At 62.2% G+C, this 57,671-nt stretch carries 42 protein-coding genes, 1 tRNA gene and 1 pseudogene (1 of these 44 running past the window's edge); 29 read left to right on the top strand and 15 right to left on the bottom strand.

Annotated elements, in window-relative coordinates:
• From HGI47_RS12850 to HGI47_RS12825, 6 genes are all read left to right on the top strand, one after another.
• Window positions 1–154: the end of a class I SAM-dependent methyltransferase gene (locus HGI47_RS12850; RefSeq protein ID WP_168853162.1), read on the top strand. Its footprint begins 698 nt before the window's first position; only the last 154 of its 852 coding nucleotides appear in the window; its start codon lies beyond the left edge, outside the window; it ends in the stop codon at window positions 152–154.
• A gap of 63 nt (window positions 155–217) precedes the next feature.
• Entirely contained in the window at window positions 218–1,066 is an 849-nt protein-coding gene (aguB, locus tag HGI47_RS12845; protein ID WP_168853161.1) for an N-carbamoylputrescine amidase, read from the top strand.
• Window positions 1,063–1,572 (top strand): 2-amino-4-hydroxy-6-hydroxymethyldihydropteridine diphosphokinase, encoded by a 510-nt coding sequence (gene folK / locus HGI47_RS12840; protein WP_168853197.1) that lies wholly within the window; start codon window positions 1,063–1,065, stop codon window positions 1,570–1,572. The genes aguB and folK overlap by 4 nt, the downstream gene beginning before the upstream one ends.
• Window positions 1,573–1,609: 37 nt before the next feature.
• A tRNA-Lys gene (locus HGI47_RS12835) sits at window positions 1,610–1,685 on the top strand.
• Window positions 1,686–2,142: 457 nt separating this feature from the next.
• Window positions 2,143–2,742: a response regulator transcription factor gene (locus HGI47_RS12830; protein WP_168853160.1), complete on the top strand. Its 600-nt coding sequence runs from the start codon at window positions 2,143–2,145 to the stop codon at window positions 2,740–2,742.
• Window positions 2,742–4,523, top strand: a complete 1,782-nt coding sequence (locus HGI47_RS12825) for a hybrid sensor histidine kinase/response regulator (protein WP_168853159.1) — start codon at window positions 2,742–2,744, stop codon at window positions 4,521–4,523. Before HGI47_RS12830 ends, HGI47_RS12825 begins: the two co-directional genes overlap by 1 nt.
• Window positions 4,524–4,889: 366 nt before the next feature.
• On the opposite strand, the gene HGI47_RS12820 is transcribed toward HGI47_RS12825, so the two are convergent.
• The 3 genes from HGI47_RS12820 to HGI47_RS12810 all read right to left on the bottom strand — a co-directional run bounded on the left by HGI47_RS12820 (window position 4,890) and on the right by HGI47_RS12810 (window position 19,731).
• A complete protein-coding gene (locus tag HGI47_RS12820) occupies window positions 4,890–17,027 on the bottom strand; it encodes a hemagglutinin repeat-containing protein (protein ID WP_168853158.1) in 12,138 nt (4,045 codons plus the stop codon).
• A gap of 11 nt (window positions 17,028–17,038) precedes the next feature.
• The gene (locus tag HGI47_RS12815) at window positions 17,039–18,814 is read right to left on the bottom strand and encodes a ShlB/FhaC/HecB family hemolysin secretion/activation protein (RefSeq protein ID WP_168853157.1); all 1,776 of its coding nucleotides are present in this window, start codon (window positions 18,812–18,814) and stop codon (window positions 17,039–17,041) included.
• A 338-nt stretch (window positions 18,815–19,152) separates the two neighbouring features.
• Window positions 19,153–19,731, bottom strand: coding sequence for a response regulator transcription factor (locus tag HGI47_RS12810; protein WP_168853156.1), 579 nt, complete (start codon window positions 19,729–19,731; stop codon window positions 19,153–19,155).
• Window positions 19,732–20,116: 385 nt separating this feature from the next.
• Here HGI47_RS12810 and HGI47_RS12805 point away from each other — a divergent pair, with 385 nt between their 5' ends.
• The gene (locus tag HGI47_RS12805; RefSeq protein WP_168853155.1) at window positions 20,117–21,787 is read left to right on the top strand and encodes an MASE1 domain-containing protein; all 1,671 of its coding nucleotides are present in this window, start codon (window positions 20,117–20,119) and stop codon (window positions 21,785–21,787) included.
• A 92-nt stretch (window positions 21,788–21,879) separates the two neighbouring features.
• Window positions 21,880–22,145: pseudogene (locus HGI47_RS12800) on the top strand (transposase); the annotation flags it as partial.
• A 257-nt stretch (window positions 22,146–22,402) separates the two neighbouring features.
• Here the strand turns inward: HGI47_RS12800 and HGI47_RS12795 are convergent.
• From HGI47_RS12795 to HGI47_RS12780, 4 genes are all read right to left on the bottom strand, one after another.
• The gene (locus HGI47_RS12795; RefSeq protein ID WP_168853154.1) at window positions 22,403–23,077 is read right to left on the bottom strand and encodes a response regulator transcription factor; all 675 of its coding nucleotides are present in this window, start codon (window positions 23,075–23,077) and stop codon (window positions 22,403–22,405) included.
• Complete coding sequence (locus HGI47_RS12790) at window positions 23,074–24,507, bottom strand: DUF4118 domain-containing protein (RefSeq protein WP_370521710.1); 1,434 nt, start codon at window positions 24,505–24,507, stop codon at window positions 23,074–23,076. Before HGI47_RS12790 ends, HGI47_RS12795 begins: the two co-directional genes overlap by 4 nt.
• Window positions 24,508–24,516: 9 nt before the next feature.
• Window positions 24,517–26,451, bottom strand: a complete 1,935-nt coding sequence (locus tag HGI47_RS12785; protein WP_168853153.1) for a potassium transporter Kup — start codon at window positions 26,449–26,451, stop codon at window positions 24,517–24,519.
• 606 nt (window positions 26,452–27,057) lie between these two features.
• A complete protein-coding gene (locus HGI47_RS12780; RefSeq protein WP_168853152.1) occupies window positions 27,058–28,149 on the bottom strand; it encodes an IS110 family transposase in 1,092 nt (363 codons plus the stop codon).
• Between the two features lie 130 nt (window positions 28,150–28,279).
• Here HGI47_RS12780 and HGI47_RS12775 point away from each other — a divergent pair, with 130 nt between their 5' ends.
• Window positions 28,280–28,903: a S24 family peptidase gene (locus HGI47_RS12775; protein ID WP_168853151.1), complete on the top strand. Its 624-nt coding sequence runs from the start codon at window positions 28,280–28,282 to the stop codon at window positions 28,901–28,903.
• Window positions 28,904–28,954: 51 nt separating this feature from the next.
• Here the strand turns inward: HGI47_RS12775 and HGI47_RS12770 are convergent, their stop codons facing one another.
• From HGI47_RS12770 to HGI47_RS12760, 3 genes are all read right to left on the bottom strand, one after another.
• Window positions 28,955–30,052, bottom strand: a complete 1,098-nt coding sequence (locus tag HGI47_RS12770) for a HigA family addiction module antitoxin (protein ID WP_168853150.1) — start codon at window positions 30,050–30,052, stop codon at window positions 28,955–28,957.
• A gap of 14 nt (window positions 30,053–30,066) precedes the next feature.
• On the bottom strand, window positions 30,067–30,402 hold the full coding sequence (locus HGI47_RS12765; protein ID WP_070157779.1) for a type II toxin-antitoxin system RelE/ParE family toxin: 336 nt from the start codon (window positions 30,400–30,402) through the stop codon (window positions 30,067–30,069).
• 152 nt (window positions 30,403–30,554) lie between these two features.
• The gene (locus tag HGI47_RS12760) at window positions 30,555–31,859 is read right to left on the bottom strand and encodes a hypothetical protein (RefSeq protein WP_168853149.1); all 1,305 of its coding nucleotides are present in this window, start codon (window positions 31,857–31,859) and stop codon (window positions 30,555–30,557) included.
• Between the two features lie 152 nt (window positions 31,860–32,011).
• On the opposite strand from HGI47_RS12760, the gene HGI47_RS12755 reads away from it, so the two are divergent.
• Together HGI47_RS12755 and HGI47_RS12750 are read left to right on the top strand one after the other, a co-directional pair.
• Window positions 32,012–33,157, top strand: coding sequence for a hypothetical protein (locus HGI47_RS12755; protein WP_070157781.1), 1,146 nt, complete (start codon window positions 32,012–32,014; stop codon window positions 33,155–33,157).
• Window positions 33,138–33,758, top strand: a complete 621-nt coding sequence (locus tag HGI47_RS12750) for a thermonuclease family protein (protein WP_168853148.1) — start codon at window positions 33,138–33,140, stop codon at window positions 33,756–33,758. Before HGI47_RS12755 ends, HGI47_RS12750 begins: the two co-directional genes overlap by 20 nt.
• Before the next feature lie 25 nt (window positions 33,759–33,783).
• Here HGI47_RS12750 and HGI47_RS12745 read toward each other — a convergent pair whose 3' ends face one another.
• Window positions 33,784–33,999 carry an AlpA family transcriptional regulator gene (locus tag HGI47_RS12745; RefSeq protein ID WP_070157783.1) on the bottom strand — a complete coding sequence of 72 codons (216 nt, stop codon included), beginning with the start codon at window positions 33,997–33,999 and terminating at the stop codon, window positions 33,784–33,786.
• Complete coding sequence (locus HGI47_RS12740; RefSeq protein WP_240950166.1) at window positions 33,992–34,675, bottom strand: hypothetical protein; 684 nt, start codon at window positions 34,673–34,675, stop codon at window positions 33,992–33,994. Before HGI47_RS12740 ends, HGI47_RS12745 begins: the two co-directional genes overlap by 8 nt.
• A 177-nt stretch (window positions 34,676–34,852) precedes the next feature.
• Here HGI47_RS12740 and HGI47_RS12735 point away from each other — a divergent pair, with 177 nt between their 5' ends.
• From HGI47_RS12735 to HGI47_RS12650, 18 genes are read left to right on the top strand one after another with little or no spacing between them, the layout of a single operon-like run.
• Window positions 34,853–35,167: a hypothetical protein gene (locus HGI47_RS12735; protein ID WP_070157785.1), complete on the top strand. Its 315-nt coding sequence runs from the start codon at window positions 34,853–34,855 to the stop codon at window positions 35,165–35,167.
• A gap of 34 nt (window positions 35,168–35,201) precedes the next feature.
• The gene (gene traL, locus HGI47_RS12730; protein ID WP_099185468.1) at window positions 35,202–35,489 is read left to right on the top strand and encodes a type IV conjugative transfer system protein TraL; all 288 of its coding nucleotides are present in this window, start codon (window positions 35,202–35,204) and stop codon (window positions 35,487–35,489) included.
• A 12-nt stretch (window positions 35,490–35,501) separates the two neighbouring features.
• A complete protein-coding gene (locus HGI47_RS12725; RefSeq protein WP_168853147.1) occupies window positions 35,502–36,065 on the top strand; it encodes a type IV conjugative transfer system protein TraE in 564 nt (187 codons plus the stop codon).
• An 8-nt stretch (window positions 36,066–36,073) separates the two neighbouring features.
• Window positions 36,074–36,880, top strand: coding sequence for a type-F conjugative transfer system secretin TraK (locus tag HGI47_RS12720; protein WP_168853146.1), 807 nt, complete (start codon window positions 36,074–36,076; stop codon window positions 36,878–36,880).
• Window positions 36,880–38,223, top strand: coding sequence for a TraB/VirB10 family protein (locus HGI47_RS12715; RefSeq protein WP_168853145.1), 1,344 nt, complete (start codon window positions 36,880–36,882; stop codon window positions 38,221–38,223). The genes HGI47_RS12720 and HGI47_RS12715 overlap by 1 nt, the downstream gene beginning before the upstream one ends.
• Entirely contained in the window at window positions 38,220–39,089 is an 870-nt protein-coding gene (locus tag HGI47_RS12710; protein WP_168853144.1) for a DsbC family protein, read from the top strand. The genes HGI47_RS12715 and HGI47_RS12710 overlap by 4 nt, the downstream gene beginning before the upstream one ends.
• The gene (locus HGI47_RS12705) at window positions 39,089–39,712 is read left to right on the top strand and encodes a hypothetical protein (RefSeq protein ID WP_240950165.1); all 624 of its coding nucleotides are present in this window, start codon (window positions 39,089–39,091) and stop codon (window positions 39,710–39,712) included. The genes HGI47_RS12710 and HGI47_RS12705 overlap by 1 nt, the downstream gene beginning before the upstream one ends.
• Window positions 39,709–42,261, top strand: coding sequence for a type IV secretion system protein TraC (traC, locus tag HGI47_RS12700; RefSeq protein WP_168853143.1), 2,553 nt, complete (start codon window positions 39,709–39,711; stop codon window positions 42,259–42,261). The genes HGI47_RS12705 and traC overlap by 4 nt, the downstream gene beginning before the upstream one ends.
• Entirely contained in the window at window positions 42,261–42,662 is a 402-nt protein-coding gene (locus HGI47_RS12695; protein WP_168853142.1) for a hypothetical protein, read from the top strand. Before traC ends, HGI47_RS12695 begins: the two co-directional genes overlap by 1 nt.
• On the top strand, window positions 42,655–43,041 hold the full coding sequence (locus tag HGI47_RS12690; RefSeq protein WP_168853141.1) for a TrbI F-type domain-containing protein: 387 nt from the start codon (window positions 42,655–42,657) through the stop codon (window positions 43,039–43,041). Before HGI47_RS12695 ends, HGI47_RS12690 begins: the two co-directional genes overlap by 8 nt.
• On the top strand, window positions 43,038–43,559 hold the full coding sequence (locus HGI47_RS12685) for a S26 family signal peptidase (protein ID WP_168853140.1): 522 nt from the start codon (window positions 43,038–43,040) through the stop codon (window positions 43,557–43,559). Before HGI47_RS12690 ends, HGI47_RS12685 begins: the two co-directional genes overlap by 4 nt.
• Complete coding sequence (traW, locus tag HGI47_RS12680) at window positions 43,556–44,185, top strand: type-F conjugative transfer system protein TraW (RefSeq protein WP_168853139.1); 630 nt, start codon at window positions 43,556–43,558, stop codon at window positions 44,183–44,185. Before HGI47_RS12685 ends, traW begins: the two co-directional genes overlap by 4 nt.
• Window positions 44,182–45,195: a conjugal transfer pilus assembly protein TraU gene (gene traU / locus HGI47_RS12675; protein ID WP_168853138.1), complete on the top strand. Its 1,014-nt coding sequence runs from the start codon at window positions 44,182–44,184 to the stop codon at window positions 45,193–45,195. Before traW ends, traU begins: the two co-directional genes overlap by 4 nt.
• Window positions 45,192–45,947: a type-F conjugative transfer system pilin assembly protein TrbC gene (locus HGI47_RS12670; protein WP_168853137.1), complete on the top strand. Its 756-nt coding sequence runs from the start codon at window positions 45,192–45,194 to the stop codon at window positions 45,945–45,947. The genes traU and HGI47_RS12670 overlap by 4 nt, the downstream gene beginning before the upstream one ends.
• Window positions 45,944–47,689, top strand: a complete 1,746-nt coding sequence (locus HGI47_RS12665) for a conjugal transfer protein TraN (RefSeq protein ID WP_168853136.1) — start codon at window positions 45,944–45,946, stop codon at window positions 47,687–47,689. Before HGI47_RS12670 ends, HGI47_RS12665 begins: the two co-directional genes overlap by 4 nt.
• A 56-nt stretch (window positions 47,690–47,745) precedes the next feature.
• Window positions 47,746–48,510 (top strand): conjugal transfer protein TraF, encoded by a 765-nt coding sequence (locus tag HGI47_RS12660; protein ID WP_168853193.1) that lies wholly within the window; start codon window positions 47,746–47,748, stop codon window positions 48,508–48,510.
• The gene (locus HGI47_RS12655; RefSeq protein WP_168853135.1) at window positions 48,500–49,936 is read left to right on the top strand and encodes a conjugal transfer protein TraH; all 1,437 of its coding nucleotides are present in this window, start codon (window positions 48,500–48,502) and stop codon (window positions 49,934–49,936) included. Before HGI47_RS12660 ends, HGI47_RS12655 begins: the two co-directional genes overlap by 11 nt.
• Before the next feature lie 13 nt (window positions 49,937–49,949).
• A complete protein-coding gene (locus tag HGI47_RS12650) occupies window positions 49,950–52,652 on the top strand; it encodes a conjugal transfer protein TraG N-terminal domain-containing protein (protein ID WP_168853134.1) in 2,703 nt (900 codons plus the stop codon).
• A 3-nt stretch (window positions 52,653–52,655) separates the two neighbouring features.
• Here the strand turns inward: HGI47_RS12650 and HGI47_RS12645 are convergent, their stop codons facing one another.
• The 3 genes from HGI47_RS12645 to HGI47_RS12635 form a co-directional block, all read right to left on the bottom strand.
• Window positions 52,656–52,862 carry a hypothetical protein gene (locus HGI47_RS12645; protein ID WP_168853133.1) on the bottom strand — a complete coding sequence of 69 codons (207 nt, stop codon included), beginning with the start codon at window positions 52,860–52,862 and terminating at the stop codon, window positions 52,656–52,658.
• 120 nt (window positions 52,863–52,982) lie between these two features.
• Entirely contained in the window at window positions 52,983–56,381 is a 3,399-nt protein-coding gene (locus HGI47_RS12640) for a TM0106 family RecB-like putative nuclease (protein ID WP_168853132.1), read from the bottom strand.
• An 18-nt stretch (window positions 56,382–56,399) separates the two neighbouring features.
• A complete protein-coding gene (locus HGI47_RS12635) occupies window positions 56,400–57,524 on the bottom strand; it encodes an McrC family protein (protein ID WP_370521713.1) in 1,125 nt (374 codons plus the stop codon).
• Window positions 57,525–57,671 lie beyond the last annotated feature (147 nt).

Raw genomic sequence — 57,671 nt, 5'->3', positions numbered from 1 at the left:
GAATGCCAACCCCAAAGATCCGGCCAACTGGCCCGAAGGCGTCTGGACTCTGCCGCCGACCTTTCAGGTGAAAGTCAGCGACGAAGAAAAGGCCCGACTTACCGCTATCGGTGAGAGCGACCGCATGACGCTCCTTTTCCGCAAACGCCCCTGACGCTGGCGTGATCGGGCACGGCGACGGTTGAATAACGGGGGCAGGGGGCTTAGGTCACCTGCCATGACCGAGATCACCGTCGCCGCCCTGCAACTCGCCCTGAACGGGGGTGAGGCCGAGAACATCGCTGCAACCGCCGCGCTGGTCGAACAGGCTGCGCTTGGTGGCGCCCAGATTGTTTTGCCGCCCGAACTCTTTGCCGGTCCCTATTTCTGCAAGGTTGAGGACGAGGCGCTTTTTTCGCTGGCTTGTCCGCTGGGGCAAGACCCTTCGGTGCGCGAGATGCAAAAGTTGGCCAAGGCGCACGGCATAGCCATCCCCACCAGCTTTTTCGAGCGCGACGGGCACCATTACTACAACACGCTCGCCATGATCGGACCCGATGGCGAAGTGATGGGCATCTACCGCAAGAGCCACATCCCCGATGGCCCCGGCTATGAAGAGAAGTATTATTTCCGTCCCGGTAACACCGGGTTCAAGGTGTGGGATGTGTGCGGCACGCGCATTGGCGTGGGCGTGTGCTGGGACCAGTGGTATCCCGAATGTGCGCGCGCGATGGCGCTGATGGGTGCGGAATTGTTGTTCTACCCTACCGCCATCGGCAGCGAACCCTATGACGCGGACCTCGATACCAGCCGCATGTGGCGGCGCGCGATGCTGGGCCATGCGGTTTCGAACTGTATGCCGGTGATCGCGGCGAACCGGATCGGGACCGAAGACGGGCAGAAGTTCTATGGCCACAGCTTCATCAGCGACGAATGGGGCGATTTCATTACCGAGTTCGGCGCGGGCGAAACCGGCGTGCTTCACGCCACCATCGATCTGACGCGCGCGGCGACGCATCGTGCAGGGATGGGCTTCTTCCGTGATCGCCGCCCGCAGCTTTACGGGCGTCTGGCCGAGGATATCTGACGCTGCATCGCTATCTCGTCGCGCTCGGCTCCAACCAGCGTCATCCCAGGTATGGAGCGCCGACAGCGCTGCTGCGCGCGGCGGCGCAGGCGCTGACCGGGGAAGGGGTGATTGTCCTTGCAACAAGCCCGCTGATTCGCAGCCGCCCTATCGGCCCGTCGCAGCGCGAATACGCCAATGGCGCCGTGTTGGTCGAAACCCGGCTTGATCCCCCGGCGCTGCTAGATGCCTTGCAAGCCATCGAAATACGCTTCGGTCGCAAGCGTCAGGGCCAGCGCTGGCGCTCGCGCACGCTCGATCTGGATGTGGTTCTGTGGTCCGGCGGTTGCTGGAGCGATGACCGGCTGACCGTGCCCCACAGCGAATTGCGCAATCGCGCCTTCGTTCTCGGCCCGGTGGCGGCGATAGCCCCCTGCTGGCGCGATCCGGTCACCGGCTTCACAATCAAGCAACTTGCCTATCGCCTGAAGACAGGCTTGACCGCCCGGCCCACGCCCCCTAGGTGACGCGCCACGCAGTGCGCCGAACGCGGCGCAACAGTGCGGGCCCTTAGCTCAGTCGGTAGAGCAACTGACTTTTAATCAGTAGGTCGCTGGTTCGAACCCAGCAGGGCTCACCACCATTTTCCGAATCGATTGGGCCAACCTAACATTGGCATGAGGTCTTGAAGGGCGGCTTGATCCCAAGGCAGGCGTGCGCCCTTCCTTTGCTCCGAAGGGCGGCAGGATTGGGCCGGCAATGCGCTCTCGGACAACATGGGTATCACAACCGCAAAGCGGCGGGCCGAATTTGCTCCAGCGCAGCGTTGCTCGTCAGTCACAATGCCTCAGCATTGCTCCTTCCTCGCGCCTTGCCCTGAAACAAATTCGGCTCCGTCACTCTGAACCAGATTGGTCGGAAAGTGCTCCAAATGGCAATGTAGGGCTGAAGTTCAGAGCCTCGTATGAAGTGTTCAGGAACTCTGGAAATCAAGGCCGGATGCCGTTACCGTTCGGTCGAACTGGGGCTAACGGGGATCAATGCGGCCTTCAGGGCGTAATATTTCCGATATAATTCAGATTTTTAGTGGGGTGGGAGTGGAAAAATTTCGGATATTGGCAATAGACGACCACCACTTGTTTCTTTCTGGTCTAGAGCTGATTGTCAGGCAAAGCTTTCCTTTCGTGGAATTTATTTCAAAGCCGGGGCTTGGCGCTGCAATTGATGCCCTTCACCAGACGCCAGACCTCGTTATGCTTGATTTCAACCTTGTGGGCGTAAGCGGAGAAGCAGCGTTGGCTCTTGTGCGCATGCACTGGCCGAAAGCCAAAATCTTCATCATCACATCCGAAGACACGAGATGGGTAACTGATTGCCTTGGTGACGCTGAAGGTGTTTCGATTCTTTCGAAGGCCGAGCCGCCGACAGTGTTGATAGATCGGATCGCCAAAGCACTACCTGTCGCATCATCGGTCGCAACCGCAGAGGATCAAGGCAAGACGCTGCGTCGGCTCACCGCACGGCAGATCGAGATTTTAGGCTTTGTGCGCGAAGGCCATTCGAACAAGGCGATCGCAAGGTTGATCGGCCTGTCCGAATTCACGGTCAGAGGCCACGTTCAGCAGATCTTCAAACTGCTGAACGCCACCAATCGAACCAACGCCGTCTATCTGGCCGAACAGGCAAGGCTGATCTGATGGTGCCTGCGCCTGACACGCAGGATAGCGATACGCAGCAGCGAATTCTGATCGAACAGATCCGGATCGTTTACAGCATGCTGGCCCGCTCTGGCAGCATGACGCTGGTGCTGTCGGCCTTCGTGGCTTTTGTGATGCGCGAGCATGGAATAGCCATCTGGGCTTGGTTTGGGCTGCAGGCGACGTTGAAAATCTCAGAGTTGACCGAACTGCGGTGGTTCTATGATCCCGAGATGGTGGCAAACGCGCCGGACCGGATGCTGCGTCGGCTCTATGTAACCCAATCGCTCCACGCCGCCGGTTGGGCCAGCCTGTTGGCCATCGCCGGGCAAAACATCAGCGCACCGGAATTCGTGTTCGTGGTGATGGCGCTTGGCGGGGTGTTGAGCGGAGGGGTGACCACATATGGTGCCTTGCCAAAGGTACACGCCGTCTACATCGCGTCCTTCATCGCGGTCAGCTTTATGACGATGATCTATCTGATTGCGGTCGTCCCCGATAATCCAGCTTTCTACATGATGCCGGTGCTGGCCATACTCTATTGCATTGGCACATACATGAACACACAAGTGAGCGGCGAGGCCTATTATCGCCACATCGCCCTGGGCTTTGCCAACGCAGAGCTTGCTGAAGGGCTGGCCCGGCAGGCCGAACGGGCCGAGGCCGCCCGCCAGACAGCGGAGGCAGCCGATCGCGCGAAGTCCACGTTCCTGGCCTCAGCCAGTCACGACCTTCGGCAACCGATCCATGCCACTGGCCTGTTTCTGGCCTTGCTCAAGGGCAGCAAGCTTGAGCCGGCGCAACGCGACATGGTCATGAATGCTTCCAGCGCGCTGCGCGCTTCGTCAGAGATGTTGGATGCCTTGCTCGACTTTTCGCGGGCGGATGCAGGCGTGATCGAGCCGCAGGCGCGGACGTTCTTTTTCGACGACCTTGTCCGGCAACTCGAAACTGAGTTGGGCGTTCAGGCCGACGAAAAGCGGATCGCCTTCCGGGTGCACGAATGCGGAAAGCACGTTCATGCCGATCCCGGCCTCGTGCGTCTGATTTTGCTGAACCTGATATCCAATGCGATCCGCTATACCGATGAAGGGGGCCTTCTGATCGGGGCGCGGCGGCGAGGCCATCTTCTGATCGCCGAAGTCTGGGATACCGGCATCGGCATTCCGGCCGATCAACAAGAAGCGATCTTTGGCGATTTCACACAACTGGGGAACCCTGAACGTGATCGCCGCAAAGGTCTTGGACTGGGCCTGGCCATCGCCCGGCGCATGGCGCGGCTGATCGGCACCGACATTACGGTTTCCTCCGAGCCCGGGCGCGGCAGCGTGTTCCGCTTCCCGCTGATGCTGGCTGCGCCAGTGCAGATCGAAGCGCCTCCTGCGCAACCCGTCCAGACGGAACGGCCAGGCATTGTCAGACGGGCGAGGGTGATCCTGCTGGACGATGACGTTGCGATTTTGCGAGGCCTTGGCGCTCTGTTGACCGCGCAAGGATACGATGTGGCAACTGCAGAAACGGTCGAAGAAGCGTTGGATCATGCCGCTAGGCACGTGCCAGACCTTCTGATTTCGGATTTCCGGCTGAGGCAGGGGCGCGACGGGACCGAAGCGGTGCGCCTGATGCGTCAGAAACATGGCGCAGGGCTGCCGGTCCTGATGATCACTGGCGACACCCATCCAGACCGGATCGCTGCGGCTGACCGGGAAGACATGAAGATCCTCTACAAGCCTGTTGACCCGGACCGGATCGTCGAGGCCGTTGCTTCACTGGTGCAGTGATCTTGGTGGTCTTGGCGAGTGCACCCGCAGGACTCGCCATTTTCCGTGAAGTGCTGAGGTTCCGCTGATTGCAGCGTAACCCGCAGCCGCCTCGTCTTTAGAGCACTTTCCGACCAATCTGGCTCACCGTGACGGAGCCGATTTTGGCCGAGTGCAAGGATCGAGGAGGGAGCCATGCTGTCGCATAGTGACCGACGAGAGACGCAGCAATCGGCCAAAAGGGGCCCGCCCCGAAGGGGTTGACGCAGGAAGCCCCTCGGACAGCGTCGCCTTGCTTGGACGGGCAACCAGCCCGGTCTGTGCAACGCTCCTTGCCGAGAAGCTTGCTGCGCCAATCACGATGAGCCAGATTGGTCGGAAAGTGCTCTAGCGTTGACCTGGCTTCTTGTCTGCCGTTGGGTTCGTGCGGACAATGCTGCATTCCGACCCTCCCGCACCAAACTGGTTGGGCTGGACCACGATCGTCATGCGCCGGGTCGTGCCATCCGCTTGCGGGACCATCTCGATCACGATCACCGGCACATTCGCATCGGCAACGCTTTGCGAGGGACGACCGTTGATGGCGCCTGTCCTCGGATCGATCGTCAGCCAGCATGGCAGTTCGCCGCCAGCAGCAGTCTGCGCAGTGATCGGCTTGCCGGCAGGGGGCGGCGCGATTTCAGGCCGGATCACGTTCTGCTCACGGTCAACCACGGTGCGGACAGTGTTTTCGGGCATCGGAACAACAGGTGTCGTCGTTGACGGAACACTTTGCTGCTTTTGCTCCTGCGGCATAGTTGCGGGCGCTTCAGGCTGCCTCTGGACGGTCGAGGTCATGACCGGCACATCGGGTTGCTTCTGAACGGTTGGCTGAATGGCCGGCGCGTCGGGCTGCTTCTGGACGGTCGGGGTCATAACCGGCGCATCGGGTTGCTTCTGCACCGTCGGCTGGATCACCGGCGCATCGGGCTGCTTCTGAACTGTCGGCTTGATGACCGGCGCGTCGGGCTGCTTCTGGACCGTCGGCGTGATGACCGGCGCATCGGGTTGCTTCTGGACCGTCGGCGTAATGACCGGTGCGTCGGGCTGCTTCTGAACGGTTGGCTGGATGACCGGCGCATCGGGTTGCTTCTGAACCGTCGGCGTAATGACCGGTGCGTCGGGTTGTTTCTGAACCGTCGGCAGGATGAGCGGTCGATCCGTGGGCGTCTGCGCACGGTCCGGTCCTGCAGGCGGCGTTGGTGCAGGCTGAGGCACCGGCGTGATCGTGGCAGGCCTGCCTGCGTCAATCTTTGCGACCGGGACTGGCGCCACGGCCTGCGGACCAGTCGACAGAGGCGCTGCTTTCGGCACGGCCAAGGCCAGCGGGGCCTGGAGTGGCGTTGCGCCTTGGACCGTCGCTGTGACGCCTTCCACGCGCATCGCTTGTGGCGCTGCGGCAGTCGCACCTTGGGCGATGCTCTGGCTGACGGCTGCGCCTGCAATCGGAGCTGCCCCAATTGCTACGACGGGGGCTGCGGCGGGCGCTGCAATGCCGCTGATCCGCCCGGCGGCCTGTCCCGGCACTGCGAGCGCGGATGTCTGCCTCGATCCGACCGCACCAGCAGCGTTTGAGGAACCGTTCGTCTGCCCGACGGGCGCGGAGAAGGAATTGCTGTCAGCCGCGTTCGAGGTTGACACATTGCTGTCGGGCACGCCGTCCACTTGCCGGATGGTTGGAGCATCGACGCCCCCAGCCAATTGCGGTGCGATGACGGGCGTTGCTGACCGACCGACGAATGTGCCGCCGGACTGGGATGTCACGCTGCTGGTCGTCGTGGTCCGGTCGGTCACGTTATAGGCATTGAAGCCGCCCGTGCCGCCAGCAACGACTGTGCCGGACTGCTCAGCAGCGGCTGAGATATTGAACCCGCCACCCGATGAGCGCACCGTATCGACGACGCTCTGGTTCGTGACCTGTCCTTGCGTGGCCACCACGTTCGCGCCGGTCGCCGCAGCAATCTGCGTGCCCTGCAGCAGCACCGAGTTGCCCTGAACGTTGACCTGACCAGAACCGGAATTGAGCTGCACGGTTTGATTGGTGACGGAATCCGTCTTGTCGATCTGCAATCCTGCTTCGACCTCGATCCCTGCGCTGTTGGCACCACCGGTGCCTTTGCTCGCGGTCAGGTTGACGCCGAAAGAAGCATTCAGATCGTTCGTCGTTTCGGTCGATCGCGCAGCTTCCAGCACGACCTTGCCGTTGGTGGCGGCCACGTTGACTCCGGATTCACCGCTGACCTGCGTGGCTTGCAAGCGCAGATCGCCATTGGTGGTAACGATGTTCACTGCACCTGCACCGGATTCGATGGTGCCGGTCACGGCCTGATTCTTCGATCCCGAGCTCTTCGAGATTTCGCCCTCGACGCCCACGCCAACGCTCTTGGCGATGACATCGACGGTCACCGACTGGTCGAGCGAGAAGCCAGAGCTGGAAGTCTGTTCGGTGTTTCGGGCAGCGGTATAGTCCAGCGATCCAGCCTGAATGGTAACGCCCTGCTGGCCCTTGATCTGCGTGCCTTCCAGCGATGTCTTGCCACTGGTGATCGAAACGACCTTGCCACCGGCATCATAGCTGCTGGTAACCGCCTCGCTGCTCCGCTGGGATTCGCCCGACTGCTCATAGGTGAAGGTCTGCTTGATGCCCGCGCCGGTAGAGCTGCCCGAGGTCATGCCGCCCGAAACGCCGCCCTGCACGTTGGCGCCGATGGTGAATTCCGTGCTCCGGCTGTTCTCCGTGCTGAACTCGGTGTTCTCCGCTGCCCGGTCGGTGATGGTCGTGGCCTGCTGGAGGATGTCCCCGCCCGACTGAAGCTGCGTGCCCTGATCGTTGATCGCGTTGCTCGCGATGCGCACCACGTTGCCGCCAGACTTGATCGTGGTGGACACTGCGCTGGTCGAACCGGAACTGGAACTGCTGGCTTCGTTGGCTGCGCGGAACCCCGCGCTGACTTCGGCGGAAGCTTCTGCGCCGACCTTCAGACCGTTGGCCGCAGGGGTGGAAATACCGGTCTGGCCGATCTTTGCCGATGCGCCCGCCGATGCTTCGGCAGAGGCGCTGCCGTTCGCTCTAAGATAAAGCCCCGCAGTGGTCTCGCTTTCGCTCTGTGAGGAGAACTCATAGTCCTGCGCGGCCAGATTGTTGATGTTGTTGCCCGCAACCTGCGCCACGTCGCCACCGGCTGAGAGGTTGGCACCGACCGTGGTGATGTCGTTCTCGGCAATGATGTTGAGGTTGCCGCCCGCGCTGATGTTGCTGCCAACATTGCCGACCTTTACGCTGTTTTCGCGCGAAGTGCTGTTACGCACGCCGATCGTCGCAGTCACCTGACCATTGGCTTCAGCCGTGGCCGAAGCACTGGCGCCGCCGCCGATGGCCGCGCGGTTCTTGCTGTCGGCAAGGCTTCCGCTGATCTCGGCATTGGCCGCTGCGCTGGCATCGCCCTTGGAATCGACGAAGATGCCGATCGAAGTGGTACGGCTGTCGCTGCTGCTCGTTTCGCTGTCTATGCCCGTTAGGATGTTGACGTCCTTGGCCCGCAGCGTGAGATCGCCTTCCGTGGTGCCGACGTTCGACCCTTGGATCGTCAGCGTCTTGCCTGCCGAAATCTGCGAATCCCCGCCGAATTCGATGTTGGAGCCGACGTTGGTCGTGCTCTGTTCGCGGCTGTTGGTCACGGTCTTGCTATAGAAGTTCAGCGAAGACTTGTTTTCGCCCTCAGCCGATGCCGAAGCCCCGGCTGAAGCCGTTCCACCGATCCCGTTGCGTTCTGCTAGTGCGCCTGCATTGGCACTGGCCTTGCCCGAACTGGAGCTAGAGACACCGAGAATCGTTTCCGTCTCGCGCCGTGTGGTAACATCGCGCGTGTCCTTGCCAGCAAGCACGTTCACGTTGCCGGTCGCGTCGATCACGCCGCCTTCGGCTGCGCTCAGGTTCGAACCCTGGATCGTGACGTTGTCGTTGTTGATCAGCGCAACCTTGCCCCCGGCGGTGATACCGGAAGCCACGTTGGTGGCCGAAGCGTCGCGCGTGTTGACCTTTTCCTTGCCATAGAGGCCACCGGCAACGCCAAGGCCCGACTTCTTCATCTCGGTCGTAGTCGTAGACGTATCGTTGCCTGCAAGGATGTTCAGATCGTTGCCCGATGTATCGATCACTACGTTCTTGCCCGCGTTGATCTGGCTGCCACCGGTGATGTTGGTATCGCCGCCGGACTTCACGTAGAGCGATCCGCCTGTCGTCACGTTGGAACCAACGTTGGTGGTGGTTTCGACTTCGGTGGTGGTGGTCTTCTTCTGGAAGACGCCGCTGTACTTCTCTACCGTTTTCGTGCGGCTCGTATCGGTGGCGGCGGTAATGTTCACCTCGCCCTCAGAGATGATGGCTGCGTTGCCGCCCGCCGTCACGTTGCTGCCGGTGATATTGGTCGAACCGCCGCTCTTGAGCACGAGATTGCCACCGGCTGACACGTCGGACCCGATGTTGGTCGTAGTAACATACTCGCTGGTGGTGGTGGTGCGGCCCTTCTTGATTTGGTTTACATCGCCTTCGGTTGATGTGACCGTACCGATATCGATGTTGTTGCCAGCGTTGAGAACAAGATCTTTGCCAGCGCTGATCGTGCCACCTTTGACGGAGATGTCCTTGGCCGCGTTAAGCGACAGGCTTTCTGTGGCAGTGATCGCGGCTGTTGGACCGACTTCGGTCCTTATGGTCTTCGTGCCAATTCCGCGGGTGTCAGTTTGGGTGACGACTTCGATGCTGCCACCGCGGGTGGTCAGCGCCAGGTTTTTCGCAGAAATATTGTTGGTGCCATCGACCTTGAAGCCTTCCATCTGATCGACGGAAAGCGCCGTCCCGGCTGTGATGGTGCCACCCTTGATATCGACGCGGGTATCGTCTGACCGCAAGGCGATACGGTCTGCGGCGATGGTGCCATTTGTGTTGACCAGATCCTCGTTGGCGATCACCACGGCCGTCTTGGCTGCCTGAATCGTGCTGTTCAGGTTCTGGACGCTGCCGCTGGCCGACTTGAGATAGACCTGACCGCCCGCAATCACGCCGCCATTGGTGTTGCGGATGTCACCGGTCGTTCGGATGACGTTGGTCTTGGTGCCGATGATCTGCCCGCCATCGTTGTTCAGCGAGGTCAGCTGGAGATTGACGCTGTCTGCGATGATGCCACTGCCGCTGACCAGTGCGGTCTTTGTTGCTTCGGAAAGGTAGACGACCGGCGCGAGCACGCTTTGACCAGCCACTTCGGTGCGGACAAGCCAAATGATGTCGCCCGGAAGATTGGCGGCCTGCTCTTCGGTAAGGGGCTGGCCGATGACCAGTCCTGTCTGCTGGGCATAGTCGGCAGCGTTCGCATAAAGCGCCGAGAGCTGGTCATCCAGCGTGGCGTAGCTGGAAAGCAGGCTGCGGCCAGTGGCGCCAAGCAGTTGCTGGGTGATCAGATAGGCTTCGTAGTCCGTATCGCCCAAACGCTTGCCGAACGCATCCGGCGCAATGCCCAGCCTTTGTGCAAGCAGGTCGGAGCTGAAGCTTGCGATCGGCGTGGTGAACAGCGGATTGCTCTCTACCAGAAACTGACTGGTCGGGTTCGGCACCGTCACAAAGCGGCCATTGGGGTTGCTTGGCAGGGCGACTGTGGTGCCATCAAACGAAACCGCAGGCTGTCCCCCAACCGTCGTCACGCTGATGGGATTGGTGAAGTTGGTAGAAGCAGTGCTGGCAAGAGGTGTGGCGCTGCCTGCCCCGCTGCTCAAGCCGCTTGTGGAGGTTGCTGTGTCTACCGTGAGGCCCGCTGTTGGCGTCAGACCGGTGCCGCTCGTTCCGGTGGTGCCAGTTGCCCCTGTTGCCGCAACGGATGCGGTAGGCGCAGCGATCCCGGTGGTCGAGCCGCTGGTGCCCGTAGGCGCCGTGGTCGAGCCGGTTCTGCTGCCGATGGCGGTGTTGAGCGCGTTCCCCGCCGCTGTAACGGCCGGTGGCGTTGTATTTCCGGCAGCGCCGATTACCGTCAACGCATAGCCGCCGCCGGTTACGCTGTTGGCGAAGACTCCCGTGGGTACGAGCGACCCGCCGCCGGTCCCGAAGACCTTGGCCGTTGAAGCAGACCGTCCGATCCCGTCACCGCCACACGTGTACGTTGGCCCACCTGCGCAGGTGAACTGCGGGAAATAGTCGAGAAATTCGCCGGATCGCACGCCGGTAGGCGGGTTCTGGCTGGTGTCGAGCCGATATCTCTGGAAACCGGATCGGGTCCAGAGCATGTCGGTGACCGTCTGGCGCAATTCAAGCGTGTTCAGGCCGAAGGTGGCACCTGATTCCAGCGCGGACAGCGATACGACTGGGGCAGAAAGTCTCGCGCCGACGTTGTTCGCGTTCCTGAAATTGACCCTCAGCGTACCGCCCGTTGAAACGATCTGCGGCGTATAGGAAGGCGCGATCAGGCCATTGGCAAATCGTTCGGTATCGACCGTCCGCTGATTCCAGGTTTGCGTGAAGAAGTTTTCGCAATCGAACAGCGTGGTTGACGTGCCAACGCCACTGCAACTTCCGTTCGGAGCCACGTTGGTGCTAACCGGTTGGGCCGAAATGACCGTGTTCTGCGAGCTGACCCTGGACCAATCACCGACGACGGCATTGGTAAAGTTGCGCGAATTAATCGTGATGTCGCCCGCCGCATTGATCTGGCTGTAGTTTATGACGCTACCGGCATAGCCGAAGGCACCTTCATTTGTGGACAGCGATATAGAGCCACCGGAATCGATCGACCCCGCAAAACCTGATGCACTTGACGCGCTGTCGGTGTTCGCCTTGTTTACGATGCTCGCCCCAGCTTCGAGATTTACCGCAGCGGCGCCATAGATTTGGCCTGAATTGACGATGCTTCCGCTTTGCCCGCCAAACGTCGCGGGTTTGGCAATGATCGATGTCGAACCGCCAGAAGCGACCCCGCTGTTGCTGGCGAGCGTGATGTCGCCAAACCCGCGGACGTTCAGCCCGGCCTCGCCGAAAATCAGGCCGCGCACCGTGAAGGAATTGGTGACCGAAAGCGACGATGCCTGCTGATTGCCTCCGAGCAGTTGCGATGACGAATCCGCCATCTCGAACGTATCGATCGCAATATTGAACGCATTACGCGCGCTGATGCTTGCTCCACTGCCGATGGACAGCCGGGTTCCGCTGACGCCCGGCAGGGCGACATAGCCGAAGCTGTTGGACACGGCCTTGGCGTTGGCGCCAAACACGAAATCGCGCACCAGAATGGTCGCGATACTATCACCTTCCAGAAGGCCATTGTTGATGACCTGCGTGCTATTGGCCGAAGCGCCAAGCTTGATCTCGCGGTTGACGCGGATCGTGCCGCCAAGGTCGTTCAGCAGATTGCCATTGATCGTGGACAGGCTGAGGCTGGTGCCCGATTCCAGAAGGCCCGCGTTGCGGAAGCTGCCGGATGAGATCGAGGCCGTGTCGGCGATATTGGTCCCGACGAAATAGGCGTTGCCCTGATTCAAGAACTCTTCGGACGTAATGATGTTCGAATTGACGGCGGCCTGCATCGTGCCGAAGTTGCGGAACGATCTGACGTTTGCGCGGATTGCGCTGTCGACCAGCAGCGTCGCTCCGCCACCTACCGCAAAATCCGCGCCGACGGCCAGAACGTCGAGCGTGCCGCCGATCTGGAACAGGCCGTCCGATCCGGTCGAGCCACCAGGGCCGGTGAAGAACGGTACGCGGATGGTGAGGGCGCGATTGTCGCCGTTGATGCTGCGGATGTTGAGGTTGCCGGGCACGAAGAACGTGCCCGCACTGCTGAGGCTGGACCCAAGGGTGATCGTCGCGTCCTGCGGCGCAAAGACCGCGCGCAACTGGTTGTCTATCTCGTTCGCTGTGAGGTTCAACGTGCCGTTGGTGAGGAACGTGCCACTGTTGGTCAGCGTGCCACTGATCGTGATGGCACTCGCGCCGGTGCCGGTTACGAACTGCCCGGCGTTGGTCATGCCTGCCAGCGTCAGCGCAGTGGCGTCTGCCGTGATCGCCGCGCCTGCTGCGTTGGTCAGCGTCGTGGCAGTGCCATCAATCGTGAGCGTGGCCGGTGCCGCAGTCGTGCCCTGCGCAGCAATGATGCCGCTGCCCGAATTGGTGATCGCCAAGGCCGCGCCCGTCCCGTGGATCGCCATGTCAGCCGAGGTGATTACATAGCCGGTGTTGTCGAAAGCAGGTCCATTGAGGTTGAAGCTGGCCCCCTTGCTCGACTGGATCGTCGCTGCCGAGGCGCTAGCCCCCGGCGCAAGGTTGGCAAGGCTTGCGGCATTGACAACGAGATTGCCTATGCCATCGGTAGAGCCGATCAGCGTGCCCGCATTGGCAAGGTTGCCGGTCAGATTGAATGTCGTGCCCTTGTCCGCTTGCAGGATTGCACCTGCATTGTTCGAGAACGACGCGCCGCTGAATGTGGCGATGCCGTCCTGCGCATAGAGCGTGCCCGAATTCTCACTAGCGCCGGTGAAGGCCAGCGTCAGGTTGCCGCGGCTCTGCAGCGTGCCGAAATTGCTGATCGCGCCGAACGCCCAGTTCAGCGAATTGCCGATGATCACGCCACGATTGGTCAGTGAAATGCCGCCGCCGTTGATGGTAATCAGGCCGGTCGTGCTGGCACCCGCAGGGCTGGTCTGGATGGTCGCGCCGGTCTGATTGTTGATGGCAAGATTGCTGCCGGTGATTGCGATATCGTCGCCCGCTGCGATCAATCCGGCGTTGTCGAGGCTCTGGCTGCTGCCGGTGAACGCAAGCCCCAGCTTGCCGCCGGAAACGATGCGCGCACCGGCAGCAACGCTTGCCGAACCGAGCGACAGGGTGCTGGTGCCGCTGGTATTGGCAAGATAAATCTGCCCGTTGTTGGAAAGCCTGCCGCTGACAGTCACCGCCCCTGCCACTTCGGACTGGAGCCTGCCCGCCGCTGCAACGTCGAGGGTTCCCGCCGAAAGTGTCAGCGTGCCGTTGCTGCCGATCAGGCCGCTCGTCGCCAGTGCGCCCGACACCGCGATGTCAGCCGCATTGGTTGAAACAATGCTGCCCGAATTGGTCAGGCTGGCAATCGTGAACGCCAGAGCATTGCCGCCGATCTGCCCCGCCTGATCGGTAAACGCCGCACCGTTGCCGGTGATGGCCAGCGTTCCGCCAGACAGCAACCTGCCTGCCGTGCTGTTGGTCAGGGTCACGCTGTTGCTGCCCGACGCGATGGTAAAATCGCCGAGCGACTGGATCGTGCTGCTGTTGGCTAGTCCTGCGGAAAGGTTGAGCGCTAGCGTCCCATTCGAACCAATGCTGCCGGTGTTGGTCAGCAGCCCAGCGCCCAGCGTCGCGCTTCCCGCGTTGTCGCTGGTCAGCACCAGCGTGCCGCTGTTGGTCACAGCGCCTGTGGCGATAATGCTGTTCGCGCCCGCGCCGCCGCCGATGGCTCCGGCATTGTCGAGTGCGGCAAGCGACAGTGCCAGTCTGTCACCGAGCAGACGCCCGCCCGCGATGTTGACCAGCGAGAGCTGCCCGCTCGACGAAAGCGTCGCCGGACTTGCGCTGGAACCTTGCGCGGCAATAATGCCGCTCGCGCGGTTGGTCAGCGTTGCCCCGCCGGTCCCGGCGGAAAGCGCCAGCGTGCCCGCGCTGAGCAGGGTGCCCGCGTTGCTGCCGCCGGTGCCGGTCAGGGCAAGCGACAGCCCGCCCGCCGATTGCACGATCGCGCCCGCCTGGTTGTCGAACGTCCCGGCGGTCAACGCCACGGCACCCGTGCCGCCATTGGCAGAAGGCGTCAGGATCGTGCCCGCATTGGTCAGCGTGCCAGTGGACGTCAGCGCCACGCCGCTGCCGCCCTGAATGCCGCCGCTGGCAAGGTTGCTCACCGTGCCGCCCCGTCCTGTCAGTTGGGTTCCGGCCAGCAGCACGCCTGCGTTGGACACCGCGCCCGATGCTGCAAAGTTCAGCCCGGCCACCGCGCTGATCGCCCCGGCATTGGTCATCCGCGCCAGTGTGAGGTCCAGCGAATTGCCAGTGATCACTGAATTGGGCGCTGTTTCGAGCGCTATGCCCGCGCCGGTGATGGTCAGCTTGTCGCCGCTGGCGCTGCCGGACTGGATATAGGCACCGCCCGCGTTCGTCAGCATCAGCGCGGTGCCGGTTGCCCTGATCGAAAGGCTTCTCGATGCCAGCAGATTGCCCGCGTTCGTCAGCGAAGTGCCGGACAGCGTCAGGTCCAGATCCCCTTGCGAAACCAGCACGGCGCCACTCTGATTGTCCAGCGAGCCAGCAGCAACGGTGCCGTTGCCGCTGGTGTTGGCAAGGTAGATCGCTCCTTGGTTCAGCAAAGCTCCGCCAGTGGCAATGTTGCCCCCGATGCCGGACTGCACAGTGCCCCCGGTCAGGTTTGAGAGGCTCCCCGCTGCAAGGGCGAGCGTCCCGTTGGTGCCAATCGTCGCCCGGTTGCTCACCGCGCCAGTGGCATCCAGCGTCAGACGGTCAGCGCCGATCACCTTACCGCTGTTGTCGAGGCTGGCTATCGCAAGGTTGACGGACTTGGCGCTGATAACGCCAGCCCCGGCGTTGGTGGTTGCCGCTTGGCCTGTCAGAGCCAGCGCACTTGCGGCGTTCATCGTGCCGCTGTTGTCAAGCGTGCCGGAGACTCCAAGGGTAAGATCACGCGCCGACTGCAGCGTTCCGGCATTGGTCACGCTGGCCGCCGTGATCGTGCCATCTGCCGTTGTGGCGGTCGATGCGATGAACAGCCCGGTGTTTTCAAGGCGGTTGGCGCGCAAGGTGGTGCCGCTTGCCGCCTGCACCGTCCCGGCGTTGACGAGCGTGGCCAACCGCGCGTCAATCGCACCGTTGCTCAGGATTTGCCCGCCGCTGGCATTCGTCAGGCTGCCGGATGCACCTCCAGCAGCATCAGCCAGCGTGAGGTTGCCCTGCGCTACAATCGAGCCGCTGTTCGTGGAATTGCCACCCAAAGACAGCGTCACTGCGCCTGCGTTGGCAGCGATCGTGCCTGCATTGTCGAGCCCGGCGCCTGCCGTGATCTCGACAGGTCCACCGGAACTGACGATGCCTCCCCGACCGGCGCGCACCGAAACCGCGCCGCCTGCATTAAGCGCAAGCCTGCTTGCTGCCGTGAGCGCATAACTGCCCAGCGTCAGATCGCCCGTCGTGGCCTTGACCGAAAGCGCGTTGTTGGAGCTGTAAAGGAACCCGTCGCCATTGGCCGCAAGGCTTGAGCCCGAAATATCGGCCACGCCCGCCGCGCCATAGCTTGTTCCGGTCAGCGCTATCGCACCGCCAATGCCAAGCGTCAGGCTGCCCCCGGCATAACGCTGGTTGTTGTTGGGCAATGTCGCCGCACTGCCCGTATCGGTCAACGAAGCTGAGGTCAGCGACAGATCTCGCGTCGCCACGATGGCGCCGCCCGTTAGCGCCGCACTCCCAGCGATCGCAAGACCAAGATCACGCCCGGCGGAAAGGGACGCATCCTGCGCCACAAGCCCGCCAGTGCCGCTAGTGGAAATCTTCAGATCCTGCGCCGCCGAAATGGTCGAGCGCAGTTCGAGATTGCCTGCCGCACTCAGCGTCAGATCATCCGCAACTGCAGCAGCATCGGCAAGCAGGCGTACGCCCACACCAGCCTCGGTTGCGATCAAACGGATGCGGTTGGCATAGATGCCGCCGACAGCCGTGGAATCGATCGCGTAATCGGGCGTTGTGCCGGTTCCGGCGATGGCCGTGGCCCTGCGGTTCTGGTAGTCCCAGCGGTTGCTGCCCGCCACAACATCCAGCACCTTGCCGAAGGTTGCACCGCCGATGGCAATCTTGCGCCCGAGCAGGGCAGCATAGTCGGTGGTTTGAGCGTCCAGACCTGCGCCGTTGATGGTTAACGTACCACTGCTGACATCGAAGCCAAGCAACCCGCCACTTGAGTCGATGCGCGAACGTCCGGTGGCCAGCGTGAAGACCGAAGTGTTGATCACGCCGCAACCGCCGCAGGTGATGCCGTTGGGGTTGGCGACAACGACCTCGGCCTTGGTTCCGGCCACTTCCATGTACCCGGCCAGCACCGAGGGATTGGTCGAGACAACCTCGTTGAGAATAACCTTTGCAGCCGTGGTCAGGTTCGGGTTGACCGCAACGAGACCCGCCAGTTGCGTCGTCACGCGGCCTTCGGCATTCCCCTCGGCGGACGTGGCATTGTTGAGGATGATGCCCCGTGTCGAGACATTGAAGGCGTCGTACTGATTGACCGACAATCCGTTCGCATTGGGATTGGCGATCTGGACCATCGGCACGCCGTTGTCTGCTGTGCCGACTTGGGTATTGCCGTTTGCTGCCACGACTTGCGCGCGCAGAGCGCCATTCCCACCCGGCATCAGCGAGGCATAGAGCGCAATCGCCGAGATGGAGCTGGCGGAAAGCAGGCGGGAAAGGGTCTGGTGGCGCATGGATAAGGCCTTCAGAAGGAAATTGTCGCGCGGGCGAAGGCGAGGAAACCCTCGTCGGGGAGCGGACCGCGTGCGATCGAGCGGCTGCCCGTGATGTCAAGGTTGACCGGGCCGAACGTCAGGCCAAGGCCCGCGGCAACGCCCGCAAGCGTGCCGCGCGCACCGATGGCGGTGGCCGGGGCAACACGGCCAAGGTCGAACGAGACATGGGGGCGCAAGAACGCCTGCCCGCGTCCAATCTGCACCGGCAGCAGGCTGGAGAACTCCTGTTGCAGGTAAAAGCCGCGATCCCCAATCAGGCTGTTGTCGAAGAACCCGCGAACTGTGAATGGCGAGCCGATAACGATCTGCTCGTTGGCATAGAGCGGATCGAAACCATAGAGCGCTTCGAACTCGGTTGACGAGGTGATGCGCACATTGCCGGCCTGCAGCGGCACGACAAATGCTGCGCGCGCGGTGAGCTTGTCAAATTGCGCGTGCGGCGTGTCTGCCGTCCTAGCAATCGTGGAATCGTCAAGCGCGCCAAGGCCATCGATCCCCTTGGTCCAGCCAACCCCGGCCCTGAAGCTGCCGCGCCCGATCAGAACAGACCAGTTCGCTTCCAGCGCGACGGTCGTGAGCACGCGCGAACTGACCGGAAGGAAGATGCCGTTGATGAAGTTGCGATTGCGCTTGTTGGTGAGCTGCGCCGAAAGCTCGACCTTGTTGCGCGCATTGCGCCAGACCGCAGCATCGACCCGGCCGAATGCATTGGAACTCGCGCCCGTCAGCACAAAAACTGTGCCGCCATCTGTCACCGTCTGCGATCTGTACTCGCTGTCGTTGTACCCGCCGGTAAAGGTCAGCGCATTGAACGGCAACGAAAACAGCAGATTGTTCGAATGCGAGTCCGTGTTCGGCCTGTTTTCAAAGATGGTCTGGCGCCGCGTGTAGCTCCACATCTCGTTCAGGCCCAAGGGATCGTCGAGGATGATCGTACCGGTGCCTTGCCTTCGCCCGGTATTGGTCTGGCCCGTATTGTCTATCGACGCGCTGAGGTGCAGGCGCGAATCCGGGCGATTGGTGATCTTGACGATGCTGTATCCCGGCTTGGAACCCGGAGTTATGTCCAGCGAAGCGTGGTTCGATGCGAGCCGGTTGATCTGGTCGAGACCTTGCTCGAACACACGAAGATTGAAGCCATTGTTCCTGACAAGACCAAATGCCGTAAACAAATTGACGGTACCTTTGGCGTTGTCATCGAGGATGACTTTTTCGACCCGTCCTTCCACGACATCGAGCACCAGCACGCCCTGAGCCAGATTCTGCGGTTTTATGTAGACGCGCGTGGTCGGTCGACTCTTCTCGATGTAGTAGCGGGTGATGTCTGAGAGGAGGTTCTCCACATCTCCAAGACCAAGGCAGCGTCCGAGATAAGGAGCGGTCAGTCGCTCCTGACCTTTCTCGCTCAGCAGCGGGCTGTGCTCGAATTCAATACGGTTGATCGTCTGGCATGACCCGGGCGCAGCTTCGGCTTGCTCGTGCGTCGGCACTTCAATCACGGTTTGGCTTTGCGGACGCGTCAGGATCCTTGTCGTGTCTTCGTCGACCCGTTCCTGCTGCTGACGCTGGATCGTGTCGGCCTGCCGGCCGGCTTCTGCAGCACCCGGCGGCAGTACCGCCTGCGCGAAGGCTGCTGTTGATGGTATCGTGACAGCCATGAAGGCCAGAAGGCTGGTTGATGCGACGCATGGCTTGCCCGGCAGACGCAGCGCACGCGCGATAACTGTGTGAATAGTACCCCTCATGCCGCGCTAGGAAGAACAGTTCGCAAACGGAGACAATCGCGACAGATTGACCCAAACTGGAGGCGTTCAGTCAAAATGTACTGCTCGGCGGCAATCCGAACAAATTAAGGTGGCGCTACGGTATATATAGGGATCTATACCTATAGTTAATTTCGGGCGTTAGCGTGACCGCGGCCAGAAAGCGGCGGGCTGCGTACGTCTCGTGTTAGTCGTTGGAGCCGCGCTTGCATGTGTGTTGTCGGCGCCGAGTTGGGATTGCCGAAATCAAGGCCTCTCCTCGCCCGTCACCGCCAGCATCGTGTCGCGCAAAAACTTCAAACCATCACCACTGGATCGTTTCACAGTAATCCGGCTTGCTCTGCCAAAAAGACCGCGCTGGTACGGTTGACCGCCCCGGTGACTTTCAGAATTCGTTGCACATGCCCCCGGACGGTAAACTCGGAAAGGCCCACAAGCCTTGCGATCGATTTGTTGGAATGTCCCTCACGTATGTGGCGCAGAATCTCCAATTGGCGGTTGCTCAGGCTGGCCGCCGCCTGCATCGGATATTCGTCAGGCACACATTCCCGAAGCAGATCGACAAGCACTCGTGGGGGGGCCGTTTTCGACAGCAGCGTTACTGCCGGAATGGAGCGAATTTGTTCCAGAGTGCGCGGATCAGTCTCTGCCGTGACGATTGCCAAGGCGGTTGACGGCCAACAGGTACGCGCGAGCGAAATGGCAGTGTCTCCGCAAATACCTTTCAGATTGTAGTCCAGCAGAAGAACATCGGGTGCGCTGTCGCTATCGTCGAACGCTTCGCCGAGCGTGGCAAACGTTGTGACCACGGCCGCCGGAAAATTCTGATTTATAATCAGCGCCATGCCTGCGCGAAACAGGTCATGATCGTCTACGATAAGCACCGAAAACGGCTTCATCTGCTCGCTCGCACCATCACTCTACCCTGGGCATCATATTCCGCTGCCTCTTCGCGGTCAGCGCCGATGACACTGGCCTCGCGCCGTTCATGATCACAAATCTGCGCAATATTCCACGCTGGAATGCACGATTTGTCCCGAAATACGCCAGTTGTTGCATAAGTATTTTCGCGCTTGAACGTCTGCACTCCGCCCAAAAGGGGCACTTGTCAAAATCGATTGCACCTGAAATGACTGCGGTTCGGATGAGGGACAAGTTGGGGCTCGGTTACTGTCTGGTCCGCCGGATACGGCGTAACGCTTCCGCTGCATGCGTGGCGATGCAGCGGCCGGTTAACACGTATGCAATTGCCGCACCCCACTCAACAGCCCGGCGCGCCTGACCATGCTTTCCGACCGCCTGTTTTTGGAACCCAACGAGCCCGTGTCGGAAAGGCTGACGGCACTGTTCTGGCAGAGCTTTCTGCTCGCACTGGCCTATGCACTGACCGGTTACGCCGGGCTTGAGCTTGCCATCGTCGGTCGCACCGTCACGCTGTTCTGGGCGCCATCGGGTATTGCCATGGCAGTTGTCTGGCTAGGCGGCCCGCGTTTGCTGCCGGGCATCGCCGCTGGAGCGCTTCTGGTCAACCTCCTGACCCTCAGCTCGCCAGTTGCTGCGGTGATCCTGGCTCTGGGCAACACCTTGCCCAGCTTTGTTGCGCGGGCCAGCCTCCTCAGGATCATAGAAAGGCGCAACGCCGTCGCCGAATTGGGCGAACTGGAGCGCGTAGCCCTGTTCATTGCCTTTGCGGGATTGGCCTGCACCACGATCAGCGCATGGTTCGGCACGCTCGCTCTGGATGTGATCGCACGCCACCAGGCGCCATCGTTTGAGACGTGGTTCATCTGGTGGATGGGCGATGCAGCCGGGGTGATCGCCGTGGCACCGCCGCTTCTGTTGTGGCAACGCATTGTCTCGGCTCGCCTCACGGCTTGGCGTATTGCCGAAATCGTTGCTTTTGGGTTCGCCATTCTCGGGGTCATCGCAAGTTTTCGCGTGATAGTCTCACCGATATGGGCGGTCGAAGTGTGCAAGCTGGTTTGCTTGTTGATCGGCATGGCGGCGGCTGTTCGCTTCGGGCTTACCGGAGCAGTCCTCTCCACGGTCTGCATTGCTGTCGGCACGATCATTGTGACGGTCAGCGGCTATGGCCCGTTTCTGCGCGGCGGCGTGACCAGCAGTTACGCCTTGCTGCACTCCTTCCTGCTGATCGAGGCCGTCGCCAGTGCGTTGCTGGCAGCCGCTCTGGCAGACTTGCGCCGCTCCCTTGCCCGCAGCACAATGGCGCGCCAGATCGCGCTGGATGCCAATCTTCAAAAGTCAAAGTTTCTGGCCGCAGCCAGCCACGATTTGCGTCAGCCAATCCATGCGCTCAAACTGTCACTGGATGTCCTGACTCAAAGCCAGCCACCGAACAGCAGCCAGAAGGTGCTCGATCATGCTCGCGCGGCGGCTAACGCTTCGGCGGATATGCTTGATATGCTCCTCGATTTCTCCCGTACCGAAATTGGCGCAATTCGCCCGCGCAACCGGGTCTTTGCACTCCAGTCGCTGCTCAACAGCCTTGAGGCGGAGCTTGCCCCCGAAGCTGACCGGAAGCAGCTTGTGTATCGCACGCGGGAAACCGAGGCGATGCTGTTTGCCGATCCGGCCTTGGTGGAAATCATTCTGCGCAACCTGATCGGGAATGCCCTGCGCTACACTCTATCAGGCGGTATTCTCGTCGGTTGCCGATTGCGCGGCGATCACGCTGTTATTGAGGTGCGCGATACTGGCATCGGCATTCCTGAAGACGAACAGGCCAATATATTCAACGAGTTCCATCAGGGCTCCCAATCGCGGGATATCGATAGCAAAGGCCTCGGTCTTGGCCTTGCCATCGCTTCGCGGATCGCGCTCGATCTTGGCACCACGATCACCGTTCGCTCAAACCCGGGCAAAGGCAGCGTCTTTTCCTTCCGCCTGCCCCGCGCAACGCACGACGCATTGCAAGGTACGCCGGCCTCCCTCTAGGCTGAGGACCCATTGATCCGAGAGGCATGATCTGATTCAGGCTCCGCAAGGAGGTGAGCAAGAGCGACCTGTATTGGCTGACGGACGAGCAGATGGCGCGGCTCTGACCGTATTGTCCTAAGAGCCACGGCAAGCCACGGGGTCGATGATCGGCGGGTGCTGAGCGGGATCATATTCGTCAATCGCAACCGGGCGCGCTGGTGTGATGCGCCGAAGGGCTATGGCCCACCTAAGGCACTCTAGAACCGATGGAAGCGGTGGGGCGAGATTGGTATCTGCCTTCCGCATGATGGAAGGGCTGGCCGCTGAGAGCGCCGCTCCGAAGACGGTTATGATTGATGCGACCCAGAGCAAGAGCAGGATTGGATGGGCAATGAACGACCAATGGAAAAGTCACCGAGTGTAGCCTGTGTCGATCTCATTAACTTGAGCGCGCATCAACCAGTCCAAGTCTAGCGACGAGATGCTTCACCCCGTCCATCGCGCCAGCATGTAGTGCTCCAGTCACCGACTGAATGATTGCTGAGGAAAATGAGGAGTTTGGCCGTTTTCTTGGATTTTTCCTTTCAAAATCAACTCAGTGCCATGATGCTGTTGTGGCTGTGCCCCTGCCGTCTAACCCAAACGGTACCCGATGCCGGGTTCGTTGCGGATCAGCGAGGGTGAGGCTGGGTTTTCCTCAACTTTGAGGCGGAGCGCGCGGATCACCACGCGCAGGTATTCCACGTCGCTTCGATGGGCTTTACCCCACACGGCTTCCAGAATGGCGCTGTGAGTCAAAACGCGGCCACCGGCGGTGATCAGTTGGCGCAATACCGCAAATTCCTTGGGCGTGAGCGTAACCGGTCGGTCACCAACTTTCAGTTCGTGCCGTGCGAGGTTCATGTGCAGTGGGCCGTGGGTCAGGCTTTCGCCGGATGGTGTCGCCCGCCCTGCGCTGCGCAGGGCAGCGCGCAGGCGGGCCAGCAGTTCGTCGCCTTCGAAAGGCTTGGTCACATAGTCGGACGCACCAAGATCGAGGGCCGCGACTTTTTCCGACACATCGGTCCGGGCCGATAGCACGATCACCGGCGCCGGGCTGCGCGTTCGCAGTGCTGCCAGCAGTTCGATACCGTCGCGGTCGGGCAGCCCAAGGTCCAGCACGACGGCATCGATCCGCTGCGCATCCAGCGCGGCCAGTGCCGAGCGGGCGTCCTTTGCGGCGATGATCGAATGCCCATCCCGGCCCAGCACGATTTCAAGCAGGCGAAGGATCGCCGGTTCATCATCGATGCACAGCACCGCGCTCATGCAATATCCATCGGGCGCGCACGGGCGGCAAGCGTGAAGCAGGCCCCGCCAAACTGCCCATCCGTGATCGTCACTGTCATGCCCATTGCATCGGCAAATCCCTTCACGATGGCAAGGCCGAGGCCGCTGCCCTCATTCCGATCCGATCCCTTGATGCGGGCGAAGCGTTCGAAAAGGCGGTTGCGTTCAGGCGGCGGGATGCCCGGTCCATCATCTTCCACCGCGATGAGCACAAGATTGTCCTTCGCATTCGCCCTTACCGCCACGATGGTGCGGGCATGGCGCAAGGCATTGTCGATCAGATTGGCCATCACGTGCAGCAGCAGAACCGCATCGCCTTCGATGAACGGGAGATCGGCGGGGATATTCTGCTGGATAGTGATGCCCGCAGGCGCTGCCACACTGTCAAAGGCCGCGGCGACAACATCGACCAGATCGATGCTGTCGGCCGAGGCGGCAAGCGAGCCGTCTTCGATCCGCGCTGCGCCGATAAGGTCTGCCATCATGCGGTCTAGCCGCCGCGCTGCCTGCAATGCGTCCTGCGCATCATCGCGCTGCGTGGCCAGCAGTTCGAGCCGCCCCGCAATCACGGTAAGCGGCGTGCGGAAATCGTGGGCCAGCGATGCCAGCAATGTCTGCCGTAAGCGGTCTTTCGCTTCGGCCAGTTCGCGGCTGCGGCGTTCCTGCGCAAGGCTGGCCCGATCACGGCATTGCCCAAGCAACTGGCACAACCTGCCGACATGCTCGACCTCTTCGGCGCCTTGCGTGGTGCCGCAGGATGGCCGCGAAAGGGCAAGGATGACCTGATCGCTGCGACTGCGCGGGTGAATGGGGATGAACGTCCATTCCGCCGCCGCCATCGTTTGCGTGCCATGCCCCGTCACATCGCCATTGTGCAGCGCCCACGCGGCGGCAGAGCGATCCACCGAAGACAGCGCAGCATCGTCAATGCCAAGAGCCTGTTCATCCAGAAGCATGGCTTCGCCGTGGCGCTTCGAAAGGAACGCCACGCCATCGTGGAGCGCCCGATCCGGCGGGTCTGCCGACAGGATCATGGCCATCTCTGCTGCTTCCGCGCTCGCCTGTGCTCGCGCGTTCGCTTCAGCCTCGCGTGCAAGCAGCCGCGTGGCGAGGCGGCTGGTCACGATTGCTACCGCGCCTAGCACGAACATGCTCACCAGATTGTCGATCTGGTGCACGCGGAAGGTGTAGCGCGGTTCGAGCAGGAAGAAGTTGTAGGCCGCCGTCCCGGCCAGCGCCGCGACAAGGCCGGGAACTATCCCGCCACGTGCGGCCACCAGCAGCACCGGCAGCAAGAACAGCAGCGATGCCGAAGCCAGCCCCAGCGTTGGCAGCAGCACCACCGTGAGCAGGGCCACTGCCGCCACGGCCATGAGAGCAATCAGACTGGTGATGAAGGTCCGGTTCACGGCGAAGACCTATAGCTCAATCTGGCTGCCGAGTTCGACCACCCTGTTTGGCGGGATCGCGAACCATGCGGTCGGGTCGGCTGCGTTGCGGTGCAGGGTCATATATATCACCGTCATCCAGCGCGGCAGAACTGGCTTGGTCGCAAAGCGGATTGCGCTGCGGCCCACGAAGAACGATGTGCCACCGGAGCGATCAAGCAGGCCTTGGCTGCGGGCAAGATCGCTTGGCACGTCGATCCGATCCAAATAGCCGTAGTGCAGCCGGACACGGACGAAATTGTCATCGATGCGATCTATGGCAAGGCGATCTGCCGGATCGACCCACGGGCGCGTCACCGTTTCGACCTTGAGCAGGATGGACAGGCGGTGCAACGCCTTGTTGTGCTTCAGGTTGTGCAGAAGTGCCGCGGGCGCGATATCAAGGTTCTGCGTGAGGAACACGGCGGTGCCTTCGATCCGCGCAGGCGGACGCTGGGCAAGGGCCTGCGCGATTTCCTCCATCGCGGCACCATGCTCGGCTGTGCGGGCGACAGCGGCTTTCCTGCCCTTCAGCCAGGTCAGGATCACCATACCCATGATTGCGGCGACGACCAGCGGCACCCATCCCCCTTCGGTAACGCGCAGCATGTTCGCGCCGAAGAAGAACAGATCAAGCGCAAGGAAGGGCGCGATCACGGCACCAGCCCACACGCGGTTCCAGCCCCAGTATTTCCAAGCGATCACAAAGGCGAGACAGGTGGTAACCACCATCGTTCCGGTAACCGCGATGCCATAGGCGGCGGCCATTGCCGAGCTGCTGCGAAACCCGAAAACGAGTGCGACCACACCTGCAAACAGCAGCCAGTTGACCGCAGGCATATAGATCTGGCCAATCTGGTGGGCAGACGTCTGGCGGATCGTCAGGCGCGGCAGCAGGCCCAGCGCAATCGCCTGATGCGTCAGCGAATAGGCTCCGGTGATCACCGCCTGGCTGGCTATGACGGTGGCAAGCGTGGCAAGGATGACCAATGGCGCGCGCAAGGCATCGGGTGCCATCAGGAAGAACCAGTCGGCATTCGCAAGGCTCTCGCCCGATGCCTGCGCGGTGGCGAGCGCTTGCAGAGACATCGCGCCCTGGCCCAGGTAGTTGAGGCTGAGCGCGGGCCAGACCAGCGTGAGCCAGCCAAGCTGGATGGGCTGGCGGCCAAAATGTCCCATATCGGCTATCAGCGCTTCGGCACCGGTTACGGTCAGAAATACCGCGCCGAGCACGAAAAGGCCGGTCAAGCCGTTCGTTGTGACAAAGGTGATGGCGTGGAGCGGGTTGAACGCGGCCAGCACGTCTGGAGCAAGTATGATGTGCCACAGTCCCAATGCGGCCAGCGCGCCGAACCAGACCAGACATACCGGGCCAAACAGCGATGCGATCCCGGCGGTGCCTTTGGCCTGAAACGCAAATAGGGCGGCCAGAATGCCCAGCGACAACCCCAGAATGACCGGCTCGGACATCCCGCCAAACCCCGGTATGGTGCGCAGGCCTTCAACCGCCGACAGCACCGAAAGCGCAGGCGTGATGATGGCGTCGCCATAGAACATCGCCGCCCCGGTCGCGCCCAGCAGCAGCACGATGGGCCACCGCCCATCGGTCGCCCGCTGTGCCAGCGCCATCAATGACAGCACGCCGCCTTCGCCATTGTTGTCCATCCGAGACAGGAACAGAACGTACTTCAACGTCACCACCACGATTAGCGCCCACAGCGCCAGTGACAGCACGCCAAGAATTTCGGGCCGCGAAATGCCGTCAGTGCCGGTTTGTGCTAGCGCTTCGCGGAAAGCATAAAGCGGGCTGGTGCCGATATCGCCATAGACCACGCCAATCGCCCCCAGCGTGAGCGCGGCGAGCGCAGGCTGCCTGCTATGTGCGGGCGATGACGAAACAGGGATAGGTGGAGAGGAAGATTGCACGTCAGGATGCTCCTTTGAGCAACATCCTTCGGTGAAAGCGCCATTAGATTACCATGTGGGATCGGCCAGATGGACGTAAGTTTTGCATAAGATTTCGGGTACTGATCATGCCCGCAAAGGCAGCACTATCGATACACGCGCTGAGAGGACCGTCTTGACGACGATCCTTCAACGCTTTCAACGCTATGCGAAGAAATGGTGCCAGAAGAGGACTCGCATCGAATTATGTTTTATGTGCTATAACAGCGACATAGGCGATGTGGTTTTTGCGAAGGCCCGCAGAAAAGCCCGCATTTCAATGTGGTCTAAAGGTTCGAGTCTTTTCATGGGACTCGAATCTTCCGAAAATGGCGGATTTCCGCCATTTCTGCACCGTGAACAAAAGCGGAAAATCTGGCCTTTCAGGGACCGAAAGGCCCGCAGAAAATCGTTCATGGAGCGTTCCAGCTTGCCCCGCCTGTTCTCTAGCGATCCTGTCCAACACGCAGTTTGAATGCATAATCCGACGGCTGTGATCGGCAGGCCTGGCCCAATTACCTACGCCGGGGTGAGAACCCCAGAAAACGATGCGGGGTCCAGGCCTGCCCCTCCGTCAGGAGGAACTTGTCATGTGCGAGCTGGGTCAAAGGAAGATCCAGACTTCCACATGTGAAGCATGACGACCGCCAGCTTTCGGGCCACAGCAACTCTTGCCTTCGACAATCCGACTTTCTTCCTCAGTGCCAGCCCCCATGCCTGCAATGCGCTTTCTGCCTTTGTCGAGCACAGCAAGACGGTGGCAGCCGAGACCAGGTGCGTCCGCGTGAGCTTGCTACCGAACCTGCTGATCCGGCCGACCCGGGCGAGAACGCCCGACTGATGGATTGATGGGGTCAATCCGAAATAGGGGCCGACATCGCGGGTTCGCTGAAAGCGCCATGGATCGCCGATGGCGCTGTAAAACGACAAGGCGGTGATTGGACCGACGCCAGGGACGGTCATGAGGTTAGAACAGACTGGATGAGCAAGAGCTGCCGCACGGAGCCGTTTGTCCATTGCTGCAATATGCGAACGAAGGTTTTCCGCGATCGAGATGAGCGGCCGGACGTCGGCATCGACATCGAGCCCGTCCCCCCGCAGAATTTCCAGCTGATCTTCGATGCCGCTGGCGAGTCTGCCAACACCGCTGCTCGTCTTGAGCTTTCCTCCGTGCAAGCGGACTATGGACTGAACCAGAGCGTCGATCTTCATGCGCTGCTGGATGAGGTTCTTGCGGACATTGAGGAGGCTGCGCAGGTTCTGACAATCGAGTGGCTTTACGAAGACCTCTGTCCCAATGGTGCGCCCGACGCGGCCGAGCTCCGCAAGCCCTCTCGCATCGTTGGAGTCAGTCTTCTGCCGCCGGATAGCGAGGAACTTGGAGGCACGACGAACCTCCGCGACATAGACAGGAAAGCCCTGAGCCTGGAGTTCACGCACCATGTGGGTGCCTACGCCCGCTTCAATGGTAATGCGCTGCACCGCTTCGACACCGAAGGGGCGCAGGATATCCTTTATCTGGCCTGCATGCGTTTCCCGTTTTCCTTCGAACAGGATTTCACCGAATTCGTCGATAAGGCACACTGCTGTTTCCGCAACTCCGGTATCCAGACCAACCCAGTACTTCCGACCTGCCAACACTATCCCCCATGAAAACATAGCGTTTTGGCGCGGCGTCATTTAATCTCGCGGCAGGAGCCCTGCAAACTTCCGACGTCCGCAAACCAATGTGAGGGTAGCAATCGGAAATAGATTCGCCGAATGGGATTGGTCCTTTGAATCACGAAACACGTTCTAGGAAATCGTAGGAATGGCCAAGCTCGATCCTCGCCGCGCGCTCGATGAGCTCATCAAGGAACGCGGCGAGTCTTATTCGTCGGTCTCGCGTCTGCTGAGCCGGAATGCGGCCTATATCCAACAGTTCATCAAGCGAGGTAGCCCGGCGCGTCTCGACGACAGCGACATCGCGCAGCTGTCGGTTCATTTTGGCGTCCCCGCCGCTGTCTTTGGCGGAGACGAGGTTCCGGAAAGCGCGGGGCTATCGACGATCGCGATCCCGGTTCTTGGCGCCACCGATGCTGACGATAGCCTTGGCCGTGTCCGTCTTGTGGACGAGGCATGGCTGCGCAGTCTCAGTCACAAGCCGACGGGAGTTTCGATCGTCAGGGTCGAAGGAGACGCGATGTATCCGACATTGCGGGATGGCGATGAGGTGCTGATTCAGCGCTATCTCGCCAACGAAAATCCTCGCGACGGACTTTACGTCATCCGAGCCGATGCCGGATTGCTGGTACGAAGGATCGCGCTCGAACCGGCACGAAACCGCATCGCCGTACTGACTGACAATCCAAGCTATCCCAACTGGGATGGCCTCATGAGAAACGCGATACAGATCGTTGGGCGCGTCATCTGGATCGGCATGCAGCTAGCTTGAATCCGCGGCCTCGAGCGTTGCTCCGTCAGAGCGCCAAATGCGCCTGACCGCTCAGTCCTCGGCGCCGGTCGACCATTTGAGGCGCGTCTTCAATCCATTCAGATGAGTCCAAGGCAAGATCCCGCTATGCTGAAGCATGCCGACAATGATGCCTGGCGCGATACCCTGGCTCTCCGCGAAATCGAGCACCGCTCGTTCGCTTCGCGGTCCCGTCGCGACAAACTGCCTCCACGCGCTCGTCGAAACGAGCGTGTTGCAGGCCCACGCATCGGCCTCTTTTTCCTCATCGGTGCCGTCGCGCGACTTATCATCGACGAAAACGCTCTTCTTGCTGTGCAGGAGGATGTGGGCGGCTTCGTGGAAGAAGCTGAACCACAAATGGTCGTCTGATTTGTGGCGTGCGCTGAGCTGGATCACGGGCTTGCGAGGCGAAATCCACCATGCGGCACCACTAAGCGCGGTTTTCGCAAGCGGCGGCACCAAGGCAAGCGCAACACCAGCCTCATTGCACAGCGCGCGCGTGCGCGGAATGGCTTGCTCGACGGGTTCACGCGTCAAGGCACGGATCTGCTTCAACGCCAGCTTGAACTGCGTTTCGCTATAATCTGCACATTCCTGCTGCTCTGCATCGAGTTCGCCGAGACGGAGCCAGGTCGCGAGCGCGACCTCATTGCTTTTGAACGACGGCGAGTGCCGATAGGCAACCTTCGCCAAGCCGTACTGGCTATTCCAAGCGTCGAGCGACCCTACGCCGAAGAACGCCAGCAGCTTTGAGACCGCGTCCACGGGATTGACTGGTTTTACGAAGCAGCGGCGCTTTACCAGGTCATTGATGGGGAATGTCTTTGACCAGGCGATAGCGTCCTTTGCCCGTGCTGCGTCAGCCTCACGCGCTCGATGGAGCTGGTAACCGGACTCGATCGAGAGCCACAGATCGGCGTCAACTCCAAGAACCTTCTCGAACTGGATTGCGGTTTCGGGTTCGAGTGAGGCCTTGCCGGCAATGATCTCGCTGATGAGCTTAGCCGAGCGCCCGCATCGCCGAGCAAACTCGGCTTGCGACATGCCATGAACTTCCAGGCGTTCTTCGAGGATCCAGCCGGGTGGTACGGCATAGTCCGGTCGGAATTGGTTGGCTGCGGTCGCCATCGTTGCATTCTCCATCAGTGATAATCGACCACTTCGACGATCGTTATCGCTGTCACCTTGGTTAAATCGATTCCCCCGTCTTCGTTGCGAGGGATTGGATCATGGCTGACTTCAAAGATCAGGCGCTTGGGATGAACCAAATCGACTGCATACTGCTCATCCCGGTCCTCGGTCAGCTGGTGCCTTCGTTCGGGAGGCGTAACGGGCACCAGGCTCAGGTCGCGCGCAGCCCGAAGCACCGTCATGCGCTTCATTATCGCCTTGGCCATGGGTGCCCCATAAGCTCTGAGCAATTCTGCCTGCGCATTGAAGGTCTTTTCGAGCTTGCGCTTTCGAAAATCGATATCCAAGAGATTGGCTCATTTTCGTTACCTAATAGGTAACGCCTTAACGGAGGCTTGCTGATTGCGCAAGGGAGGGTGCGGTCGAGTTATTGCTGACTTGGCGTCAACCCGAGACAGGCAACCTTGCCGCCATGATCACGTCTGTTCGCTTTTCCATCTTAAGGCGTGAATAGGCCTGCCGGCTCCGCATAGCTTTTGATCGTGCGCTCGGGCCGCTCATGCCAGCCGATGTTGAACGCCCAGTAGGTCGGAAAGAAGTAGAGCGTCGAATAGGGCAGGTTCTCGTGCACCCAGCGCGCAAGGATTCGCCAATCGCCAGGCTCCTGATGTTTCGCCCAGAAACTCGGCACCACGACGCAGGCCATCGCTCCCATGTGGCCCTCGGCGTCAAGACGATCCCAGATGTGTCCAGCGTAGTTGCTCTCGTTGGACGCACAGGTGTAGCCGGCCTTCTTCTTGCGCTGCATCTCGTTGCAGAAGCCGTTCACCTCGCACGAGCGGTAGGCCGAGCGGATGGCGATCCGCCCCCAGTGATCCTGCAGTGGTTCGAGCAATTCCTCGCACAGCCGCTTGCCGGCCTCGATGGCCAGTTCGGGGTCATCGGGCGCGTTGTTGAGCCCGTGGATCATGGCAACTTCCGAATAGAGCATGTCGCGCATGAAGAAGGATTTCGACAGCTGTACCCGGCCCAATTCCGTGAGCGAAGGAACGGTGCGTGCCGTTCCGAGCCGCTTGACCGCTCCCCCGTTCGACTCCGCTACCCATCCGATCCGCAGTGCAACGCCGTCGCAGACTTTTGCCGGACTGATTGCGCCGACTGGCGCGTCTGGAAAACCCATGGCCTCGGCAAAGGTCCGGTAGTCGTCAAACCAAGAGCGTTTGGGGCAAAAGCTCTGAACGATCATCGCTGCATCACGCGCGCAATAGCGTTGGGCTTCGATGACTGCGGAGGCTGTGCGGTGAATGAGTTGGTATCGGATTGTCCCGACCGTCGCCGGATCGAGATCGAGAATTCGGCATAACCGCTCCAGGCGGGCTGGGCGTGCGGTCGCATCCCCTTTTGCCTCTGAAAGCCACTCCTGGACTGTTGGGCCGAACGTCTCGTCCACCTTCGCCTCAACGGCCAGAACGCCAAGACGCCCATCAAGGCGAAGGATTGCCATGAGATCGGTCTGGCTCGGTCGCTGACCATCACCAAGGTCGACCGGGCGCTCAAAAAACGCATCGACCAATGTGGCTCCCTTGAACGCGGGGTCATGATCGAGAGCCGATTTCACTGAAGGCGGAAGCCCGTTCGCAGAAAACCAGAGATCGGTCACCGATTTGGCAGAACGACCTGGCTGCCAATGCGTTGGCGATCCGAGGTGATGGATCACGTCTTCGGGTCGCAATACTGGGACATGCAGGCGGCGGATGGTCGATTCACTTTGCATGGCGCCGAGCTTCTTTTCTTCCAGCATCATGTCAACAGGATACAATAGGCCCCACGGTTATACGACGAGCTCGCTTTGAAGCGTTAAGAGAACCAAAAGGCCAGCGTGCCACATAGAAAGTCGCACGATATCGGAATTGAAGATATCCTCGGTGCAGAGGACCACAGACGCGACAAGGGGCCATGACACGATCTCTGCACGCCGATTTGGCGCAGCGATATTTCCTTGAGGACCTCCCCGGCGCCACTCAAGTGGGTGCCCGGTTGTACGGCATTCTCTTGAAGATTGATGCAGGTGAGCAGGTGACCGTGTTACAGCGGCAGTTTCTCGTCACGACTGGCCTGCGTGCGCTCGATGCCTTGGCGGAAGGCCAGGCAACGCTGGAGGAGTTTCAAGCCGCGGCCCAGCGAGAGCAGGCAGCGCGCATTGAAGAGGCTTCGGTCAAGGCCCTGAAGGATGCGGCAGAATTGGCAGAACGCACTGAGGCCAGGGCGGCTGCCGTCAAGGCGACCTTTGCCGCCATGGCGAACAATCCGGCACTCCGTCGAAAGCGAGAAGCCAAAGAGCTGCGACAGCGCTTCGGCGTGGGATATATCGAAAGCGAAGATTATCGGCGTGTGATGGCGCTTCTTAGGCAAGTCGCCAACGGGCAACGCCTCAATGTCGAGGACCTCGCGTGGCTAAAGACTGAGGCCGATTACTGCTGGACCGACGAGCTGCAGAGAGCCTGGCATGGATTGGAAGCCGCAGCCCTGACCAAAGCGTGGGAAAGCAGCGGTGACCCCTGGAATGTCGTGAATGCGAGCGGGCATTGGCGTAAGGCTGGTGAACCGGAGCGAGCTTTGCGTCTGACCGAGGCGGCCTTGGCAAAGGTCGGGGCAAATCGCAAACTCAGATCGGCCTTGGCGACAACGCGCGGCGGAGCAATGCGTGACCTACGCCGCTTTGACGAGGCGAAGGCACTGGCAAGCGAAGCGCATGAACTGACCTCAAGTGATTACAGGCCATGCACGTTGTTGGGCGCTGTTCACATCGAGTTTGGGGACCTCCCAACAGGGCACGAATGGTATGCAAAGGCCGAGAGCCTGGGAGCGCCGCGCCAAGCGATCGACCATGAATTGCGAGGGTTGCTGATGCGCTCTCCCTTGCAGGAACAGCAGCGCATTCGTGAATTTCTTCTTCGCCAGGATCCCGAACGCTTTGCTTGGCTCCGGAGTTGGCCCGGCAAAGGTCCATCCGCCACCCATTCGAAATCCGCGCAAACGCTGAACAGTGAGGATCACACCGCATTAGCCGAGGCAGGTAGGCATGATCATCGTTCCCGATGATCCAGGCCCTGCAGGTCCCGACGAGGTATTGAAGGCGGCTGTCCAAAAAGTATTCGACGGCGACGGCTTCCTGGCAAGCGTCTGGCATCCCTATCGTGAGGCTTGGGTCGAACGCGTCCCCTTCCGCTTTGCGTTCATCGACGCGCCCGAAATGGAGCAACCGTTCGGTCCGGAAGCCAGAGACTTTTTGGCAGGTCTCATCGCGAGCAAGGAGCTTCGCCTTGACCCGGTCGGCAAAGAGTCGACTGGCTACATGCCCATCGACCCGTACAAGCGGGTTTTGTGTATGGCGTTCCTGACCGAGCAAATGGACGTCGGCACGGTCGACTATTATCACGAAGGCAAGCGGGGCGGCGGTTCAGTCAGGCGAGCGCGCCCTGTCACGCGCAATATCGAGCTCGAGATGATCGTGAACGGGTGGGCTTGGGTGACCGAGCAATATTCGTTTGATCGCGAAGCAGAATACTTCGAGGCGCAAGATGATGCCCGGCGGGATCGGCGGGGCCTATGGGCGATGGACAATCCGGAGCCGCCCTGGACCTTCAAGCGCCGTCAGAAACGTCGGAGCAAGGCATCGGAGGGACAGGGTCGACTGATCTAACTCGAGATCGCCGAATTTTCTGCGCTCATCCTAATCTGGCGGAGATCCAGAGCTGAATGTCGTCTTCTGCCCACGCGACGGCATATCCCCCAAGCTGAACCGGTTTCGGGAACTTCCCTTCGGACATCCACCGGTAGATCGTCGACCGACCGAGGCCGACGCGATGCTGAACTTCCTTGAACCGGATCAAGCGGGTGATCCTGCGTTGCTCGGGTGCCGGCGCCGGTTCTGTTTCAGCCATTGCGCCCTCCAAAGCTCGCGCTGCCTTCACCCAGCAACGCATCCTTGCGTTCGAGCTCGTCGATGTGATCAGCCAGAAGCCGCGCGACGCGGTGCGCCGTTCCCTTGGCCCAACGGGGCTTCACGTCATGTACCTGGTTTCCAAGAACCCGCTCAAGGGCGGAGGGAAGTTCGCCGACCAGTTCCTCGAAGAATAGGGCAATGTCGGTCTGAAGCCAGCGGGTTGCCTGATCGCCACCGGCTCCCAAGAACAGCAGCAGGTGAGCATGCGGCGCCATGCCTGCTGAAGCGAGGATGCGCAGCGCTTCGCCAAGGCTCGGGCTTCTCTCGCCGCACAGCGTCCGACGCAGTGCATCCTTATGAAGGTCTGCCTCACGCGCAATTTCGCAGCGATTGCGGCCACTCAGTTCGACTGCGGTGTGCAGAAGGTGCGCGAGGTCGCGCCGGGTCTGGCTTTCACCAAGTACGCCCATGTCGATCACGGTTGTTTCTCCTCTGGCTAGCATGATCGACTCACCGGCTATCGGAAGAGGACGGGTGTAGGAAAATGAAAAGAACATAAAAGGAACAAAGAGGAAGGCGCGAATCAGGCATCTCTTGCGATTCGCGCAGAAATCGGCCGATCTGGCGCGGTTTCCGGCGTCATTGGCGCGATCTTCGGCCTGATTGGCGCTCAAGGAGATCGAGGCAGCGCGATTGCCGGCTCGCGCACCTCTTGATGTCGCTTTTTGCTTGGCCGGCAGGCCCCAAACAACGGTCGCGATTTCCTACAGGGGCATCGAGGGATCACGAAGAACAGACAGCGAACGGGCCGACCGCTCGCTGCTCCTTCAACCCTCGAAAGGCCCTGCCTCATGAATACCCCTCTCCAGTTTGCCCGGCGCACCCAGCTCAAGGACTACATCCTGCCCGCACTGGTTGCCCTCGCCGGTGCCGGCGCGGCCTATGCCGGCGCCGACACCACCTTCGATCCCGCTCTCGTGAAGTTCACCGATTTTCTCGAGGGCTCGGGCGGCAAGATCATCACCGTGCTCAGCCTCGCGGGCGGCCTCATCGGCCTCGCTTCGGGCCGCTTCACGCTCGGTCAGATCGCCGTTCCCGTGGGCGTCGGCATCGGCGTCGGCACTGGCGTGCCGATCGTCACCTCGGTCGTGACCGCGGTCATCTGAACAGCGGATCCGGTCACGGCGGGAGGGCGGCATCATGGCTGACAAGTACCTCGTACCCCAACGGCTCGACGATCCGGAGCTCATTGGCTTCTGGACCATCGACGAGTTCGCGGGGCTGCTGATCCCCTTTGCCTGGGGGATCCTGGCGCAGCACATCTTCATCGGGATCGCTCTCGCCTTTGCGACCTGGTTCGTCTTGCGGAAGGCGAAGTCCGGAAACGCGGGCTCGGCGCTGGTGCATGCTGCCTACTGGTACATGCCCGGGGGTTTCCTCGGGCTGAAAGCCACGCCGCCCTCCCATTGCCGCCTCCTGGCCGGCTGAGGGAGACGAGCGATGCGCGCAGAATTCGCATACGAAGAGGCCCAGAAATACCTGCGTCAGCGCAATTGGCTGGCGCTGGTCGCCAGCGGCCTCGCTGTCACTACGCTGTTCGGCGTGGGTGCGGCAGCAACCCGGGAGCGGGAAGTCGTGCTGGTCCCGGTGACCAGCGAACGGCTCTCGCTCTCCAGTGCCGGACCTGACGCGCATTACCTCGAGCTCGTCACCCGCGACACCGCGCTGATGCTGCTCAACCGGAGCCCACAAGGCCTCGACTACTGGATGGCCGAGATCCTGAAGCTCGCCGATCCGGCCGCTCACGGCCGCCTCAAGGCCGAGCTCGTCAAGATCGTCGACGAGCAGCGCGGCTCGGACATCAGCCAGGCCTTCGTCATCCGCAAGATGGAGGTCGATCCGGCCGCCCTCACTTCGACCGTCACCGGCACGCTCAAGACCTTCGTCGGCGCGCAGGTGATCGCCAGCAACGATCGCAGCTTCCGGTTCCGCTGGAGCCGGCATGGCCTCGCCCTCGGCCTCGTCGGCTTCGAGCAGCTGCAAGACCAAAGCCAGAAGGACTGAAGACAGCCATGAGCTATCTTACCCCAACGACCGCGCTTGGCGCCGGTCTCGCCTGTTTCGGAATAGGCGTCACTCGCCGTATCGACACCGGTTTCAAGGCGCTCGGCGCCGCCCTGTGCGCCCTCGCGTTCAGCGCGTCGCCGGCCTTCGCCGATCAGTTCGTCGAAGCTGCCGACAACGCCAAGATCGACTGCGTGCTCTCGCGCAGCGAGCTGACGCGCATCGCGCTGGTGGGCGATGGCTTTGCCAACGTCTCGAAGATCGCCAGCGCCTATCCCTACAACGATTTCACCGTGACCCATGAGCCGGTCCGCGGCGACATCTACATTTCGGTGCCGCCGCAGTTTGCCGCCGACCGGGTCAGCTTCTTCGCGACGAGCAAGGCGGGCTACGTCTACAAATTCGCGTGCCGGACGGCCGCCCAAGAGGCGAGCCAGATCTTCGTCACCAACCCGGCGCTGAAGACCCATGACGCCGAAGACTGGGAGCAGGCGGCAGGTCCCGATGAGACCGCGATCCGCCTGATCGAAGCCATGGCGGGGGATGCGGTGCTTCCCGGCTTTACGGCCCGCGCCGAACTGGGGCTCCCCCGCAAAACCGGAGGGATCGAGGTCCAGCTGGTCGCGGAATACTCCGGCGCCGAGCTCGTCGGTCAGCGCCTTGTCCTGCGCAACCTTGGCAAGGAGCCGCTCGACCTCGCGGCCGACCGTGAGGGCCCGGCCGGAACAATCGCCTTTGCCTATGCCCGCGATGCGCTGCGTCCCGGCGAGACGACCAGCGCCTTCCTTGTCTTCCGCAAGGGAGGGCTCGAGTAATGGCACACGAAACCGAACGGACGGGCGCTGAACCCGCCGCCGACAACAGCCAGGTGGCCGCCACTCCGGAAAGCCGGCGCGAAGTCGGACGCCGTAACCTCAATCGCCAGATCGCCCAGCGCCAGAAGGCTTTGCTGATTGGTGTTGGCGCCCTAGCCCTCATCGGCGGCGCGACGTTCCTGTTCAGCGGCGACAAAGGCAAAGGTTCGGGTGCTTCCGGCGAGGCGGTGTCGATCGACACCGGAGGGCTCGTTAATCGCAACCTGTCCGAACGCGAGTTCGTCGCGACCTACGGCAACCGGGCCGATGCACAGGACCGGGAGATCAAGGCGCTCAAGGAAGGCCAGGTGTCGCGCCCCGAGCTCGAACAGCAGCTCGCCGCGCTCAAGACCGAAAATGCGCAGATGCGCACCGACGGCCAGCACGCGATCGATGCGATCTCGGCAGAAAACGCGGCCTTGAAAGCGCAGCTCGACCAGGCCTCGCGCGCGCCGGCTACTCCAGTCATTCCGCCACCAGCCTATGGTCCTGGTGTCAATCCGGGTGTTGGCATCCCGACCCCAGGAGCAAACCGGCAAGGTGCCGACGGCCCGGCAGCGGACGCCAAGGTCAGCCTGATGAGCTTTGAGACCGGCGGAGCCGGACCCAAGAAGCCCGCCGGCGACACCGCCGCCTCGCAGCTCCTGTTGCAGGACAGCCCCGATTATCTGCCGCCTAACAGCTATGCGCCGGCTCGGGTCATTGTCGGTGTCGACGCCTCGACCGGTGTTGCCAGCCAGACCGATCCACTCCCGGTGGTGCTGCGGATTACCGGCCCGGCACGCTCGGTCATGCGGCGCGGCAAGGTGCTGACTACCGACATCACCGGTTGCCTCGTCAACGGCGCGGCCCGCGGCGATCTCAGTAGTGAGAAGGTCTACGTGAAGCTCGCACGCATGACCTGCGCGCAGCCGGGCGGCCGCTACGCGGTGAGCGAGGTCAAAGGCTTCATCAGCTTTGCCGGCAAGTCGGGCGTGCGTGGCCGCGTCGTTAGCCGCGAAGGCAGCCTTGTTGGCCAGGCGCTGCTTGCTGGGATCGTCGGCGGCTTTGGCCGGGGTTTTTCCGCCAATGCCAATGGCGTCTTCACCGGCCAGATCGGGGCCGACGGCAAGCGTCAGGCGCTCTCGCCGACCGACATTGTAACAGGCGGCATCGGCCAGGGCGCCGGCGAGGCCGCCGACACGGTGAGCAAATACCTCATCGAACGCGCCGAACAATACCAACCCGTCGTCGAGATGCCGACCGGCATCGAGGTCGAGATCGTCTTTCTCGACGGCGTTCACGTCAGGAGCAACACGAAATGAATTACACGGATTTCCGGCCGGGCTTCAAAGCCCGCGCCGCTACGGCAGCGCTTGCCCTCACTACGGCCTTCGCCGTTGTCAGCCTCGGTCTCGCAGCAGTGACCTCTGCTCCGGCCCAGGCGAGTGACACCTTGAGCGCTGTGCGAGCCGCACTCAAGGCACGCCTTCCCAAGACCCCGATCGACGCGCTCACTTGCGAGGGTTTCGGCGGGCTGTGCGAAGTCGTGTCGGGGAGCACGTTGTTCTACGTCGATGGCTCTGCCCGTTACCTCCTGGTCGGGCGGCTCTACGACATGGAGACGCGCCGTGATGTGACGGCAGCGCGACTGCTCGAGCTCAACCCTGACCTCATCGCCGCCGGTGCAGCACGCGCGGGCGGCGAGAGCAAGGCGCAGGACGAAGAACCGGCGAACGCGGCCTCGGCCAAGGTCGATCTTGCCAAGCTGCCCGCCGATGGCGCCGTGCGTTGGGGCAATCCGACAGGTCCCAAGGTCGTGGTCTTTTCGGACTTCCACTGCGGCTATTGCCAGCGCCTGACCGGCGAACTCGCCAAAGCGGGCGTCCAGGTCGAAGAACGGCCGATCTCGATCTTCGGCGCCAAGAGCCGAGCGCTGTCTGAGGCCGTCCTCTGCGCGTCCGATCCGGCCGCCGCGCTCCACGCCGCCTACGCCGGTGAGGTGCCGAAGGCGCGACTGGGCTGCAAGCCCAAGGGCCTCGATGCAAACGAGGCTTTCGCCAAGGCGAATGGCTTCAACGGCACGCCGGTCCTGGTGCGGGCGAGCGATGGCGCGGTTCTGCAGGGCTATCGCCCGGCGAGCGAAATCCGCCGCTTCCTTGGCCTCACTCCGAACAAGGGAGGCAAGTGATGGGCAGGCCCAACAGATTTACCCTCGCACCGCTGCGCTTTGCGGCGCTCGCCGCCCTCGCTGTAGCCACTAGCGGCTGCGCGGTGCTGGGCGGCAACGTCAAGGGGAGCTTCTCGTGCCGGGCACCGGAGGGCAATTGCGCGCCGACCTCGGTCATCGATGACGCGGCCACTCAGGCTTCCGGCAAAGCGCCCGAAGCGACCAGGCTACCCTCGGCGCGCGTCCTGCCGCAGATATCCGAAGGACGGCTGCGCGTCGTGCTTGCGCCCTATCGCGACGCAGATGGGCGGACGCATGAAGCGCGGGTCGTGGAGGTGCCGCTGCCGACGAGCGCGGCCAGCCAGTTTCAGGATCCGGCGAGCCGCCGCGAAGTTGCTCGGGCACTCGCCCGTGCGGTGAGCGCCGCTCGTCATCCCGAGAGCGCAGTGGAGCCGCCGCGCCCGATCGTCTCCCCCGCCGATCTTCTTGCCGATCCTGCCACCACCGCCTTGCCGGACGTGCTCACTGCCCCCTTGCAGCACGCGCCGGCCGGGGGACCCGGGACTGCCTCCCTCCCGGCTCGGGTCCCCCACCCAGATGCACACCATGAGGAGCCCGCTCCTCAGAAAGGTCAACAGCCATGACTCTCTCGCTTGCCAGCGCGCGCGATGCGCTGATGGGGTCGCTGTTTGCGGACACGGCCTCGGCGGAAAAGCCGCGCATGAGCTTCGGCCTCGACATGCTCTCGGACTGGCTCCCGTACCGAGTCTTCGACGAGAGCGCCGGGCTTTACCGCAATGCCCGCTCCAAGGGCTTCATCCTCGAGGTGACGCCGCTCATCGGTGCTGATGAGCGCACCGGCGAAATCCTGGGTCAGTTCTTCTCCGAAGGGCTGCCCCAGGGCGCCTGCCTGCAGGTGCTCAATTTCGCGAGCCCGCGCATCGGCCAAGTGGTCTCGCCGTGGTTCGCACCCCGCTACGAACAGGGCGGAATCTACGAGGCGATCGCGCGCGAACGGATCGCGCGGTTCTATGATCTCGTCTGGGAGAGCGGTTCCGCGCACGCGCCCTTCCACGTGCGCAGTAGCCGTCTGATCGTCTCCTTGGGCGTACCCGACAGCGCGCATGTCACTGATGCCGAACTCGCCGAATGTCGCGAGGGGCTCCTGGGACTCATCCATTCGCTGGGCCTCGAAGCCCAAGCGTTGCGGCCCTCGGCGCTGATCGGGCTGATCGACGAGCTGACGTCGCCGACCACGGCGCGCGAACCCGAGCGTGAAAGCTGGAATCCGCTTGAGCAGATCGATGTCCAGGCGATCCGCAGCGACATCGAGCTCGAGGTCGAGGACGACCGCATGGTGCTGCGAACCGAGCGGTTCCGCGAGATCGGCCGCGACCGCGCTGGCCATCCCGAAGTCGGCGAATGCCTGCCCGACAGCTTCGATCTGCGCCACTTTGCCGTGCGCGCGTTCCCCGAACGCTGGGCGCCTTGGGAATGCGCGCGCCTCATCGGCGACATGTTCACCGACAAGCTGCGGTTTCCCTGTCCGACCGCGACCATGCTTTGCCTCGTCTATCCCGACCAGGAGGCGGCGTCGGCGCGCGCGGGCTACAAGTTCATGCGCACCACGAGCCTGAGCCAAACTAAAAGCGCGCGTTTCCTCCCCAAGCTTGCCGACCAGTCGGCCGAGTGGCGGCATGTCCAAAACGAGCTGCAGGCTGGCAAGAAGCTGGTGAAGCTGTTCTACGGGCTCACCAGCTATTCGCCGCTTGGCCAAGGCGATGCACACGAGCGGGTGATCAAGGCGATCTTCAAGGCTGCAGGCTGGGATCTCGCCGACGAGCGATTTCTCCAGCTCCAGGGCCTGGTCGCATCCTTCCCCTTGAGCCTCGCCGATGGGCTGGCGGACGACATGCTGCGCCTGAAGCGCATGCGCACGATGCTTTCGACGACGGCGGCCAATATCGCGCCGATGCAGGGCGAATATCTCGGCCGCGCCGTGCCGCACCTCCTGCTTGTCGGCCGCCGCGGTCAGCCCTTCTGGTGGTCGCCGTTCGAGAACGGGGCCGGCAACCACAACATCGCGATCTGTGGCAAGTCGGGGTCGGGCAAGTCGGTCCTGCTCCAGGAGCTTTGCGCGGCCCTACGCGGCGCGGGCGCTAAAGTCGTCGTGATCGACGATGGCCGCTCGTTTGAGCACTCGGTCAAACTCCAGGGCGGCCGTTTCGTCGAGTTCACGCTGGCAGCAGGCTTCTCGCTCAACCCCTTCTCGATGGTCGACGATGCCCGGGCTGCAAGCGATGAAGACTATCGTCTCGACTGCTTTGCCATGATCAAAGCCATCATCGGCCAGATGGCGCGGCACGATGACAAGCCAAGCGATACCGAGCGCGGCCTCATCGACCGGGCGGTAACGACGGTCTGGGACACGCTCGGTAGCGGCGGCAGCATCGACGATATCGCGGCGGCCCTTGAACAGGGCGGCGGTGAACTCGGCGTCAATCTCGCGACCGCGATCGCCCCCTATTGCCGGGGCGGTAGCTACGGCGGGTTCTTTTCAGGGCAGGCCAGCTTCGCGCTCGACGATGATTTCACCGTCTTCGAGATGAGCGACCTTGCGAGCCGCGAGGAGCTCAGAAGCGTCGTCCTCTCGGCGATCATGTTCATGACCGGCCAGGCCATGACGCGCACGTCGCGGGCAACGCGCAAGCTGCTGCTGATCGACGAGGCCTGGTCGATGCTGCGGGGCGGCTCGATGGGCGAGTTCGTCGAGACCTATGCCCGCACCGCGCGCAAATATGGCGGAGCGCTCGCGACCGCCACCCAGTCATTGAACGACTACTACAAGTCGGACGGCGCCCGCGCCGCGCTCGAGAACAGCGACTGGATGCTGATCCTCCAGCAGAAGGCCGAGACGATTGCCGATTTCCGGCAGAGCGCCCGGCTCGACATGGACGATCGCACCGAGACCCTGATCCGGTCGCTGAAGCGCTCGGGCGCGGAATACTCCGAGATTTTCATCAAGGGGCCAGAGACCGAGGCGATCGGCCGTCTGGTGCTCGACCCGCTCTCGGCGACGATCTTCTCGTCCGACCCCGACACTTACGCCGCGATCCAGGCGCTCGAGGCCCGCGGCATGCCGCTCGCCGATGCGATCCGCAAGGTTGCGGGCCTCAGCCAAGGAGAGCGCTGATGGCCTTCCACCAGACGCCCTTTGACCACATCGGAGTGTGGTCGCCGCCGCAGCGTTTGCTGCCGTTTCTGCAGGGGACATGTTTCGTCCTCATCGAAGCCTCGCGCTTTGCTGTCTCGAGCCTGCTGATTGTGCTCGGGCTGCCGCTCTTTGCGTTCCTGTTCCTCGCTGGCTGGGATCTGGGGCTGCTGTTCGCGCAGCTTGCCAATCTCGCCGACCACTACCGCGAGGCGGACGCAATCGGGCGGATCGCCTTCTCGCAGGACCTCCAGGGCGTGTTCCTCGCGACCTCGCTCGGAGTGCTGCTCGCGCGCGCGCCGCGGTTTTTGAAGCGCCTCGAAATGGCGCTCGCTTCGCCTGCTTCCCAAGAGACCGACAATGGCGAGACCGACAATGGCTGACACGAGCATCCTACAGCCCTTCAATCGCACACTGGTGCTGCGTCTGGGAGCGGTTCTCCTCGCGGTCTGCCTCCTTCTCTGGGGCGCCTGGGTCAGTCGCGAAGTGGCGCGTCCCCGTGAGCAAATCGTCACCGTGCGCCTGTCTGAAACGATCGCGCGCTTTGTCGATGCCGAAGCGCGCAGCGGCAAGGCGCCCGAGGATGGGCAGGCACGGACGCTGGCCTACCTGCAAGCCGCCGAGGCCGCTGTGCGCGAGATGGGCAGCAATGGCCGGGTGGTGCTGGTCGCCGAAGCGGTACTGGCCGGTGATGTCCCCGATGCCACAGCTGAACTCGAACAGCGCGTTGCCGCCAAGTTTGGCCGGGAGAAGCGGCCATGACGGATCTTCTCGCGCGCACGCTGCGCCGGGTCCGGCGTCCGTTGCTCCTTACCGGGATTGTCGCCCTGCCGTTTGCCTGGGCGCCGATCGCCGCTTTTGGTGAGGATCATGCTTTCCTCATCAATGCGAGCCCGAGCCTGCCCAACTGGGCCTTCTGGCTCGACAAGTCGGCGCCGATCTCGCGCGGCAGCCTGATCTTCTTCGAGCCGCCAGCCTCGCCGATGCTCGAGAGGCATTTCGGGAAAGGTCCGCACCTTTTCGGCAAGCGCGTGCTCGGCCTGCCGGGCGACGTGGTGAGCCACGAGGGCGCCGAGGTCCTGGTCAACGGGCGCAAGGTCGGCGCGCGTCTGACGAAAACCCGGCTCGGGCTCAAGCTCAGCCCCGGACCCGAAGGCGTCATCCCGCGGAACTGCTTCTATGTCGGGAGCGACCATCCGCGCGGCTTCGACAGCCGCTACGCCGAAGTGGGCTTTGCCTGCCGTGGCCACATTCTTGGCAGTGGGAGGTCGATCCTGTGAGGCGCGCGCTTTTCCTTCCACTCTGCCTCGCCTGCGTCCCTGCGGCCGAGGCTCGTGACTATGGCCAGCAAGGCGCGGTCTTCCCGGTGATCGAGCGAGATCTCCTTGAGCAGATCCATACGCGGCTCGCCGCCATGGAAAAGTCGGGCGAGACCAAGCGGCTCAACCAGGAACTGCAGCGGCGCACGGCGGCCCGGGTCAATCGGCCTGAGCTGGTCGCCGGACTTATCCGCGCGAGCGCGGCCCGCCGCTGGAACTTTGATCCGACGATCACGCTCGAGACCGATATTCGGGGCGCCAAGGGCGAGCTCATTCATGTCCGCGGCACGCGAGTGAACCCACTCGATAGCGTGCCGCTGCGCGCCGAGCTCCTGTTCTTCGACGGCGATGATCCCGAGCAGCTCGCCTGGGCGCTGAGCCAGTCTAGGGCTGCGAAGCTCATCCTCACCAAAGGCGCTCCGCTCGAGCTGATGAAGGCACGGCAGCGGCGCTTTTACTTCGACCAGGGCGGCAAACTCATCCGCCACTTCGGGATCGGGGCGGTGCCGGCGCGGGTGCGCCAGCAAGGCCGCGCACTCGAAGTCAGCGAGATCGTCCTTCCACCCCGTCAAGGAGTCCGCCCATGACACATCTTCGTCGTCTGGTAGCGGCTGCGCTCGGAGCGCTGGGCCTGATGCTGGCCAGTCCAGCCAGTGCAGATGCGGGCCCCGGCCGCTGCACCGGCAGCTTCGTCAACCCGATCACTGACATCTGCTGGTCCTGCCTGTTTCCGATCTCGGTCGGGGGCCTCAAGATCTGGCCGTCGAGCCGTCCAGATCCTTCCAACCCGACCCTGCCGCTGTGCCTTTGCGGTTTGCGGCCGGGCATCGCCATGGGCTTCTGGGAGCCGGTCCGACTTGCCGACGTCAGCATGAAGCCCTGGTGCTTCGTCAACCTGGGCGGGATGAAGCTCGATCCCGGCTTCGATATCGGTTTTCGCTCGATCAAGGGGCCATCGGCGATCGGTGGGGCAAGCCAGAATTACTCGAGCTGGCACGTCCACTGGTATGCCTATCCGCTGATCTACTGGATGGAGATCATCACCGATTTCCTGTGCCTGGAATCGGGCTCGATCGACATTCTCTACATCTCCGAGATCGATCCGCTCTGGCAGGACAGCGAACTCACCGCGATCATCAATCCCGAGGCGGTCCTGTTCGCCAACCCGCTCGCGCTCGCCGCCTGCGCTGCCGATTGCGTGTCCTCGACAGTCCACCTGCCGGTTGACGAAATGTTCTGGTGTGCTGGCTGCCAGGGCTCGATGTACCCGATGAACGGCAACGTCTCGGCCTCGATCGGGCATGTCCAGGCTTCGCGGCTCGTGCTCTCGCGCTTTGCCTACAAGCTCCACCGCGAGCTCGTTGCCTGGGGCACGATGGGCAGCAAGGGACTCTGCGGCAAATACCTGATGCCGGTGATGCGCAAGCAGCAATACCGCTTCCAGGCCACCAATCCGAACCCGGCGACCAAGGGGCGCTATGCCTGCCCCCCGATCGGTGCCGCCACCACCTTTCAATCGGCCGGACAGGTCATCCCCGCGATCGGCGAGGACATGGGCTACCTCGTCTGGCGCAAGCGGAACTGCTGCGCACTATGAACCGGAAACTCCTTCTCATCCCGCTGGGACTGGCCGTTCCCCTCGCGGGCCTCGCGCTTGCCCAGAGTGCACCCGACGGCATCGACCTCGAGGCCATTCGCGCCCGCTCGGCAGAGCATGCCGAGGACGCAGCCGCCCTGGCGGCGACAGTCCGCGGGCGGGCCGAAGCGCTGCACGATGACGCGCTCCAAACCCAGGGCCAGGCCCAATCCGCGGGTGCGCGCTATGCCGACAGCCTGCCACCTACGTGGAAAAGCACGGACGTCCTCGATTTCGATGCGATGGTTCGCGAGCGGGCCGAGGCGGAAAAAGCGCCGCTTGGCGAGAGCCCGCGCTTCATCGCCTTTGCCAGCCTGTCGATGCCGCCCGAGGCCTTGAAGGCCTTGGTGCGCGACATGGGCCGCGCCGGCGGCGTGACGGTGCTGCGGGGCTTTCCATCCGGCGATTCTGCGCGGTTCAAGGCGCTCCTGACCGAGATCTGGCAAGGCGAGGATGCTCCGCAGGCACTCGGCATCGACCCGCGCCTGTTCCGCGCCTTCCACATCGAGGCCGCACCGAGCTTTGTCATGGTGGGGAGCGACTTCGCTCCTTGCGATGGCTTTGATTGCCAGGACGTTCCGCCGCCTCACGACCGGCTGACCGGCAATGTGACGGTCGGGCAGGTCCTCGAAACCTTCAAGGACGGTGCCGGCCCCGGCGCCGCGCTGGCGCGCCTTCATCTTGCCCGCCTCGAGGAAGGAGAGGATCGATGAGAACAATCCTGACGCTGCTCTGCGCCGGGCTGCTATCGGCAGGCGCGGTTCAGTCCGCCAGAGCCCAATCCCAATCAGGTCCGACGACTGCTGATGCGAAGGCTGACGGCAAGGCGTTCGGCAATGCGGTGATCGACCAGGTGAAGGGTGCGGCGACGACATCGCCCGATGCCTCGCGCGTTCCCGGTTTCAACCCCGCCGGGACGCAGAGTCTGGAAGATCTGGCCGCCCATCCGGACCGGATCGAGGGAGCGGCGCGCAGTACAGCCACTGGCAACACGGCCATCCGCACGATCGAGGACTCGATGAACAATCGGGCGCGCTTCTCACCCCAGGAAATCAAGAGCATCCTCGCGCGATCGGGCGAGATCAGCGAAACTCCGCTCGACTACACCAGCGGCATGTCGGTGTCCGGCTCGAAGGGCAATTGCGTCCCGCTGCCGCCGGGCACCGGCTCGGTCGGCACTTACATGGCGACCTGCAACACCGGTTATACGGCCGAGCAGAAGTCCGCATCCTGTCCGATCACGCTGGAGGCCAGCGCGGCCCCACGACAAATCTATGGCTATTACTGCGTCGGCGGCAGCGGGGTCGATCCCGCCAGCATCTACGCTTGCAGCCATTATCCGGCGCCGCAGTGCACGGTTACTCAGTCCTGGCCGATCAACCTCTGCGATCCTTATTTCGGGATCTACTGGGGCTGCAATTACGGCGACTTACGTGTCGACTTGGTGAGCTGCACCGCCCCGGTCGAGGGCGCCACGCCTTACACCACGACCACCGAAACCGTGGTGACGACCCAGCGCAATGAGAGCCAGTGCTCGGGTTTTGCGGGCGATGCCAATTGCTCGCAGGACAGCGAGGTCTGCACCGACAGCGATCCCGTCACCCGGATCGTCGATGGCGTGCCAGTGACCCAGCCATGTTGGGCCTGGCAGCGCAATTACACCTGCTCAGCCAGGATCGCCGGCAATGATTGCAGCGAGCTCGAGGCGAACGGCAGCTGCCATTTCGTGCGCGAGGATTGCCTGACGGGTGACAGTCCCTGCTCGACCGCCGAGCGCGTCTACGAGTGCCCGGTGCCACCGAGTGAGAGTTCTGGCCAGCAATATGTCTGCGATGGCGACGTCTACTGCATCGACGGCTCGTGCGAGACAATCCAGCGTGAAGCCAACGACGAATTCAAGGACGCGGTCGTCGCCTTGAGCGCGATGGACCAGGCGCGGCGCGAATTCGATCCTGGGACCATGACCCTGTTCAAGGGCGAGCGCGAGACCTGCTCCTCCAAGGTTTTCGGCGTGCTCAACTGCTGCAAGGGCAAGGGCTTCCCGCTCATCCCGGGCATCCAGCTCCTGGTCGCGCTCGGCTGCGGTCGCGAGGAAATTCTTCTTCATCAACGCGATGCGCAGGGCCTGTGCGCCTATGTCGGAACCTACTGCTCTTCGAGCTTCCTTGGCGTCTGTCTGACCAAGAAGAAGGTTTACTGCTGCTTTGAATCCAAGCTGACCCGCATCCTGCAGGAGCAGGGCCGCGCGCAGCTGCCCAAGCCCTGGGCCAAACCCAAGACCGAGCAGTGCCTGGGCTTCACGCTCGACGAGTTCGCCCGCCTCGACCTCTCCCGCATGGATTTCTCCGAGGTTTACGCCGAGTTCACTGACGCTGCGCGCCTCCCCGACGAGCTGCAGACCTCTGAACTGATCCAGCAAAAAATCCGCGACTATTATGAAAGGAGCAGCCAGTGAGCGCGCTTCGTACCTTTGTGACCGCCGCCCTCACGGCTGCGCTGGTCGTCCCGCCAATGCCGCTCGTCGCCCAGGACCATGGCTCGGATCAAGCCGTGACCGCCGGCGAGGCCGATGCCTTCTACTGCGGTGAGCGGCGTCTCGGGTACTGGTTCTACTGCGTGCGGCCCAAGCGGGCCGAACCGCGCGAGCAGGGATCGACGCCTCAGACGCAGTCGGCAACGGCCCAGCTGGAAGCCGTCACGGCCGAGCTACGCGAATTGAAGGCCCGTGCGATCATCGAGCCGACGCCTCAGAACGTGACCGCCTACATCCGTTTCCAGCGTGAGCAGCTTGATCGGGCCTCACTGTTTTCCGACGTCTGGCAGCGCGCGATCTGGCAGGAGCCCGAGCTTGACTACACGCTCGAGCGCCCGGTCGGCACGCTGGCCAAGCGACAATGGCAGGACGCCCGCGCCGCCGAGCGTGACACGATCATGGCGCACCTCGGTGACCGCTACGGTCTGTTCTATTTCTTCGCTCAAACCTGCGGTGCCTGCGAAGTCATGAGCCCGATCGTCAAGGCGGTCGCCGATCGCTGGCACCTGACGGTCCGGGCTATTTCGACCGACGGCGGTCCTTCGCGTCATTTCCCGCAATACACCGTCGAGAACGGGCAGCGCCCGCGCATGGGGCTGGAGCCCAAGATCACCCCGGCGCTGGTCCTGTGGGACAGCGAAGCGGGGCGCGCGATCCCGATCGGCTACGGCGTCCTGTCGGCCGACGAACTGCAGGACCGCATCTTTCTCCTGACTTCAAAGGAAGCCGGCCATGATTTCTAAGCTGCGTACAGCGGCGCTTACACTTGCCGCCACGAGCCTCGTTGCAACGCCTCTCCACGCCAATGTCGGCGACAGCATGGACCGCTTCATGAACGAGATGGGCGGAGCCGCTAATGTTACAGGACCGAGCGCCTTTCAGGGCCAGTCGGCGGGCTATTACAGCCTCGGCAACGTCTGGACGCGCTTCCCGCAAAAGACAACCAACATCGCCAATCTCCAGCTGCCCAAAGCGCGGGCCGGCTGCGGCGGGATTGATATCTTCGCCGGCAGCTTCAGCTTTATCAACGCGAGCGAGATGGTCGCGCTCCTCAAGGCGGTTGCGAACAATGCCGTGGGCTTTGCCTTCAGCCTGGCGATCGACACGGTCTGCCCTGAATGTTCGAAGATCATGCAGGAGTTTGCGCAGAAGGCGCAGCTCATGAACAACCTGTCGATCAACTCCTGCGAGATGGCGCAAGGGCTGGTCGGCGGGATCTGGCCCAAGGGCGATCTGGCCGACAAGGCGATCTGCGAGGCGATCGGCAACAGCGAGGGCATTTTCACCGACTATGCGGCGGCCAAGCACGGCTGCGGCACGCGCGGGCAGCGAAGCTCGACCAACTCCGGGGCAGGTGCAAGCTATGCCGACGTGAACCCGGCCGTGGCGCGCAACTACACCTGGCACGTCCTCAAGAAGTCAGCCTTCTTCACGTCCAACGGGACATTCGACCGCGAGCTCGCCGAATATGCGATGACACTGATCGGCACGGTCATCTACGTCCCGCCCAAGGACGATGAGCCGGGCAAGTTCGTGCCGTTTGCGGGCGATGCATCCTCGACCCTGGTGACCGCGCTGCTCGATGGGACGCAAGGCCAGACCGTCCGGGTCTTTTCCTGCGACGAGCCGGACCAGTGCCTCAATCCGACGTTCCGGGACATGAGCCTCAGCTCCGCCAAGGCAATCCGGCCGCGGGTGGCTGCGCTGATCGGCAGCATGGTGACCGCGATCCGCTCGGACACCGCGATTGGCGATGCCGAGAAGGAGCTGCTCCAGGTCGCTTCGGTTCCGCTTTACAAGATCCTGACGGTCCAGGCCGCCTATGGCCGGGGCATGGCGACCGATGATCGCGACACGCTCGCCGAGATCACCAGCATCGACCTGCTCTACGCGGTGCTCGACCGGATCGTGTCCGAGGCCGGCCGCTCGATGGCGAGCTTTATCGCAGCCGACGAAGCCAAGCTCGCCATCTGGCGTTCGCAAGTCGCGGACGTCCGCTCGAGCCTCGCGCAGCGCCAGGCGACAGGGCAAGCCAAGGTCTCTGCCATCATGCAGATCATCGAGAAGACGGCGATGATCGAGAACATGCTGGCCGCCTCGATGTCGCCCTCGATGGCGGCATCGCTCGACTGGTCGCGCGCGCTCCAGTCCCGTTCCATCGTCCCCTAAGGCGAGACAAGTCATGATCGAGATCTTCACGGTCGGCGGCGGCGAGTACATCGTCAATGTCCTCAATGCCGTCGCCAACTGGACGGGCGCGGGTGGCTACAAGAGCCTGATCCAGGTGACCATGGTCATGGGGCTGGCACTGGCGGTCATCGTGCTTGCCTTCAACCAGGACTGGCGGGCCTGGCTCAACTGGTTCCTCGGCGCGACGCTCATTTACATGTGCCTGATGGTGCCGCGCATGGACGTCCATGTGACCGACCGGGTCAACCCGAGCCTTGCGCCTGCAAACGTCGCCAACGTGCCGCTCGGCCTCGCGCTCATGGCGAGTTTTACGAGCCAGGTCGGCGATTATCTCACCCGCTCGGCCGAGCTCGTCTTTGGCCTGCCCGATGATCTCAACTACTCGAAGAACGGAATGATCTATGGCGCTCGGCTGATGGAAGCGACGCGCTCCCTGCGCATTTCCGATCCCGAATTTGCCGCCAATCTCGACGAGCATGTCCGGCAATGCGTGTTCTACGACCTGCTGCTTGGCCGCTACTCGATGAAGCAGTTGGCTGAGAGCGATGACGTCTGGACCACGATTGCGCCCGGCAGTGCGGCGCGCGCCCAGAAGTTTGTGACCCGCCAAGCCGATGACAGCGTGACCGCCTCGATCGTCACCTGCCGTGACGCCTACACTGCGCTCTCGAACCAATGGGCGGGGCTGATCGATTCTATGGCGCTCAGCGCCGGGCGGCAGCTTTATCCGCGCCAGACCGCGGCGCTCGCCAAGACCAAGCTGCTCGCCGACTTGCCGGTCGCCTACCAGTATCTCTCGGGGGTATCGAAGAACGCTAGCGACATCTTCCGGCAGGTTCTGACGATCAACGCGATGAACCAGGCCATGCACGGGTTCGCGGGCGCGAGCGGCACCTCGAGCATCGATGTCTTCGCCCAGACCCGCGCCGACATTCAGACGGAGCGGACCTATGCCTCGATCGCGGAGAACGCGATGAAGTGGGTGCCGATCCTCAATGTCGTGCTGACCGTCGTTTTCTACGCGATGTTCCCGGTCATCTTTCCGCTGTTCCTGATGCCCAAGACCGGCCCTGTCGCGCTGCGCGGCTACATCACCGGGTTCTTCTACCTCGCTGCATGGGGTCCGCTCTTCGTGATCCTGCACATGATCCTGATGTTCAAGGGCGCGAGCGATGTTGCGGCAGCTGGAGCAGGCACCGGGCTCTCGCTTGCGACCTTCGCAGGCATGACTGACGTCAACCGCGATGTCGGGCTTCTGGCTGGCTATCTCGTCGCCTCGGTTCCGTTCCTCGCAGGCGGCGTGGCCAAGGGCGCGCTCGCGATTTCCGGGCAGGCAACTTCCTACCTCAACCCCTCGCAGAATGCGGCAGAGGAAGCGGCGCGCGAGGCGAGCACCGGGAATGTCTCGCTCGGCAACAGCAATCTCGACAATTCGACGGTCTTCTCACGCCAGTTTGCCCAAGGGGCGCTCAATCCGAGCATCTCCTACGGCGCCCCGCAGACGCGCGGATTCAGCGATGTGGGCACTCAGACGACGAGCTTCGGTGAGGCGGAATTCGCGACCGTGCCGAATTCGCAGTACCCGTTCACGCCCACGCTCGGGCAGGATTTCACGAGCAGGCTCTCGACGATGGCGAGCCAGAGCCGCGGCCAGAGCGAGACCTATTCGAACCTTGCCCAGCAATCGACCAGCTCGGCTGTCACCCGGTTCAACGAGATCCGCAATGCTTACAGCCAGGGACGGTCTTCGGAGACGGTCAGCGGCACCGGCAGCAACGACAGCATCGGTACGGCATTCAGCGAGGTCGACAACGCCTCCACCACCCTGCAGCGCCAGTTCGGCCTGTCGCGCCGGGCTGCCGACGACATCACAGTGTCGTGGTTCCTTAATGGCCAGGCTAGCGCTGGCGTTGGAGGAAGCCTTGGGCCAGTTGAGCTTGGCGCGAAAGCCAGTGGGGGGCGAAACAAGTCTTGGACCGACAGCGACGTCGGCATTGCGTCTGAGGATCGCAACCGGATTACCGGGACCTTGCAGCAGCTTTCGGACACGCGAAACTGGTCGAGCACGCGCGAAGGATTCCTGCGTCAGACGAGCTCAAATTCGAGTTCGCAGGTCTCGACCAGCGCTGCGGGTCTCAGCCGCTCGTTGACCGAAGCACAGACCTACTCTGTCGAAGCACGCCGCGCCGAAGAACTGGCGAGCCGGCTCGAGAACCAGGCCTCCTGGTACGAGGGCGCGAACGCTGCTGGTTCGCTCAATCTCAGCCAGGCCTATCGGGAATGGGGTATGGCGGAGCTTGAAGCGAACCGCGACTATTACGGCCCAGTCCGCTTCGACGACATCAATTTCCAGATGAGCGCACAGGGCCAGCAGCTCCAGGCGCGGTTCGTGGAGACCTATGCCGACCGGCTGCATGATGACATTGAGGGGCAATTGACGCTGCCCGAGTTCGCACCGGTCAGCCGCCCTGCCGTTACAAGCCAAGGTAGCGTCCGCGCGCATGGACCCAGTGGCGGCGGTGGACCAGGCAGTCTTGGTGCGGCTCCTGACACCTCGGGGATCGGCGAAGAAGTCCGGGCGGCACAGGCGCGAGGCCGAGGCCGGATCGGTCAATCCAGGAGCAATCTTGACGCTACCACTCGAGCGGCCAAGGGCGCTTCAGAAGAGGCCGCAGACGAGGTGAAGGAGTGGTAGATTTTAGAGGATTAGCTCATCAACGACGAGGTAGATTAAGAACGCAGCCAGCAGAGCAAAAACCGTGATCATCTTGGCTCGGCCCCAAGGATCGGCCCAGGTCTTCTGCCACGTATACGCTGTCAGGCGATTTTCCGCGATGGCCCGGTCGATCTCTTTGAGACCCTTCCAGTCCTTGGTCGCAACCGGGTCGTCGGATGACTTCAACATAGGGCACCTATTCAGCAGGCAGGCTGCTCCAAAATCGCTGCATTATCCCAGAAATCCGGGCTTAATGCAGCGATTCTGACACACAAAATCATGGGTGCCAAGCGATGTTCGGCGGCAGTTTCATGAACTGAGTTCAAGATACCGACAGAAGGCATTCGCGAGTTGCATCTGACGAGGCGTGCGGCATTCGGCCTCGAAAACTTGCGGAGAGCCGACAAGGATCGTGACGCATTTCGCGCGTGAAGTCGCAACGTTCAATCGGTTCAGGCTGTAAAGAAACTCCATCCCCCGCGGCGCATCGGCATGCGAGGAGCTGGCGAGCGAATAGATCGAAATTGGCGCCTCTTGGCCCTGGAATTTGTCCACCGTCCCGACCCGCGCCTGGGGGAGCCGGCGTTGGATCTCGAACACCTGCGCATTGTACGGGGCGATGATCAGTATGTCAGCGATCCCGAGCGGCTTTTCGTTCCCCTCGCGATCAATCCAGGTCGCACCCTGTGCCAGTATGTCGGAGACCAGTTCGGCGATAACGTCAGCCTCTTCGGACGAGCAATTCTGATTGCCGGAATGCTCGACGGGCAGAAACCTCAGACCCGTGCCATTGGCGATGCCCTTGGCGTTTACCCGCTGCCCGGCCGCTTCCGCCTTCGCTCCAAGCTTGCTCTCGTAAAACAGCTCGGATGTGAACGCACAGATATCCGGATGCAGTCGCCAGGTGACGTCGAGAAACAGGCCTTCGTCGGGTCCAATGGTTTGCTTGCCTGAAAGCAAATGGTCGAGCGCAGAGCAACCGGTGCCGTCCGGATGGCTGCCTTGCATGGGCTGGTCGAGCTGCTGCGGGTCTCCGAGCAGAACCAGCGCTTTCGCCGCCTGCGAAACGGCAAGCACATTCGCCAGGGACATCTGTGCCGCCTCGTCGACAAAGAGAACGTCGAGACTTTCAAACGCATCCTCCGTCGACCACAGCCAGGCGGTACCGCCTGCGACGCTACAATCGGCTTTGAGCGCGGCGAAGATCTCGGCATTGTTTTTCTTTGCGAACCGGAGCCGGTCGGTCGCGTCTTCCTTGGACCCGCCTTTCGGCTTTTGGATGCAGACCAGCGGGGTATCGGTCTCCTCGGCGACCTCAATGACCTTGTTCAAGAGGTTGCGGATCACCTCATGGCCATTGGCCACGATCCCCACCTTTTTGCCCTGCCGGACGAGCTCGCAAATCATGTGCCCGCCGGTGTGGGTCTTGCCGGTGCCCGGAGGTCCCTGGATCGGCAACACGCCTGCTGAGATGAGCGGGGCGATGCGCACGCCCGCATCAAGGGGCTTTTCACCGTCACGTCGCACGGCGCTGCCGTCTGCAATGCGCGGCGCCACGCGCATCAGCATGTCGCGCGCTGCCTGGTAGGTTTCTCCCTCGTCCATGCCATGCTCGCACACATGGGTAGCCAGTCGGACCAGCGATTCCTGCATCGGTTTCGACGGAACATGCTCATGCACAAAGACCGCGGCCGGATGTTCGTCCGCCATCGCCGAGGCCTTCTTGATGTCGATGGTGCGCTGTTCCCTCGAGATATCCTCAACGGTGCCCAGCGTCTGACCACCCTGCGTCCGCAGCCCTTTGCCCGCGCGGATATCGGCTTCCTGCACCGGGAAGGTGTAGCGGTCGATCGGGCACTTGGCTGTGCCACCAACCGTTTCAAGGTAGGTGAGGCCAGCGAGACCTGCCCGCTCATCGAGGAGCTCCTCCGCGGACAGATCACAGAGGCGGAAATATTCCCACCAGGTCGCCTTTTCCTCGCGGCGATGCCACTCGAGAAGGTTGGCAAGAAGCCAGCGCGCATGCTGCTCGGAGGTACGCTCTTCCGGATCGACCGGGACATCGACAGTCAGCTGCTCAATTAGCGGCGTGATCCGCTCCAGCCATTCGGAAAGGCCTTCGCTCGGTCCGCTTTCACCTGGCTCCGGTCTCGTCAACTCGATGCCTCGATCGATGAGCTTGCTGCGTTCGGCCTCCAGCCAATCGCGCAGAGCCTCGGTCGAGACACAGTCGTCGCGGTTGTAGGCTTCGACGGTTTGCTTATCCTCCGGCAGAATTCCCGCCGCGTCGTTCAGTTCGAGGCTCACCTGCAGCCGGTTAAGCGCCAGGTTGGCATCGGGAAGGCTGGCGTCGCGATCATAGCCGTAAAGCGGCTCGAGCTTCTTGATGGAATAGCTCTCGACGCCCGCACGCAGCGAATGGCGGACCACGCCCAGCAAATCGACGAACACGAGACCACGCAGCAGTGAATCCAGTTCGTCTTCGCGCGTGCCATATCGCCCCATCAGCCGCTTCAGCGCGCCCGGCTCGTACCCGCCATAGTGGTAGACGTGGAGCTGCGGGAAGACCTTCCTCCGCTCGAGCACGAAATCGATGAATGTCTCAAAGGCCGCCTTCTCGCCAGCGCGGTCTAGCGCCCAGAGCCCGCGGTATTGTGGCTCGCCCTTCTCACGAAAGTGGAAACCCAGGAGATATTCCAACCCATGCTGGCCGACGAAGGAATCTCCCTCGAAGTCGAGAAAGATATCGCCCTCGCAAGGCTCGGGCAGGCAGTTGAGACCGAAACCTGCCACCGGCGCCAGAAGTTCATAGCGCAGTTCGCCGCTGGCTCTGGATTCGAGCTGGATCCTGGCCTGCTCGCGAACGCGGGTCAGGGATTCTTTCGAGCCGCGCTCCGGTTTCCAATGCAGGGGCAGCGGCAGTTCTGCCAGCGCCGTTGCCGTGGTGACGCCGTGATCCTTGAGCTCGGCAATCTGCATCGAGGAGATGCCCGCGACGAGGCACAGGTGATCGTCATCCCGGCGCTGCTTGTCGCAGCGCGCGCTCCAATTGCAGATGTCGCAGTTTGAAGTCGGCTCCGGGTAGGTCTGTCCGAGCTGCTCAGTTCCGATAGCACCAAGCAGCCCCTGCTTCACCTGACGATGATAGGCGGCGAAATCGGCAAGCCGATACCGCTCCGGTTCAAAGTCGGTCCAGGGCGGGATGACGCTGGCGAAGACCGGCATGGTGCCTTGCACTTCACCAATGAGCTCGGAGTAGAGACAGAGCTGAAGGACCGTGCCGCCTTTCGTATCCCGGGCGAGCTTGGTGTCAGCAGCTTCATAGGACCAATCGCCAAGGTCGCTTGGCGTATCGACGCGCTGCAGAATGTCGGCACGGCCGGCCCAGGATCCGCCTCGCAGCGCGCCCTGGACGATCACGTCAACGCCCGCCCGCATGGCGGCGATTGTTTGAGCGACGGCCTCGTCGCTGACGTCCACGCCTTCAACCACGACGCATGAAAGGCCTTGGGCGCGCAGATGCTCCACATAGGCCAGTTCGTGCTGCTTGCCGCGCTCCCAGAGCGCCTCGAGCGCGGGATCGAAGAATTTCGGACGCGAGAGCTCACCGCGCGCTGTCGCATGCTCCAACTGGGTCAAGTGCCGGCAGTTGAGATATCCCACCAGATCGGTAGCGCTGAGGCGCGGCGTTCCATTTTGAATTTGCACGATAATGCCCCCGAAAACTCAGCACGCTTCAGTTTCGGCAAGCTCGAGCGTGAGCTGCCGCAATTGTTGGATGACGGCTTGCCGGGAGCCGAGTTCGACGCTCATCGTGTGGAGCCGGGCCTGATCTGCGCCGATCCGGTGCGACGCCAAAGTGCCAGGGCGGTCAGCCAGCGCGAAGTGATGCGGATAGAGCAGGCTGAGGCTGTTGCAGTGGTAGATCTGCCCATAGGCCATCATCTGATAGACGTCGGCCTGGGAGACCCCCTGCTTGGGATCGTCGATCCGGGAGGAAATCCGCTTCCACTTGGTATCGATGATCTGCACGACCTCATTGCCACGCTTCACCAGAATATCGGGCCTGGTCTGAAACACCTGGCGGCCATCGGTCTCATTCTCGAGGCAAAAGAGACGTCCGCCTTGAAGGCTGACGCTAAATCCTGTGCCCGAGAGCGCGCGCTTGAGCAGGCGCCCCACATACTCCTCGAACAGCGTGTTCATCTCAAAAAGAAGCGAGAAGCCGTCCTGCCGGCCCATCGAACTCGTCTGGAACCGGTCGCCCAGGAGCAGCCGGGCTAGCGTGATCAGCTCCTTCCAGCGCGCGTTGGTCCGATCAAGATGCACGTCGTCCCAGCGCAATCCGCTTACCGGAACATCGGCAATGTCGGCATAGGCGAAGCCCAGCTCGGCCAGCCTGCGCTGGTTGTTCGCATTGTTCGAAACGCGCAGCAACCGGGAAACAGCGGCTTTCATGATCTGATTGAGCGGAGTGTCAGGCGACAGCTCGTCGAAACGGCAAGCGAGACGCTGCGGCGAAGCGGCGAGCCGCGTAAACTGCCGCGCAACATCAAGTCGGCCGCGAAGCGCGGGCAATTCATCCTCGCAGGCCATGTAGCGACGCGGCATGCCCTGACGCAGGGCGTCGGCGAGCTTTCGGGAAAACAGCCCGATCAGGACTTCGAGCAAAGTGTCGCGTTGAGACCCAAGCGAAGTCATTGTGCCGCTGTCGATCTCCAGATCGAGCGCGACGGCCAGCATATGCACCAGGCGATCCCGCAAGTAGCCGCGATTGTCAGGATCGCTCTCTGAAGGCTTGGCATCGATCTTGGGCAGGATTTCCAGCGCACACCCATCAGCGACAATCACGCCCACCACCTGACGAGCTCCAAGAGCATGCCGTCCATGCTCCAGGATTCCCTTGCCATTCTTGCCGGCTAGGGGGGATCGACGCGCAACGGCGACAAGCCTGTCTGCTGCCCATGCGGGGATGCATTCCTCACCATCGCCATAAGC

The organism is Novosphingobium sp. ERN07 (assembly GCF_012641335.1).
GTDB lineage: Bacteria > Pseudomonadota > Alphaproteobacteria > Sphingomonadales > Sphingomonadaceae > Novosphingobium.
This window is presented reverse-complemented; position numbering and strand designations above follow the sequence as displayed.

Bases quoted from the DNA above. Each gene is read 5' to 3' on its own strand.
- HGI47_RS12755 (WP_070157781.1), top strand. From the start codon at position 32,012: ATGACACGATCTCTGCACGCCGATTTGGCGCAGCGATATTTCCTTGAG.
- HGI47_RS12820 (WP_168853158.1), bottom strand. From the start codon at position 17,027: ATGCGCCACCAGACCCTTTCCCGCCTGCTTTCCGCCAGCTCCATCTCG.
- HGI47_RS12705 (WP_240950165.1), top strand. From the start codon at position 39,089: ATGGGCAGGCCCAACAGATTTACCCTCGCACCGCTGCGCTTTGCGGCG.
- HGI47_RS12735 (WP_070157785.1), top strand. From the start codon at position 34,853: ATGAATACCCCTCTCCAGTTTGCCCGGCGCACCCAGCTCAAGGACTAC.
- HGI47_RS12805 (WP_168853155.1), top strand. From the start codon at position 20,117: ATGCTTTCCGACCGCCTGTTTTTGGAACCCAACGAGCCCGTGTCGGAA.
- HGI47_RS12645 (WP_168853133.1), bottom strand. From the start codon at position 52,862: ATGTTGAAGTCATCCGACGACCCGGTTGCGACCAAGGACTGGAAGGGT.
- aguB (WP_168853161.1), top strand. From the start codon at position 218: ATGACCGAGATCACCGTCGCCGCCCTGCAACTCGCCCTGAACGGGGGT.
- traU (WP_168853138.1), top strand. From the start codon at position 44,182: ATGACACATCTTCGTCGTCTGGTAGCGGCTGCGCTCGGAGCGCTGGGC.
- HGI47_RS12670 (WP_168853137.1), top strand. From the start codon at position 45,192: ATGAACCGGAAACTCCTTCTCATCCCGCTGGGACTGGCCGTTCCCCTC.
- HGI47_RS12825 (WP_168853159.1), top strand. From the start codon at position 2,742: ATGGTGCCTGCGCCTGACACGCAGGATAGCGATACGCAGCAGCGAATT.
- HGI47_RS12760 (WP_168853149.1), bottom strand. From the start codon at position 31,859: ATGATGCTGGAAGAAAAGAAGCTCGGCGCCATGCAAAGTGAATCGACC.
- HGI47_RS12745 (WP_070157783.1), bottom strand. From the start codon at position 33,999: ATGGCTGAAACAGAACCGGCGCCGGCACCCGAGCAACGCAGGATCACC.
- HGI47_RS12665 (WP_168853136.1), top strand. From the start codon at position 45,944: ATGAGAACAATCCTGACGCTGCTCTGCGCCGGGCTGCTATCGGCAGGC.
- HGI47_RS12775 (WP_168853151.1), top strand. From the start codon at position 28,280: ATGGCCAAGCTCGATCCTCGCCGCGCGCTCGATGAGCTCATCAAGGAA.
- HGI47_RS12660 (WP_168853193.1), top strand. From the start codon at position 47,746: ATGCCGCTCGTCGCCCAGGACCATGGCTCGGATCAAGCCGTGACCGCC.
- HGI47_RS12770 (WP_168853150.1), bottom strand. From the start codon at position 30,052: ATGGCGACCGCAGCCAACCAATTCCGACCGGACTATGCCGTACCACCC.
- HGI47_RS12655 (WP_168853135.1), top strand. From the start codon at position 48,500: ATGATTTCTAAGCTGCGTACAGCGGCGCTTACACTTGCCGCCACGAGC.
- HGI47_RS12750 (WP_168853148.1), top strand. From the start codon at position 33,138: ATGATCATCGTTCCCGATGATCCAGGCCCTGCAGGTCCCGACGAGGTA.
- HGI47_RS12720 (WP_168853146.1), top strand. From the start codon at position 36,074: ATGAGCTATCTTACCCCAACGACCGCGCTTGGCGCCGGTCTCGCCTGT.
- traL (WP_099185468.1), top strand. From the start codon at position 35,202: ATGGCTGACAAGTACCTCGTACCCCAACGGCTCGACGATCCGGAGCTC.
- HGI47_RS12685 (WP_168853140.1), top strand. From the start codon at position 43,038: ATGACGGATCTTCTCGCGCGCACGCTGCGCCGGGTCCGGCGTCCGTTG.
- HGI47_RS12710 (WP_168853144.1), top strand. From the start codon at position 38,220: ATGAATTACACGGATTTCCGGCCGGGCTTCAAAGCCCGCGCCGCTACG.
- HGI47_RS12725 (WP_168853147.1), top strand. From the start codon at position 35,502: ATGCGCGCAGAATTCGCATACGAAGAGGCCCAGAAATACCTGCGTCAG.
- HGI47_RS12695 (WP_168853142.1), top strand. From the start codon at position 42,261: ATGGCCTTCCACCAGACGCCCTTTGACCACATCGGAGTGTGGTCGCCG.
- HGI47_RS12795 (WP_168853154.1), bottom strand. From the start codon at position 23,077: ATGAGCGCGGTGCTGTGCATCGATGATGAACCGGCGATCCTTCGCCTG.
- HGI47_RS12780 (WP_168853152.1), bottom strand. From the start codon at position 28,149: ATGACGCCGCGCCAAAACGCTATGTTTTCATGGGGGATAGTGTTGGCA.
- HGI47_RS12690 (WP_168853141.1), top strand. From the start codon at position 42,655: ATGGCTGACACGAGCATCCTACAGCCCTTCAATCGCACACTGGTGCTG.
- HGI47_RS12715 (WP_168853145.1), top strand. From the start codon at position 36,880: ATGGCACACGAAACCGAACGGACGGGCGCTGAACCCGCCGCCGACAAC.
- HGI47_RS12810 (WP_168853156.1), bottom strand. From the start codon at position 19,731: ATGAAGCCGTTTTCGGTGCTTATCGTAGACGATCATGACCTGTTTCGC.
- traC (WP_168853143.1), top strand. From the start codon at position 39,709: ATGACTCTCTCGCTTGCCAGCGCGCGCGATGCGCTGATGGGGTCGCTG.
- HGI47_RS12650 (WP_168853134.1), top strand. From the start codon at position 49,950: ATGATCGAGATCTTCACGGTCGGCGGCGGCGAGTACATCGTCAATGTC.
- HGI47_RS12815 (WP_168853157.1), bottom strand. From the start codon at position 18,814: ATGAGGGGTACTATTCACACAGTTATCGCGCGTGCGCTGCGTCTGCCG.